This is a genomic window from Thermoleptolyngbya sp. PKUAC-SCTB121 (assembly GCF_016919485.1).
Lineage (GTDB): Bacteria > Cyanobacteriota > Cyanobacteriia > Elainellales > Elainellaceae > Thermoleptolyngbya > Thermoleptolyngbya sichuanensis.
In genome coordinates, this window is sequence record NZ_CP070366.1 from 230686 (window position 1) to 287938 (window position 57253).

General features: G+C 56.4%; 52 protein-coding genes (2 of these 52 running past the window's edge). 28 read left to right on the forward strand and 24 right to left on the reverse strand.

Annotated features, from left to right (window positions below):
* On the reverse strand, nt 1–97 hold the start of the coding sequence (locus JTM80_RS00950; RefSeq protein ID WP_172353745.1) for an adenylosuccinate synthase. It extends 1241 nt beyond the left edge of the window; 97 of the gene's 1338 nt are visible here — the first part of the coding sequence; its start codon is at nt 95–97; its stop codon lies beyond the left edge, outside the window.
* Nucleotides 98–295: 198 nt separating this feature from the next.
* Between JTM80_RS00950 and JTM80_RS00955 the strand changes: the two genes are divergently transcribed.
* Complete coding sequence (locus JTM80_RS00955; protein WP_172353746.1) at nt 296–1399, forward strand: adenosine deaminase; 1104 nt, start codon at nt 296–298, stop codon at nt 1397–1399.
* Nucleotides 1400–1589: 190 nt separating this feature from the next.
* Nucleotides 1590–2228 carry a Uma2 family endonuclease gene (locus JTM80_RS00960; protein ID WP_172353747.1) on the forward strand — a complete coding sequence of 213 codons (639 nt, stop codon included), beginning with the start codon at nt 1590–1592 and terminating at the stop codon, nt 2226–2228.
* 182 nt (nt 2229–2410) lie between these two features.
* Here JTM80_RS00960 and psb27 read toward each other — a convergent pair whose 3' ends face one another.
* From psb27 to purH, 4 genes are all read right to left on the reverse strand, one after another.
* Nucleotides 2411–2809, reverse strand: a complete 399-nt coding sequence (gene psb27, locus JTM80_RS00965) for a photosystem II protein Psb27 (protein WP_068508368.1) — start codon at nt 2807–2809, stop codon at nt 2411–2413.
* A 136-nt stretch (nt 2810–2945) separates the two neighbouring features.
* On the reverse strand, nt 2946–3428 hold the full coding sequence (locus JTM80_RS00970; protein WP_205370396.1) for a DUF4079 domain-containing protein: 483 nt from the start codon (nt 3426–3428) through the stop codon (nt 2946–2948).
* A gap of 260 nt (nt 3429–3688) precedes the next feature.
* Nucleotides 3689–3994, reverse strand: a complete 306-nt coding sequence (locus JTM80_RS00975) for a hypothetical protein (protein WP_172353749.1) — start codon at nt 3992–3994, stop codon at nt 3689–3691.
* Nucleotides 3995–4227: 233 nt separating this feature from the next.
* Nucleotides 4228–5808 (reverse strand): bifunctional phosphoribosylaminoimidazolecarboxamide formyltransferase/IMP cyclohydrolase, encoded by a 1581-nt coding sequence (purH, locus tag JTM80_RS00980; protein ID WP_172353750.1) that lies wholly within the window; start codon nt 5806–5808, stop codon nt 4228–4230.
* A gap of 551 nt (nt 5809–6359) precedes the next feature.
* Between purH and JTM80_RS00985 the strand changes: the two genes are divergently transcribed.
* Together JTM80_RS00985 and JTM80_RS00990 are read left to right on the forward strand one after the other, a co-directional pair.
* On the forward strand, nt 6360–7022 hold the full coding sequence (locus tag JTM80_RS00985; protein ID WP_205370397.1) for an alpha/beta hydrolase: 663 nt from the start codon (nt 6360–6362) through the stop codon (nt 7020–7022).
* Between the two features lie 140 nt (nt 7023–7162).
* Complete coding sequence (locus JTM80_RS00990) at nt 7163–7375, forward strand: DUF2555 domain-containing protein (protein ID WP_172353751.1); 213 nt, start codon at nt 7163–7165, stop codon at nt 7373–7375.
* A 179-nt stretch (nt 7376–7554) separates the two neighbouring features.
* Here JTM80_RS00990 and JTM80_RS00995 read toward each other — a convergent pair whose 3' ends face one another.
* Nucleotides 7555–8247, reverse strand: a complete 693-nt coding sequence (locus JTM80_RS00995; RefSeq protein ID WP_205370398.1) for a phosphoribosyltransferase — start codon at nt 8245–8247, stop codon at nt 7555–7557.
* A 355-nt stretch (nt 8248–8602) separates the two neighbouring features.
* Between JTM80_RS00995 and psaK the strand changes: the two genes are divergently transcribed.
* The 5 genes from psaK (at nt 8603) to prfB (ending at nt 15234) form a co-directional block, all read left to right on the forward strand.
* The gene (psaK, locus tag JTM80_RS01000) at nt 8603–8863 is read left to right on the forward strand and encodes a photosystem I reaction center subunit PsaK (protein WP_068516001.1); all 261 of its coding nucleotides are present in this window, start codon (nt 8603–8605) and stop codon (nt 8861–8863) included.
* A gap of 251 nt (nt 8864–9114) precedes the next feature.
* Entirely contained in the window at nt 9115–9486 is a 372-nt protein-coding gene (locus tag JTM80_RS01005; RefSeq protein ID WP_172353753.1) for a hypothetical protein, read from the forward strand.
* Nucleotides 9483–11075, forward strand: a complete 1593-nt coding sequence (gene dacB / locus JTM80_RS01010; RefSeq protein ID WP_205370399.1) for a D-alanyl-D-alanine carboxypeptidase/D-alanyl-D-alanine-endopeptidase — start codon at nt 9483–9485, stop codon at nt 11073–11075. The genes JTM80_RS01005 and dacB overlap by 4 nt, the downstream gene beginning before the upstream one ends.
* A gap of 235 nt (nt 11076–11310) precedes the next feature.
* Nucleotides 11311–13845 (forward strand): HD family phosphohydrolase, encoded by a 2535-nt coding sequence (locus JTM80_RS01015; protein WP_205370400.1) that lies wholly within the window; start codon nt 11311–11313, stop codon nt 13843–13845.
* A gap of 263 nt (nt 13846–14108) precedes the next feature.
* Nucleotides 14109–15234, forward strand: a protein-coding gene (prfB, locus tag JTM80_RS01020; protein ID WP_205370401.1) for a peptide chain release factor 2 whose coding sequence is annotated in 2 segments (ribosomal slippage) — nt 14109–14183 and nt 14185–15234 — 1125 coding nt in all. Because the reading frame shifts where the segments join, the coding sequence is not laid out codon by codon here.
* A 30-nt stretch (nt 15235–15264) separates the two neighbouring features.
* Here the strand turns inward: prfB and JTM80_RS01025 are convergent.
* The gene (locus tag JTM80_RS01025) at nt 15265–16410 is read right to left on the reverse strand and encodes a DegT/DnrJ/EryC1/StrS aminotransferase family protein (protein ID WP_205370402.1); all 1146 of its coding nucleotides are present in this window, start codon (nt 16408–16410) and stop codon (nt 15265–15267) included.
* A gap of 223 nt (nt 16411–16633) precedes the next feature.
* On the opposite strand from JTM80_RS01025, the gene JTM80_RS01030 reads away from it, so the two are divergent.
* The 3 genes from JTM80_RS01030 to JTM80_RS01040 all read left to right on the forward strand — a co-directional run bounded on the left by JTM80_RS01030 (nt 16634) and on the right by JTM80_RS01040 (nt 18416).
* Nucleotides 16634–16867 carry a hypothetical protein gene (locus JTM80_RS01030; protein WP_172353757.1) on the forward strand — a complete coding sequence of 78 codons (234 nt, stop codon included), beginning with the start codon at nt 16634–16636 and terminating at the stop codon, nt 16865–16867.
* A gap of 248 nt (nt 16868–17115) precedes the next feature.
* Nucleotides 17116–17931 (forward strand): TlyA family RNA methyltransferase, encoded by an 816-nt coding sequence (locus JTM80_RS01035; protein WP_172353758.1) that lies wholly within the window; start codon nt 17116–17118, stop codon nt 17929–17931.
* Between the two features lie 230 nt (nt 17932–18161).
* Nucleotides 18162–18416, forward strand: coding sequence for a YkvA family protein (locus JTM80_RS01040; RefSeq protein WP_172353759.1), 255 nt, complete (start codon nt 18162–18164; stop codon nt 18414–18416).
* 365 nt (nt 18417–18781) lie between these two features.
* On the opposite strand, the gene JTM80_RS01045 is transcribed toward JTM80_RS01040, so the two are convergent.
* From JTM80_RS01045 to JTM80_RS01055, 3 genes are all read right to left on the reverse strand, one after another.
* Entirely contained in the window at nt 18782–19063 is a 282-nt protein-coding gene (locus JTM80_RS01045) for a response regulator transcription factor (RefSeq protein ID WP_172353760.1), read from the reverse strand.
* A gap of 1038 nt (nt 19064–20101) precedes the next feature.
* Nucleotides 20102–20815 (reverse strand): TetR/AcrR family transcriptional regulator, encoded by a 714-nt coding sequence (locus tag JTM80_RS01050; RefSeq protein WP_205370403.1) that lies wholly within the window; start codon nt 20813–20815, stop codon nt 20102–20104.
* 381 nt (nt 20816–21196) lie between these two features.
* A complete protein-coding gene (locus tag JTM80_RS01055) occupies nt 21197–21964 on the reverse strand; it encodes a hypothetical protein (protein ID WP_172353762.1) in 768 nt (255 codons plus the stop codon).
* A gap of 361 nt (nt 21965–22325) precedes the next feature.
* Here JTM80_RS01055 and JTM80_RS01060 point away from each other — a divergent pair, with 361 nt between their 5' ends.
* The 4 genes from JTM80_RS01060 to JTM80_RS01075 all read left to right on the forward strand — a co-directional run bounded on the left by JTM80_RS01060 (nt 22326) and on the right by JTM80_RS01075 (nt 26406).
* On the forward strand, nt 22326–23282 hold the full coding sequence (locus JTM80_RS01060; RefSeq protein WP_172353763.1) for a methylated-DNA--[protein]-cysteine S-methyltransferase: 957 nt from the start codon (nt 22326–22328) through the stop codon (nt 23280–23282).
* A gap of 249 nt (nt 23283–23531) precedes the next feature.
* Nucleotides 23532–24032 carry an N-acetyltransferase gene (locus JTM80_RS01065; protein ID WP_172353764.1) on the forward strand — a complete coding sequence of 167 codons (501 nt, stop codon included), beginning with the start codon at nt 23532–23534 and terminating at the stop codon, nt 24030–24032.
* Nucleotides 24033–24180: 148 nt separating this feature from the next.
* Nucleotides 24181–25842 carry a SulP family inorganic anion transporter gene (locus tag JTM80_RS01070; protein WP_172358761.1) on the forward strand — a complete coding sequence of 554 codons (1662 nt, stop codon included), beginning with the start codon at nt 24181–24183 and terminating at the stop codon, nt 25840–25842.
* A 369-nt stretch (nt 25843–26211) separates the two neighbouring features.
* Nucleotides 26212–26406: a hypothetical protein gene (locus JTM80_RS01075; RefSeq protein ID WP_172353765.1), complete on the forward strand. Its 195-nt coding sequence runs from the start codon at nt 26212–26214 to the stop codon at nt 26404–26406.
* 307 nt (nt 26407–26713) lie between these two features.
* Here the strand turns inward: JTM80_RS01075 and JTM80_RS01080 are convergent, their stop codons facing one another.
* The 4 genes from JTM80_RS01080 to JTM80_RS01095 all read right to left on the reverse strand — a co-directional run bounded on the left by JTM80_RS01080 (nt 26714) and on the right by JTM80_RS01095 (nt 31390).
* Entirely contained in the window at nt 26714–27928 is a 1215-nt protein-coding gene (locus tag JTM80_RS01080; protein ID WP_172353766.1) for an amino acid ABC transporter permease, read from the reverse strand.
* A 92-nt stretch (nt 27929–28020) separates the two neighbouring features.
* Entirely contained in the window at nt 28021–29205 is a 1185-nt protein-coding gene (locus JTM80_RS01085) for an amino acid ABC transporter permease (protein ID WP_172353767.1), read from the reverse strand.
* A gap of 322 nt (nt 29206–29527) precedes the next feature.
* Nucleotides 29528–30631: an amino acid ABC transporter substrate-binding protein gene (locus tag JTM80_RS01090; protein ID WP_172353768.1), complete on the reverse strand. Its 1104-nt coding sequence runs from the start codon at nt 30629–30631 to the stop codon at nt 29528–29530.
* 549 nt (nt 30632–31180) lie between these two features.
* Nucleotides 31181–31390 carry a hypothetical protein gene (locus JTM80_RS01095; RefSeq protein WP_172353769.1) on the reverse strand — a complete coding sequence of 70 codons (210 nt, stop codon included), beginning with the start codon at nt 31388–31390 and terminating at the stop codon, nt 31181–31183.
* 335 nt (nt 31391–31725) lie between these two features.
* On the opposite strand from JTM80_RS01095, the gene JTM80_RS01100 reads away from it, so the two are divergent.
* The 3 genes from JTM80_RS01100 to JTM80_RS01110 all read left to right on the forward strand — a co-directional run bounded on the left by JTM80_RS01100 (nt 31726) and on the right by JTM80_RS01110 (nt 33349).
* On the forward strand, nt 31726–32148 hold the full coding sequence (locus JTM80_RS01100) for a gas vesicle protein K (protein WP_172358762.1): 423 nt from the start codon (nt 31726–31728) through the stop codon (nt 32146–32148).
* A 157-nt stretch (nt 32149–32305) separates the two neighbouring features.
* On the forward strand, nt 32306–33052 hold the full coding sequence (locus JTM80_RS01105) for a GvpL/GvpF family gas vesicle protein (protein WP_172353770.1): 747 nt from the start codon (nt 32306–32308) through the stop codon (nt 33050–33052).
* Nucleotides 33053–33094: 42 nt separating this feature from the next.
* A complete protein-coding gene (locus tag JTM80_RS01110; RefSeq protein WP_172353771.1) occupies nt 33095–33349 on the forward strand; it encodes a gas vesicle protein GvpG in 255 nt (84 codons plus the stop codon).
* A gap of 122 nt (nt 33350–33471) precedes the next feature.
* On the opposite strand, the gene JTM80_RS01115 is transcribed toward JTM80_RS01110, so the two are convergent.
* Nucleotides 33472–34767 (reverse strand): carbamoylphosphate synthase large subunit, encoded by a 1296-nt coding sequence (locus tag JTM80_RS01115; protein WP_172353772.1) that lies wholly within the window; start codon nt 34765–34767, stop codon nt 33472–33474.
* A 281-nt stretch (nt 34768–35048) separates the two neighbouring features.
* On the opposite strand from JTM80_RS01115, the gene JTM80_RS01120 reads away from it, so the two are divergent.
* Nucleotides 35049–36290, forward strand: coding sequence for a chromate transporter (locus JTM80_RS01120; RefSeq protein ID WP_172353773.1), 1242 nt, complete (start codon nt 35049–35051; stop codon nt 36288–36290).
* Nucleotides 36291–36511: 221 nt separating this feature from the next.
* On the opposite strand, the gene JTM80_RS22550 is transcribed toward JTM80_RS01120, so the two are convergent.
* From JTM80_RS22550 to JTM80_RS01130, 3 genes are all read right to left on the reverse strand, one after another.
* Nucleotides 36512–37678 carry a S1C family serine protease gene (locus JTM80_RS22550; protein WP_225906907.1) on the reverse strand — a complete coding sequence of 389 codons (1167 nt, stop codon included), beginning with the start codon at nt 37676–37678 and terminating at the stop codon, nt 36512–36514.
* Nucleotides 37679–38051: 373 nt separating this feature from the next.
* Nucleotides 38052–39416 carry a hypothetical protein gene (locus JTM80_RS22555; RefSeq protein WP_225906731.1) on the reverse strand — a complete coding sequence of 455 codons (1365 nt, stop codon included), beginning with the start codon at nt 39414–39416 and terminating at the stop codon, nt 38052–38054.
* Between the two features lie 1054 nt (nt 39417–40470).
* On the reverse strand, nt 40471–41082 hold the full coding sequence (locus JTM80_RS01130) for a DUF3318 domain-containing protein (protein ID WP_172353776.1): 612 nt from the start codon (nt 41080–41082) through the stop codon (nt 40471–40473).
* On the opposite strand from JTM80_RS01130, the gene JTM80_RS01135 reads away from it, so the two are divergent.
* The gene (locus JTM80_RS01135) at nt 41081–41335 is read left to right on the forward strand and encodes a hypothetical protein (RefSeq protein ID WP_172353777.1); all 255 of its coding nucleotides are present in this window, start codon (nt 41081–41083) and stop codon (nt 41333–41335) included. The two genes, JTM80_RS01130 and JTM80_RS01135, sit on opposite strands and share 2 nt — an antisense overlap.
* Before the next feature lie 51 nt (nt 41336–41386).
* Complete coding sequence (sbcD, locus tag JTM80_RS01140; RefSeq protein WP_172353778.1) at nt 41387–42706, forward strand: exonuclease subunit SbcD; 1320 nt, start codon at nt 41387–41389, stop codon at nt 42704–42706.
* A 498-nt stretch (nt 42707–43204) separates the two neighbouring features.
* On the opposite strand, the gene psb32 is transcribed toward sbcD, so the two are convergent.
* From psb32 to JTM80_RS01160, 4 genes are all read right to left on the reverse strand, one after another.
* Nucleotides 43205–43903, reverse strand: a complete 699-nt coding sequence (psb32, locus tag JTM80_RS01145) for a photosystem II repair protein Psb32 (RefSeq protein WP_228721697.1) — start codon at nt 43901–43903, stop codon at nt 43205–43207.
* 173 nt (nt 43904–44076) lie between these two features.
* On the reverse strand, nt 44077–44712 hold the full coding sequence (locus JTM80_RS01150) for a metalloregulator ArsR/SmtB family transcription factor (RefSeq protein WP_205370404.1): 636 nt from the start codon (nt 44710–44712) through the stop codon (nt 44077–44079).
* A 208-nt stretch (nt 44713–44920) separates the two neighbouring features.
* Complete coding sequence (locus tag JTM80_RS01155) at nt 44921–45628, reverse strand: GDYXXLXY domain-containing protein (RefSeq protein WP_172353780.1); 708 nt, start codon at nt 45626–45628, stop codon at nt 44921–44923.
* Between the two features lie 141 nt (nt 45629–45769).
* A complete protein-coding gene (locus JTM80_RS01160; protein ID WP_205370405.1) occupies nt 45770–47245 on the reverse strand; it encodes a DUF2157 domain-containing protein in 1476 nt (491 codons plus the stop codon).
* 323 nt (nt 47246–47568) lie between these two features.
* Here JTM80_RS01160 and JTM80_RS01165 point away from each other — a divergent pair, with 323 nt between their 5' ends.
* Nucleotides 47569–48933: an FAD-binding oxidoreductase gene (locus JTM80_RS01165; RefSeq protein WP_205370406.1), complete on the forward strand. Its 1365-nt coding sequence runs from the start codon at nt 47569–47571 to the stop codon at nt 48931–48933.
* Nucleotides 48934–48979: 46 nt separating this feature from the next.
* Nucleotides 48980–49276, forward strand: a complete 297-nt coding sequence (locus JTM80_RS01170) for a hypothetical protein (RefSeq protein WP_205370407.1) — start codon at nt 48980–48982, stop codon at nt 49274–49276.
* Between the two features lie 145 nt (nt 49277–49421).
* Here JTM80_RS01170 and JTM80_RS01175 read toward each other — a convergent pair whose 3' ends face one another.
* Entirely contained in the window at nt 49422–50087 is a 666-nt protein-coding gene (locus JTM80_RS01175; protein WP_172353784.1) for a sugar transferase, read from the reverse strand.
* A 1215-nt stretch (nt 50088–51302) separates the two neighbouring features.
* Between JTM80_RS01175 and JTM80_RS01180 the strand changes: the two genes are divergently transcribed.
* The 4 genes from JTM80_RS01180 (at nt 51303) to ffh (ending at nt 56029) form a co-directional block, all read left to right on the forward strand.
* Entirely contained in the window at nt 51303–51668 is a 366-nt protein-coding gene (locus JTM80_RS01180; RefSeq protein WP_172353785.1) for a lipopolysaccharide assembly protein LapA domain-containing protein, read from the forward strand.
* A gap of 169 nt (nt 51669–51837) precedes the next feature.
* Nucleotides 51838–52683, forward strand: coding sequence for a segregation/condensation protein A (locus tag JTM80_RS01185; RefSeq protein ID WP_205370408.1), 846 nt, complete (start codon nt 51838–51840; stop codon nt 52681–52683).
* A 396-nt stretch (nt 52684–53079) separates the two neighbouring features.
* Nucleotides 53080–54246 carry a sugar phosphate nucleotidyltransferase gene (locus JTM80_RS01190; protein ID WP_172353787.1) on the forward strand — a complete coding sequence of 389 codons (1167 nt, stop codon included), beginning with the start codon at nt 53080–53082 and terminating at the stop codon, nt 54244–54246.
* A gap of 310 nt (nt 54247–54556) precedes the next feature.
* Nucleotides 54557–56029, forward strand: a complete 1473-nt coding sequence (ffh, locus tag JTM80_RS01195) for a signal recognition particle protein (protein WP_205370409.1) — start codon at nt 54557–54559, stop codon at nt 56027–56029.
* 115 nt (nt 56030–56144) lie between these two features.
* Here the strand turns inward: ffh and htpG are convergent, their stop codons facing one another.
* Nucleotides 56145–57253 carry the 3' portion of a molecular chaperone HtpG gene (gene htpG, locus JTM80_RS01200; RefSeq protein WP_205370410.1) on the reverse strand. 862 nt of this gene lie beyond the right edge of the window, so 1109 of the gene's 1971 nt are visible here — the last part of the coding sequence; its start codon lies beyond the right edge, outside the window; its stop codon occupies nt 56145–56147.

The window sequence follows — 57253 nt, forward strand, 5'->3', positions numbered from 1 at the left end:
AGCGCACCACCACGTCGGCGGACTTGCTCAACAGGTCGGTAATCTTCCCTTTTCCTTCGTCGCCCCACTGGGCCCCGATTACTACAACGTTTGCCAAGGGTTTAAATTGCTAGAATTTTCAGAAATACGCAAACTTCCATTATCAACAGCGCGTGTTCCTGGTGTCAATGCTTAGGAGCAAGACACTGCTAGTCTGAGTGGAAATGCCCATTTCTAAAGCTCAACTTGAGAAGAATGCAGTGTGTGGCTTTGAGTGAAATGCAGGCGAGTTAACAACTAGATTGAGAGGTATCTTGTGACGCTATATGCCGAATTGCACCGCCATCTGGGTGGTTCCGTTGTCCCCCGTATTCTCTGGCGCTATTTTCAGCGCAACCAGGCAGACCTGGCAGAACGATTTGCCGACTATGCCGAGTTTGAGGATTTTTATACGCGCCCGCGCAATACGCTGGCGGAATATCTAGAGCTGCATACGCTGGTGGAAAGCGTGCAGACAGAAGACACCCTGCCCTACTTTATCTATCGTCTGATGCGTGGGGCATATGTGTTTGAGAATTTAGCCTATTTGGAATTGCGCTATACGCCGTATTTGCGAACGCCGGAGCATCTCAGCCAGGGCGATCGCATTTCCTTAATGAGCCAAATTGTGGAGGTGGTGGGCCGCGCCAGCCAGATTGTGGAGTATCCCATCGTCACCAGCCAAATTCTCTGTATGCACTCGCGGCTGCCCTACGAGGTAAACCGGGCGATCGTTGATCTGGCGGCGGCGCGGCGCGATGTAGTGTGTGGCGTGGATCTGGCGGGTGGAGATGGGCTGTATGGCGATCGCCTCGGTGAGTTCATCCGGCTATATGACTACGCGCGATCGCTCGGTCTCAACACCACCGGGCACTTGTATGAAACCGAAGAAGGCTGCTATCCCGAACTTTTGCCCTACCTAATGCGGATCGGCCACGGCATCCAGATTCCGCTAAAGCACCCCGAACTGCTGCCCCAGGTGGCCGCCCAGGGGCAATGCCTGGAGGTCTGTCCCACCACATATCTAAAAACAGGCACGCTGCAAGACCTGCATCAGCTCAAGGGGGTATTCGACCGATGTTTTGAGGCGGGGGTGGATATCGCCATCTGCACCGACAACGCGGGACTACATAACGTGCGGCTGCCGTTTGAATATGAAACGCTGCTGACCCACGACATCATTGGCTTTGAGGAGCTAAAAGCCTGCCAGGATGCCGCCTTCCGCCATGCCTTTGCCTGGACTCATCCGCAACGACCAGAGCTAATATTGAGTACCATTTTACGGGCTGATGCAGAGCCATCTGAGGAGTTCCCGCGCTCAGGCAATGGCAACGGACAATTCAATGCTGTCGCGCAAGAGGTAACGGAGTCCTCGCGCTAGCCATTGGTCTGCAAGACTCGCAGCAAAAGCTGGCTGGAGGCAGTAGCAACACCTCCAGCCAGAAACCCCGCATCTACAAAAATCCTTCAAAATTCGCAAAACTGGTTTCAACCGCTCAAGTCTAACCCCTTAAAATTTAAGCAACGCTAAACAACGTTAAATAACGCTCTGGCTCAGGAGTTGATACCAAATGTCACTCACTGCTCAACAGTTAGCTGCTTTGATGCCTGATGCCACTCAATTAGAAAGTGACGAGCCAGAGATGGAGAGTTCACTACACTATGCCCAACTAGCCCTGCTGGTTGCTTGTTTAGAGTGGCTTTGGCGCGATCGCTCTGATTTTTTTATTGGGGCAAACTTGACAATTTATTTCAGCCGGGAGCAGCTCAAAAACAAAGAGTTTCGCGGCCCCGATTTCTTTTTAGTGAAAAACACCGAAAAGCGCCCGCGAAAATCTTGGGTTGTCTGGGAGGAAGGCGGCAGATACCCGGATTTGATTATTGAACTCTTATCGGACTCAACAGCCCAAATCGATCGAAATTTAAAGAAGGAACTCTATCAAAACCGATTTCGCACACCAGAGTATTTCTGGTTTTCTCCTGAGACTTTGGAATTTTCAGGCTATCGCCTAGTTAACCAGCAGTATGAACCGATTGCTGAAACTGATTCGGGCTGGCTGTGGAGTCATACCTTAGGACTCTATTTAGGTATTCAAGCTGGGATGCTGCGCTATTTTACAGAAACAGGTAACCTGGTGCTGTCTCCACAAGAATCGGCACAACGATTGACAGAGCAGCTAAGAGCGTTGGGTGTTGAACCGGACGTATAGCAACGCGAGAATAAGAAAGGGAGGGCTGGTTCGCTCTCCCTTCTACGAATCCCAACTAATTCTCAAACTGACAGGACTTACGCACTTGCGATCAGCTCTTTGGGCTTTGGATGATTTCTCGCAGGCGCAGCCCGATAGAAATCGTCCAACTGCGTAAGTCCTAACTAATTCTCAGAAAAGCACTATGCTTCCCGCTTTAGTGCAGACTCGACCTGTTTAAATTCCAGTTCCAAACGCTCCTTCAGCTTGGCAGGAACAGGACGATTGGGATAGGAGCTATAGTGCCCTGCTAGAGAATTCAGCGCTGTCCGCATGGTAGTAAAGGAACCCAGCTTGAGCAGCGAGTTGTCTCGGCGATATCGGGCTGAGAAGTCGTTGATTAGCTGGCGGGCTTCGGATTGGGCGGCGGCCTTTTCAGGCGTTCCATCGGGCAGTTCTAGTGCGTTCCGCAAGCTACCGATCAGCGCCAGCGTATCTTGCCGATAGTTGCCACTGAGATTTCCCGACGCACTGGAGCAGCCCGTCAATCCAATGACACACACCAGCACTAGGGCGAACAGACGAGTTAGAAAAGTCTTCATAGAACCTCGGCAACTAAAAATCGGCAATTTGGAAAGCGACCGTCGAAATCAAAAACTGAAAAAGCGTCGTTTTTCATCATAACTTGAGTTGGCGATCGCCCCAGCGCAACACGCCAACCCCAGCAACCCTTAGTCCTCAGGTGTTACCCGTCATGCGGTTCACGACGTTTTGCACAATCTGCATTCCGGTGATAGCCTGCCAGCCAAACAGAGCCAGCAGAATCACGTTCAGCGTGATGTGGGCATAGCGGGCCGCATCGTTGCCCTTCTGCATAAACGGGGTCAGTGCAGCAGAGGTGGCAATCATGCCCGTCATGCCCAAGCCCACCAGCAGGTGGGGGTTGACGAACAGCTTGCCGCTGTTGACATAGGTGGCAGCCATGCCGCCCAGCGTGCCCAGCACCATCGTCGCCAGCAAGATCGAGCCAATCTGGTGATGGCGAATATTGAAACGCCCTTTGAGCAATGCTTTTTTGACCTCGCCCTCGGCAGATCGCGTGCGCCGAAGCTGAACGCCCAGATACATGGCATAGATCGTTAGCCCAAACAAAACCCACATTAGGATCGGATGAACAAACTGGCTGTAAACCTTGAGCGACTGCAAAAGCTCAGGACTCATTACGCTCTCCCTCTCTGCGCCTCAAATCTTAAAAAAATCTAACTGCACTGTAATAAAAATTAGCACAATTAGCATCGTTGGGAAGAGACGAGCAGGATGGACGGGAGGCGGAGGCGGTCAGATCACTTCCGAATCAGATCAGTTCCGAAAAGGATCACCTCCAAAAAACAAGCCTCCCAGCGAGAACTTGCTTGGAGACTTGTTTGCGGATGAAGGACTGGGCGTAGAGCTGGTAACCCTTCTCTCAGGGGGCGATCGCGCTACATGCCCGGCAAGAGCGAGTCCGTTGCATTGGTCGGCTCGGCCTGGGGCTGTTGGCGCAGGATGATGGGCGGCTCGGTGACTAGCCCCACGAGGCGATCGCTCGGAAAGCAGAGAATCGCTTTGCCCTCGGTGATTGGAATCTGGAAAAGGCGCTGAGGGCGGTTTTCGGGTGGCGCAACCAGCGTCTCAAACAGCTCTTGCAGGAGCATGTTGTTGGACTGAATTGTGACCGTTTGCTGCGTGCCGCCATCGAGAAGGATGGTGACGGCGACTTCTTGGGGCAGAGGTGCATCAGAAACCATGCGATTACCTAAATATAGAGTGAATGCTGAACAACAGCTTGAGTGAAAACTTAAAACAGGGGGTTCGTGCAAAACAGCAGCCCGATGGCTGAATCTCGACAAGCCTTCATTTATACTTCCCTCGAAATAAGACGGAAATCGGGAAATTGCTGGAAAGTCGAGCAATGGGCTGCTAATTGTTATGCAGTCTTTACGACTTGAACATCTGGGCGGCGAAGTGCAATCAGGAAGACCTAGTGCAAGAAATGGCGAACGCCCGTGAAAATCATAGCCAATCCCAGCTCGTTTGCGGCCTGAATCGACTCGGCATCGCGCAAACTGCCGCCGGGTTGGGCGATCGCTACGATCCCCGCCGCCGCCGCCTGCCGCACCGAATCGTCAAACGGGAAAAAGCCGTCGCTGGCTAAAATTGCGCCCCTAGCGCGATCGCCCGCCTGCTCCAGCGCCAGCTTCACAGATCCGACCCGATTCATTTGCCCTGCGCCAATGCCCAGCGTGGTGCGCTGATTCGTGACCACAATTGCGTTGGATTTGACGTGTTTGCAGACTGTCCAGGCAAAGCGCAGTTCTGCCCACTGGTCGTCGGTCGGTGCTTTTTCGGTCGCCACTTTCCACTGGCTGATGTCGATCGGACGATCATCGGAGGCTTGAACCAGCAGTCCTCCGGCGATCGCCCTCACCGCCTGCGCTGGGCCTGCGTGCAGGTCGAGCAGCGTCAGCACGCGCACTTTGGACTTTGCCGCTAGGATTTCTGCCGCTGCCGCATCACACCCCGGCGCAACCACGCATTCCAAAAAGGTCTGGGTCAAAGCCGCTGCGGTTTCTACATCGATGGGTCGATTCAGCGCCACAATGCCGCCGAAGGCCGAGGTCGAGTCGGCTTCATAGGCTTTGGTATAGGCCTCCAGCAGCGTATTGCCCAGCGCCACACCGCAGGGATTGGTGTGCTTAATAATCACAGCGGCGGCGGGCGCACCGGGCGCATCGTCAAACTCCGCCACAATCCGCCGCGCCGCCTCCAGATCGACCAGGTTGTTATAGCTCAACTCCTTGCCCTGGAGCTTGGTTGCCTCTGCCCAGCCCGTGGGTGATTCCCCAGTTTGATACCAGGCGGCAGGCTGATGGGGGTTTTCGCCATAGCGCAGCGGTTGCAGCAGGCGACCCGTGATGAAAATCGAAGCTGGATGCTCGCTGCCCGATTCTGCGGCGATGGGTTCGCGGGTTGCCGATTGCGCGGCCAGATAGGTGGCGATCGCCGCGTCATACTTCGCCGTGTGCGAAAACCCCGCCAACGCGCAGGCTCGGCGAAACTCGAACGACACCTGACCATCCCCCCGCCGCAATTCCGTCAGATATTCGTCATACTGGGCTGGATTGCACAGCACGGTGACATGGGCAAAGTTTTTGGCCGAGGCCCGCAGCATTGCCGGGCCGCCGATATCGATCTGCTCCACCGCGTCCGCCAGCGACATACCCGGTTGGGCAATAGTCTGCTCAAAGGGGTAGAGATTCACCACCACCAAGTCAATTGGCTGAATTTGGTTGGTCTCCAGATCAGTCAGGTCTTGGGGAACGTCCCGTCGGGCTAGAATGCCGCCGTGAATGCGGGGATGCAGCGTCTTTACGCGCCCACCCAGGATTTCGGGGGAACCTGTGTAGTCAGAAACTTTGGTGACTGGGATGCCTGCCGCCTTCAGCGCTTCGGCGGTGCCACCGCTACTGATAATGGAAAAATCGAACGTTTCTACGAGCTGGCGGGCAAACGCCACTAGTCCGGTTTTGTCAGAAACGCTCAGAAGAGCTAAACGGGTCATGGCACTCTACTAACTCAAAAACGACTCTAAACCGACTCGAACCTGAATAACGGCGGTATGACGGCTGAAAACTTCTCGCAAGCGCGTCACCATTTCATGAAAACACTTAACCAGTTCGTCTGGCTGACGCACTTGCGTAAAAGGACTACAGGACTGCTAATAAGCTGCGGTTGACGCTTCCTCAGAATACTCAGAGTATATGGAAACAATAGGCTGGGAAACTTATGATTTGATCGAATTGCGCTTGATTTTGATGGAACTGTGTTCAGGGCGATCGCCGTCTGGAGGTTTAAACCTGGGTTCGCTAAATTCGCACCCTGGCTGAATGGCTCCGCCAAAGCAGGGTCAGCGCCAAACTCCTCTAGTCTTCTAGAGTCGCTGCCCGAAATTACCACGCAAAACTACCACCCGAACTACCACCCAAAACTACCACCCAAAATTACCACTCAAAAAAATTACCACCCAAAACTACCATCCAAAGCCACTATCCAGAGTCCACACGCATCGATCCTGATTTACACGCCTGCTGACTTTCTACCAAGAGGAAGACTGTGTCTCTGAGAGCGATTTCCATTCCGCCTCGCAGCGGCAAATCGCCGGAAGCGCTGCTGGTCATGCTGCATGGCTGGGGAGCCAATGCCCAGGATGTCGCTTCGCTGGCGCTGATGCTGGATTTGCCGACGATGCAACTGCTATTTCCTGATGCGCCGTTTCCCTATCCCTACGGGCCCACAGGTCGCGTTTGGTACGACTTGCCCGATGGCTATTCCTTCGAGAGCGATCCAGAATTTGTCCATCAGCCCAAACTGCGGGAGAGCGCTGCCCAACTGACAGACTGGCTGCGATCGCTCTCGTCGATCACGGGTGTACCGCTAGAAAAAACGCTGCTGGCGGGCTTTTCGCAGGGTGGTGCGATGGCTTTGGAGGTGGGTCTGAGTCTGCCGCTGGCGGGGCTGCTGGTGCTGAGCGGCTATTTGCACGGGCCACCCCAACTGGGGATCGCGCTGCCGCCGCCCGTGCTGATGGTGCATGGTCAGCAAGATTTGGTGGTGCCGATTGGTGCGGCCCGGCGATCGCGCGATGTTCTGCAATCGGCGGGGCTATCGGTGTGGTATCACGAGCTATCAACGGGTCACGAAATTACCCCGGAGGTACTGAAATTGGCGCAAAACTTTACAGAAGAAATACGGTTGTCAGCGAGCCGGAGCGAATAGGATAGGAGATGTAGAGGTCTATGGCTCTCAGCGAAGCCCACGCAGGCAGCGAAGCCTGCGGAGGTATGAATGGGAGTCTGCTCTGGAGAATTGCTTTCTAAAGGGTTCTTTCTGACTAGTCGGAATTTGGAGGGCGAGCCATGCGTACATTGGACTTTTGCGAGCAAGATGTCGCCCAAATGACCGAGGGCGAGGTAGAAAACCTGGCGAAGCGGCTCGAACAAGACGACTATGCAAACGTCTTTGAAGGGCTGCGCGACTGGCACCTGCTGAGGGCGATCGCCTTCCAGCGCCCCGAACTGGCAGAACCCTACTATTACCTGCTAGATATGGAAGCCTACGACGAGTCCTAAGTGCACTTCACGGCTGGAACGCTGCTGTAACACTAGCTCGATGTCATGCTGATCATGCTGAGCCTAGAGGCCCAAGTCCAGCGTTCACGTCTAGATTTCACATTCAGGTTTCACAGACAGGTTTCATATTCAGGTTTTCAGGTTTTATGGACAGGTTTTGTAGAACCACGAAATTCAGCTTAACGAAGCCCTGACTCCTGAAGCGTCTGATGATGACGCTTGAGGATATCTAGGGCTTCTTCGGTTTCGACCTGGGGAAACTCGACATAGAAGCGGCTGACGCTGAGAAAAGAGCGCGGAGCCGCCAACAGGACGATGCGATCGCCCCAATGCTTGAGAAACGGCACAACCCGCGAGGGCGCAACGGGCGCACAAATGATCACTGCCGCTGGATGCTTGGCTTGCAGGGCACGAGCTGCGGCGGCCATCGTCAGCCCAGTGGCAATGCCGTCATCGACCAGAATGGCGATCGCCCCACAGGGATCATTCGGCTTCATGCCTCCCGAAAACAAGTCTTGCTGGATACGAGCGCTCGCCTGTGCGGTCTGCACTGCGCTGCGCCATAGCGATGTTCGCGTTTCCATCATCCCGGCATGGCGCGATCGCATCACCTGACCGTCGGCCGTCACCGCCCCAATCGCCAACTCTGGATTGTCGGGGCGCGTCACCTTTTTGGCTACCAGCACGTCCAGCGGACAGCGCAAGCTCTGGGCAATCGGCGCTGCCACCGGAATGCCACCCCTAGGCAGCGCGTAGACCAGCGGTTGGGCATTGGGATAGCGAAACCGCAGCAGGCTCACCTCAGCAGCCACCAGCGGTGCAAGCTGTTGTCCGGCATCCTGGCGATCGTGCAGCGGCAGTAGGTTGGACATGTTGTCCCTCCGGGGGTGAGAGGGGGCAGGGGCGAGGGGATCAAGGAGAAATGAGACTATCACTCTCGATCATGACGGATCTTTCCAGGCTTGGTTAGCAAAACGCATAGGACGCAACCTGCAACCAGTGCGACGGGGGGCGATCGCCCTTTGTAGAATTTTGTTGCGGCAAACGTTAACTATTGATGCAAACTATGCCAGAGGTTGTCCGTTTTTTGATACTAGTGCCCTTAAGCTAGTCTTTCGCCCGCCGGAGGTTTCGGGGAGGCAGGTTTGCTGGCCGGGGGCCTGCGGAGCGTGGGAAAGATCAGCATTCTGAATTCATTCCTCTTTTCATGACTTAGGAGATCGAGCCTTGTTCATTTCCCCGTTACTTGCTGCCGTGCCCACCACCCTGGAATGGGGCCCCAAAACGGCAATTGTCATGATTCTGTGCAACATTCTGGCGATCGCCATTGGCAAATTCACAATTCAACAGCCCAGCGTTGGGCCGGAGCTACCCTCCTCTAATATGTTTGGCGGCATGGGTTTGGGGGCACTGCTGGGAACGACCTCTCTCGGTCACATCCTTGGCGCGGGAGTGATTTTGGGACTAGCCAGCATGGGCGCACTATAGCCCCAAGACGCTGGCAGAAGCCGCCAAGATCTCTGTAGGCAGGGTCTGGCAGTGTTTTATCTGGCAGTGTTTTATCTGGCAGTGTTTCATAGTTGACGACTTTGGTGCCTCGCAAGAGTGCCGCAGGCTTGCAGCAAGCCGCGTTAGTCATTGGGTTCCTGAAGACTCACGGCGCGTCTTTCCCAATGCTGCTCAACGCTGCTCTATGATGTACCAGAGTCGTCACCCTTTTACGTTTGCCCAAATCCTGCATGATTGTCTCGCCTGATGAATTGGTTCGTTATCGCGCCGAGCTAGCCGAAAATCCTGAGGCCCTGGCAGCATTGACCATGCTGGAAGATTGCGAAGGAGATTTGGAAGATGCGGCGATCGCCCTGGCGCTGCGGGAAGGACAGGAACCCGATCAGTCGGAAGGCTGGCTCGATGGTTTTGCCAAGCGCTGGCGGGTCTACGTTTGCCAGTCCGGTGTTCGAGGTCACCTGGAAACAGGGGCGATCGCCCTGGGCATCCAGCTTCTAGCAGCCGAAATGGTGCTGCCCGTTGATCTGGCGACGTTGGTTGCCATTTACGTACAAAAAACGGGCGTGGAGACTTTCTGCAAGCCCCTGGAGGAGCGGCTTTGAGCGTCGGATGGCAGGGCGGCTGGCAGGGCTGGCACCGCAGCCAGAAGGCCCCGATCGTCTTCGCCGCGCTCTTGGCGCTGTTGGGCAGTGGGAACCTGTCCACGGCGATCGCCCAAAGCCAAGTTCCTAAACCAGACCTTACCCAAAATCCAAAATCCAAAATCCAAAATCCCCAAATCGCCCAATCTCCCGGCAGTTTCTGTGCGACAGATTTGCCAGGGCAACTGGACGCGCTGCTGAATGCAGAGCCTGTGCCGCGATCGCGCTGGGGCGTATTGGTGCGATCGCTCGACACGGGCAAAACGCTCTATGCCCGCGAAGCAGACCAGTTTTTCATTCCTGCATCCAATGCCAAAGTCTTCACCACAGCGGCCACGCTGACGGCCCTCGGCCCCGCCTTTCGCATTCGCACCTCTCTCTACCGCGACGCAAGCGACCGCGGTGCGGCAGAAGCAGCAGAGGCAGGGCAAGTCCGGCTGCGGCTAGTGGGGCGCGGCGACCCTACGCTCACCACTGCCCAACTCGATGCGCTGACCACACAACTCAGGGCACAGGGCATCGCCCGCATCGATCGCCTGACGGTCGATACCTCCTACTTCCAGGGCGACGAGGTAAACCCCAACTGGGACTGGGAAGATGCCCAGGCGGGCTACGGCGCACCCGTCAGCAGCGTGATGGTGGATGGCAATGCGATCGCCCTCCAGTTGGTTCCCCAAGCGCTGGGGCAGCCCCTCCGCGTCGTGTGGCGCGACCCGGCCGATGGCGCGGGCTGGGCCATCGACAATCGCTCTCGCACTGTCGCCGCCAGCGAAGCCGAATTTACAGCCGTCCGCCGCGCCTTTGACCGACTGCTGCTGCGGGTGGGCGGCCAACTGCGGGTCGGCAGCGCCGCAGAGCCAGAAATCATCCCCGTCACCGATCCAACCCGCCACTTCATCAACCGACTGCGGCGCTCGCTCCGCAACCAGGGCATCGTGCTTGGCCCAGTGGCGATCGCCACCACGCCCACCCGCCTCACGGAACCCGAAATCGCCAGCATCGCCTCTGCCCCCCTGTCGGAATTGCTCAAACCCACCAACGCCAACAGCGAAAACCTCTACGCCGAGGCAATGCTGAGAATTTTGGGCGCAGAGCAATTGCCCAATCAGTCCGCCAATAGTCTCTCCGCCGGAATCACGGCTCTCAAAGCAACCCTGACCCAACTGGGCGTATCCGCCGACAGCTACGCCCCTGTCGATGGTTCTGGACTGGCCCGCAAAAATCTGGCCAGCCCAGAATCCTTGGTGGAAACCCTGAGGGCGATCGCCCTCACTCCCAACGCCCGCGTGTTTCGCGACTCGCTGGCCGTAGCCGGCAGCAGTGGCACCCTTCAAAACCGCTTCCGCAATACGCCCGTGCAGGGAAGGCTCTGGGGAAAAACCGGAGCCATCAGCGGCATCGCCTCACTGTCGGGCTATCTAGAGCCGCCCCAGCATCCGCCCCTGGCGATCAGCATCTTGGTCAATCATTTTGACCAGCCTGTGCGAACCGTCCGCCCAACGATGGACGAGCTGGTGCTGCGAATGGCGCGGGTACAATCCTGCGAGTAAAACGCATCCCCCAAAGTGCTTTCAAAGTGCTTTCCCCCATTGCCCCACGAAGCACCCCTGCTCTATCTTCTTGTAAAGAAACCTCTCGCTTATACTAGAGATCTGTAGCAGGCGAGATGGCTCTGGGGTTTTGACCCATCGGTTAAGAATTCCTGTTTCTTCTTTCCAAGAAAAAATCGTCTCGTATTTGGTGCGATCGCCACAGCCCTTTAATTAAGTGCCACTTGGTGCGCTGATGAAACTGTTCCGAGGATTTTCCAAACAGTTTGAACCGGGGCGGCAAAGACATCGCTCTAAGCCAGGCAGTCTGCGCCCTAGCAAGCAAGCTGGTATCCCGCCGACTCGTTTTTCTAGCGAATATGCCAACCGTCTGTGGCTCCAGGTTTCCCAAGCGGCTCGGCTAGGGCAAGATTGGCTCTGTCCCCCGGCTCGTCGTCGCAAGTCTTCCTTTTCTTCGACCTGTGCCTATCCCCGGGCCTATGCGCTGCTGGCCGTGCTGACGCTGACGAGCGTGATTGGCTATCGGTTCTATAACGAGCCTCAGCTTGCCGTGGGCACCGTTGCTCCTCAAACGCTGCGGGCTCCGGAGAATGCAACGGTGCTAGATAGCAAGTCAACCGAAGAAAAGCGGATGGCTGCCCGCCTGGGTGCGCTACCTGTGCTGATGATCGATCCGGCGGTCAATCAGCGCATTTATCAATCCATTCAGCGCCTCCTAGACGAAGGGGACGCGCTGCGCCAGATGGCCGGGCCCTTCCCATACATCTCTACAGGTACTTTATCGACTGCGACGCAATCCTATCTCCGGCAAACCTCAAAGGCAGAGTGGGAATCGATCGTTGCGGCCGTCGAGTCAACTGCAAGCCGCCTGCCCTTGTCTTCTACTCCGGCAACCTCAAGCGGACGCGAGCCGTCGTCGCGGTCGGCTCAGCAGCTTGCCATTCTGGAACTGCAAAATCAGCGACGCTCGATGTCGAAAGAAGACTTTTCGGCACTAAAGCGAGTCATCGTGCGGGCCCGCCAAAACTATGCGATCGCCCTAGCGGAGCTGTCAAACACGCCGGAAGCAGGAGCCAGCCTCTATTCTCCTGCCGTGCTACAACTCTCTGATACCGAATGGCTGGATACCAAAGTCAAAATCCGTCGCGCCCTCGAACGAATCCTCACCCAGGGAGTTGCGCCTGGTCTGCCAAACAGCATTTTGAAAGATGCCATTCGCATTCAGATGGGAACCGACCTGCCCGCCAACACGTTGCCCCTGGCTAGCACGCTCCTGATTTCTGCCATCGAGCCAAACCTGATCCAAGACCCAGCCCAAACTCGACTCCAGGCAGAGCAGGTTGCCCAGGCAGTCGAGCCAGTCATGGTGACGATTCGTCGAGGCGAGGTGATTGTCGATCAGGGCGATGTCATTACCCAGGAAGGCTTTGTGCTGCTCGACCACTTTGGGCTGAGCCAGCACGGCATTAACTGGTTTGGGCTGACCAGCTTCGCGGCCCTGGTGAGCGGCGGCGTGGCGGCATTTCTCCTGCTGGAAAGGCGCTTTCACCCCGGCTTTCGACGGCGCGACTATGTGCTGGTCATGCTGCTGGTGCTGAGTACCCCGGTGCTGCTGGCGTTTGGCGCCTCGACTACGACGCTCCCCGCCGTAGGGCTGCTGGTCAGCACGTTCTACGGATCGCCGCTAGGCGCAACGGTGGCTGCGTTTCTCAGCCTGGCCCTGCCGCTGGGGATGAATGTGGGCAGTCGCCATCTCTTTGCCAGCTCGGTCAGCAGCCTGCTGGGGGCGGTGATGGCGGGCCGACTGCGATCGCGCGAAGAACTCGCCCTGCTGGGCGGAGCCATCGGGCTAACGCAGGGATTGGTCTATCTGTTGCTGAGCCTGATCGTCAGCGGCGGCAGCGGCATTGTCTGGTACACCATCCTCATGGCCTCGTTGACGCAGGGCCTGCTGGGCGTTGCCTGGAGCATCGTCGCGCTGGGCATCAGTCCCTACCTGGAGCAAGCCTTTGACCTGGTGACCCCGATTCGGCTGGTGGAACTGTCGAACCCCAACCGGCCGCTACTCAAGCGACTGGCCGAAGAAGCTCCTGGCACCTTTCAGCACACGCTGTTTGTGTCTACGCTGGCGGAGGCAGCGGCCCGCGAACTGGGCTGCAATGTAGAACTGGTGCGGGCAGGAACGCTGTATCACGACATTGGCAAGATGCACGACCCGCTGGGCTTTATCGAAAACCAGATGGGCGGGCCTAACAAGCACGACAGCATTGACGACCCCTGGGTGAGCGCCAGCATTATTAAAAAGCACGTCACCGAAGGCGAGGCCATGGCCCGCCGCTATCGCCTGCCCCGCGCCATCCGCGCCTTTATTCCCGAACACCAGGGCACGATGCTGGTCGGCTACTTTTTCCACGAGGCCCAGCAGCGCGTCAAAGCCAATCCATCGCTCATCCTTCGCGAGGCAGATTTTCGCTACGATGGGCCGATTCCTCAATCCCGCGAGACGGGCATTGTGATGCTGGCCGATTCCTGCGAAGCTGCGCTGCGATCGCTCAAGGATGCCACGCCCAAAGACGCGCTGGCGATGGTCAACCGCATCCTCTACGCCCGCTGGCAAGACAACCAGTTGGTCGATTCGGGCCTAGAGCGATCAGAAATGCCCCGCATTGCCGAAGTCTTTGTGCAGGTGTGGCAACAGTTTAACCACCAGCGGATTGCCTACCCGAAGGCGATCGCCGCCCCCAAAGCCCCAGCCGCAGAGGTAAAATGAGAATTCCAGGGATTAGGGTGTGTTTTATAGCCTTTTGATCCCCCTAGTCCCCTTAAAAGCTCCCCCCTTGCCTCCTTAAAAAGATCCCCCCTAGCCCCCCTTAAAAAGGGGGGAACTGGGCTGGAGCGCTATCGACTTAGGGCAATCAACGACCTAGCTTTCAACCCTGTCCAGGTATCAACGGTGAGGCAATACCTGAATTCAACGCCGCTTCACCACCTGTCCCAAGACTCAACCAAACCCTCTTCTACCTCTAAACCCCAATGATCGATTCGTCCGACATCAAGCGCAGCATCGAACAGTTGTCCGATCGCCTGGGTCATACCCAGGACTATCTTTGACCTGCCTGCCCTCAACGCCAAAATTCAAGACCTAGAGCAGGTCGCCTCGCAGCCCGACTTTTGGGACAACCAGGCCCAGGCCCAGCGAGTGCTGCAAGAACTCAACGACCTAAAATCCCACGTTGAGCAGGTGCAGCGCTGGAAAACCACCCTGGACGATGCCCAGGCAGTGCTGGAACTGTTGGAACTGGAATCTGACGAATCGCTGCTGCAAGAGGCGCAGGACAGCCTCAGCCAGATGAGCCGCGAACTTGACCAGTGGGAGCTTCAGCAGTTGCTCTCTGGCGAATACGACGACCGGGGTGCCGTGCTGACGATTAACGCTGGCGCAGGCGGCACCGACGCGCAAGACTGGGCCGAGATGCTGCTGCGGATGTATACCCGCTGGGGCGAAAGCCACGGCTATAAGGTATCGCTGTCGGAACTGTCGGAGGGCGACGAAGCGGGCATCAAATCTGCCACGCTAGAAATTGACGGGCGCTACGCCTATGGCTATTTGAAAAACGAAAAGGGGACTCATCGCCTGGTGCGGATTTCGCCCTTCAACGCCAACGACAAGCGGCAGACCAGCTTTGCGGGCGTGGAAGTGATGCCGATTCTCGACGACTCCGTAGAGCTAGACATTCCCGAAAAAGACCTGGAAATTACCACCATGCGCTCTGGCGGCAAGGGCGGGCAAAACGTGAACAAGGTGGAAACGGGGGTGCTGGTGCGCCATCTGCCGACGGGGATTTTGGTACGCTGCACCGAAGAGCGATCGCAGCTTCAAAACAAGGAAAAAGCCCTGGCCCGTCTGAAGGCCAAGCTGCTGGTGATTGCCAAAGAGCAACGCGCCAAAGAAATTGCCGATATCCGGGGCGACATGGTAGAAGCAGCCTGGGGAAACCAGATCCGCAACTACGTGTTTCACCCGTACCAGATGGTGAAGGACGTTCGCACAAACGTCGAAACCACCGCCGTAACCGATGTCATGAACGGCGAACTGGATGCCTTTATTGAAGCCAGCCTCAGGCAGGAGAATCAGTTGGTCAGCCAAGCGGAGGTTTAGGGCAGGTTTTTTGGAGGCAGCAGTCTCCAGCTATCCCTGAGGATTCAGGCTATCCTTCAGGGCATAGACGACCCGCTCCTGTTGCTCTGGGGTCAGTTCGGGGAACATGGGCAGCGATAGGACTTCATGGCAAAGCTGCTCCGTGATAGGGAAGGAGCCGGGGCCATAGCCCAGCGGTTCGTAGACCTTTTGCAGATGCAGCGGCAATGGATAGTAGATCATTGAGCTAACGCCTTGCTGCTGCATAGACTGCCGGACGCGATCGCGGTATTCTCCACCCACAGTTCCCGCAGGCAGCGGCGACAGGCGAATGGTGTACTGATGCCAGACGGATTTGCCGCCAGGAATAGGCAACGGCGGAATCACACCCGGAATCGGGCGGAGCAGTTCTGTATAGCGAGCGGCGATCGCCCGTCGTTGCTCATTCCAGGTTTCCAGATACCGCAGCTTCACCTGCAAAATGGCCGCCTGCACCGCATCCAGACGGCTGGTGAGGCCGATCTCGTCGTGATAGTAGCGCGTGCGGCTGCCGTGTTCTCGCAGGGCGCGAATCCGAGCGGCGATCGCCGGATCGCTCGTCGTCACCGCGCCGCCATCACCGCAGGCTCCTAGATTTTTGGTAGGGAAAAAGCTAAAGCAGCCGACCTGCCCAATGCTGCCCACTCGCTGCCCGTTCCACTCGGCCCCGGCCGCCTGGGCGCTGTCTTCAATCACAATCAGGTTGTGGGCCTGGGCGATCGCCATGAGCCGCGTCATGTCCACAGGCTGCCCAAACAGATGCACCGGGATAATTGCCCGAGTGCGGGGCGTGATTGCCGCTTCGACCTGCGCCAGATCCAGGTTAAACGTGGCCGGGTCAATATCCACAAAGACAGGCGTTGCCTGGGACTGACTAATGGTTTCTGCCGACGCGATAAAGGTAAACGGCGTGGTGATCACCTCATCCCCCGCGCCGATGTCATACGCCCGCAGCGCCAGATAGAGCGCGTCTGTTCCAGAATTGCAGGCGATCGCCTCCGATGTACCAATGTACGCCGCAAACGCCTGCTCAAACTGCTGCACCCGCGGCCCGTTGATATATTGACCCGAAGCCAGCACCGCCAGCACTGCTTCATTCACCTCAGCGCTGATGGTCTGAAATTGCTGTGTTAGATCCAGAGGGGGAATCACGCTCACTCGCCTACACCAAAAAGAGATGGACTAGCCTTCAGACTCTATCTTCCCGTAAGTTCACGGCTGCGAGATCCCCAGATAGGGCAGTTCTTGCAAGTGCCAGGTGCCAGTCAGCGTTTCTTAAAGAAAACTTCCAAACCCCGCCCCCAAAAGCGATCGCCCTGCACACCCGCTGATTCAGAGAAAATGCTAGTCTATCTGAACCATTTTGCACCAAGGCTTTGCCATGAACTTGCACTTTCCAGAAGATGCCCTGACTCTAGCCCTCATCCTAGGGGCGATCGCCCTCGCACTACCCCTGCTGGGCTGGCTGCTGCGCGTTGCCGGGTCGCTAATTAGCAGCGCCATCTCAATTTTGATCCTGCTGTTTTTGGTGAAGCTGGTGTTTGGGCTAAACCCTGACCAACTGTGGTATCAAGCTAGCCATGCTGTGCAAAAGCTAATATCCTCTATCGGGTGATCAGCGGCATGGGGAAGAGGGAAGGGGGAAAGAACGAAGAGGGAAGAACGAAGAGGGAAAGCCTCTATTGGCTGATCAATAACGTTGATCAGTGAGATTGATTAGAAGTAGAGGAACGCGGCTGCCCAAGTTTCTCCATGATCGATGGGAATCCCGGCATCTCTTAGCAGGACGATCCAAAATCCAAAATCCTAAAATCCCCAATCTAAAATCTAAAATCGACATGGGCACTCTTGGGGGGCGATTGCGTGGCGCGGCAGCGGCTGGACGCACAACTGGTAGAACTGGGGCTGTGCGAGTCGCGGCAGCAGGCACAACGGCTGATCCGGGCTGGCGAAGTGCGGGTTAACCAGCAGGTGATCGACAAACCGGGCACGGAAATTGACCCAACTGCCCAGATCGAAGTCAAAGCGCGATCGCCCTTTGTTTCTCGCGGCGGCGAAAAGCTAGCCAAGGCACTGACAGACTTTCAAATCCCGGTTGCAGGGCGCGTGTGTTTGGATGGCGGCATTTCCACTGGCGGCTTTACCGACTGCCTGCTGCAAGCGGGCGCGGCGCGAGTCTACGGCATTGACGTAGGCTATGGTCAGGTCGCCTGGAGCATCCGCCAAGACGAGCGCGTGGTGCTGCGCGAACGCACCAATCTGCGCCACCTCACGCCCGCCGACCTCTACGGCCCAGCCGATCCACATCCCGATTTGGGCGTGGTAGACGTATCCTTCATCTCTTTGACCAAGGTGCTACCCGCGCTGTGGAACCTGCTGGAGCCTCCCCGCGACGTGATTTTGCTGGTGAAGCCCCAGTTTGAAGTGGGCAAAGAAAAAATTGGCAAAAAGGGCGTGGTGCGAGAGGCGGCTGACCAAGCAGGGGCGATCGCCCAGGTGTTGGCCGCTGCCCAAACCCTCGGCTGGCGCTACGCCAATCTCACCTGGTCGCCCCTCGTCGGCCCCGCAGGCAACCTCGAATACCTGCTCTGGCTCAACCTAGACAGCACCGAATCGCCCCCCGATGCCGCCGCCCTCAAAGCGCTGGCGCAAGCTGCACACTCTGCATTGAGGAATTAGGAATCAGCAGGCAGGTTCCAAGAATTAGACAGCAAACGAATGCTGCCCAAAATCCCTAATTCAAAATCCCTAATCCAAAATCCAAAATTTCTCGCCCATCCCTCACCCAAAGACTGGTTTTCACCCCCAAAATAGCCCGATAAACCGCACCTTTAAGCGCTTTCAAAACCCTGGGCAATCCGCGATGATGAATAACGTAAGGTCGTGGTCAAGCGAATCGAGTCACTGAAATGAAGAAATTTTTTGCTCAGCCGTTTTATGGGTTGCTTCGCAAGCTGGTTGCCAACCCCAAGTACCGCTGGTGGATCGTCGGCGCATCGCTGATTTATCTCATCAGCCCCTTCGACTTTTCCCCAGATATGATCCCGTTCTTGGGACAAATTGATGACGCGCTGCTCATCACGCTAGTTGCAACAGAACTGTCTCAGGCAGTGCTGCAATACAAAGCCAAAAGACAGCAAGAGCCGACCGAAGCGGAAGCGTAATCTAGCTCTGAGATCAGGAATTGGGCAGTTTTTCTCTCCCAATTCCTGAGGCTGAATGGATCGATGAATGTTTCGCTTATTCCGCTGTTCACTGAGTCCTATTCACTGAGTTATTGTACTGAGTCCTCACACCCGAAAGCGCCCAGTTGATGGCGCTTTTTTATTAGAACAAGCCTTTCCAAAAACGCACTGACCCGAAAAGCTTTAATGCGTTACGCTGGCGCTAGTACATCCTACAAATACTTGCTAGGACTTACGCAGTTGGACGATTTTTCGCGGACGCAGCCCGCGAAAAATCGTCCAAAACCCAAAGAGCCTATCGCAAGTGCGTAAGTCCTGACTTGCAAAGAATTAGGATCATTTACTTAGTGAACCAGGTCATTCCGAAATGCATGGACAACCATTTGCACGCGATCATTCACGCCAAACTTGTTAAAGATATTGCGAACGTGAACCTTTACAGTGTTTTGGCTGAGGTGTAGTCGTTTTGCAATTTCAGATGTGCGGCATCCATCGACGATAAGCTGTAGCACCTCTTGCTCACGCACCGAAAGGACGCTAGATGCTCGGCGACGGGCCTGCTTGACCGGGAGAAACGCGAGTTTTAGGTTAGGCGTTGCAAGTGGGGACGGACTGATGGGTTGCATAGAAGAACACCTGCTCTTGGAGAAATTTTGTAGCCAATCTTTTGGACAAGGCTGACCGAAAGCAAAACCAGAATTGGGCGAGCCAGCACGGCGTTACCTTAGGAGCGCACGGGCTTTGGAAAGGGCATCAGCGGGTCGCGGTTAAGCGTGAACGAAAATTGACGAAGCGATTTTTTGTATATCGAACGGTCGTTATTTCTAGCATCGACAATCGAACGATTGACATGCAAATCGAGACGCACAAACAAACTCCTCTGCAAGTTCTCTACAAGTTAGAGAGTGTCAGCAAGTCATGCAAACCTCTCTAGACAGCCGTTACTGCGTACACCCATCTCGATTGTTTGCATAAGGCCCCGAAAGATCCCCCCAGGTTCTCCTTACCAAGGGGGACTTCCGATGGTAAGAGGGACTTCCGATCCCGTTCTCCCCGCTTTGGGTCACTCTGGGTTCGGCTCCGGTTCCCCCTTACTTAAGGGAGGTTAAGGGGGGAGCAAAGCATCGCCGCTCAAGCATAGAAGACTGTGTGTACACAGTAGCTAGACGGTGGGGAAAGGGGGGTGGCCAAGATTTCCAGGAGGCGAATCAGTGTTGATAGAAGTACGGACTGAACACGACTCTCGAACAAGTATCAGACTCTTGAGGCGCGGGCATTAACCCGGTTCCTTAACCAACTTCTTGAAAGCTTGTACTTAAAAGCTCGGGCACCTCGAAAAATTCAGATCCTCTTGAGAATGGCTACGAGAAAAGGAGGGTTTCAGACTCCTAAAATTCTCAATAAGGCAACTAATCGAGGTGTCCGTTCGCACTTAAAAGCTCGTTAACTTGAAGGTTGATTGACCCGTCGCAGTCCAGTTAGGCAAAACCCAGGCCGGAGCGATCGCCAGGACAATTTATATCGAACAGGAGTTATAAAACAATATAGGCGCATTGTTTCAATTTGTCACTCCCTTTTTGAAAAAATTCAGACAAACCACAGGCGGCCATGTTTAGCCCCAAACTCCACCACCGCAGAAGGTTTCAAGGACGCTTGAGGGTGGCTTAGTTGCGCTCCTCCTGGCCCACCAGCGCGGCTGTGTCCAGTTCTTTGCTCAGCTTTTTTTCTAGGGTTTGCTTAAGGGCTTGGTCAGGGATTTCAACGGGGGGTTCAACAGGAGGTTCAACGGAGGGTTCAGTGGGGGCGGCTTGCTTGGACGCGAGATAGGCTTGCAGCATTTCACCGAGCAGCGCGGCCTGGCGCGGGATCGACGTGCGATCGCCCACATACAATCGCCGCAGCAGCAGTCCATCTACAAAATTGCCCAAAAAGCGCACCAGTTCAATGTCATCAATGCCGAGACAGTGCATCATGCCCTGCTCTGTACCCTCCACCGAGCCTTGCAGCGTTTCGTTGCAGTTCACCTCTTCCAGGCTGAGTTGGCGGGCAAAGTCCAGCATCATCAGCGTCTGGTGCTGAAAGTATTCCTCCCGCTCCGCCAATAGCTCAAACCCCACCCTGAGACGCTCTGAAACGCTCTCCAGGTGGGCAGTGCGGGACATAAACTCGAAGGAGTCCTGTTCGCAAACAAAACCCACAAGCTGCTCGAACAGGCTTTCCTTGCTGGGAAAGTAGTGATAGAGCGTGCCCGTAGAAACCCCGACACGCTGAGCGATTTGTCGCATGGTGACTGCGTTGTAGCCCTTCTCAGCAATCACCTCAAAGCATTTGCTCAGCAGCTCTTTGCGATATTCTTCGTGGTCAACAATCTTTGGCATTGACTAAAGTGGGGGATTCAAAACCAGTCTTTTGTATATCAAGCGTTCGATATATTTATCGTAGTCCCTTGAATGGCTCGGTTTGTTTCCTTCAGGCCATCAACGGCCTCGGATGCTTACGGAAGAAAAGCCGGGCGATCGCAACTCGACGCGGCTTCCATAAAAGACTCATGTGATAAGCCTAGCGCGATTAGCCAGAAGCACAAAGCAGGAAACCAGGACAAAGATTCGGAATAAACAACGATTGACATCGATTATGACTCTATCCTGCTGCTCAGAAACTGGCTTAAGCTAGCTTAAATAAAAGCATCGAGCAGATTTGGCTATGTCTATGACGATTTCTGCCCGATGCTCTGAATTTTTGTGGGACTTACGCTGGGTTTAGTTGGGGAGGCGATCGCACCTTTCTCGATCATGCTCACAGATAAACGCTCGATACGCCTCCCGCTCGGTGCTAAACGAGCGAGTTTCCCCTCGACGGGTGCAGTCTGCCTGTTCCCAATAGCGCAGATAATATTGCCTGCTTGATGCCTGGAAGATAGCGTAGTTCCAGCGGCTGCTGGCGGAACCCGTGGAGACGCGACGTTCGCCGCTGCGGGGGTTCATCAGGTCTGCACAGTCGTTCCCGCCGCTTCTGTTGGCGCTGCTGCGGGCGGTGCTGGAGGCTGTTGTGCTGCGTCCTGTGGGGGCGGCGCTCGTCTGGGGGTGGGATGGGCTGGACTGGCGGAATCCGGCGGTGGCGCGATCCCAGTCGAGCGGCTGGGCACGGGCGACCTGCTGAGCGGCAGCGGCTTGCTGGGCCTGGGCGATCGCCCCTGCACATTCTGGCGTATTGCTCAGGTCAAAGCTGCTGCGGAGGGTCTGGTATTCCTGAAGCTGCCGACGATAGCGAACCCATTGCTCTCGCAGGGCGGGCGCGGTGCTGGGCGATCCGATCAGCAAGTTCACCGCGTAAATTGCCTGACTCCAGTCGTTGAGGCACACGGCCTGTTGCAGCATAGCCTGGGCCATCTCTGGACTCACGGACTGGCTGGTGGTTTGGGCGGTGGCAGCCCATTCGCGGGGTGGCGAAACCAGGGCGATCGATGAGGCGGAAAAAACAGTCAGTGCAAACCAGCGGAGCGGTTGATGAAGCTGGGAAAAACGCATAGAACTTTGTGAAAATAGCAACCCTGAAGCAGCAGTTTCAAAACAGCAGGAGTCCTGAAACGATTGCAACAGCTAATCCGAGGCTAGCTGTTGCAGGAAAACAAGTGCCTGACGGAATCTACGGAGAGGATTCCGAGAAAATGCGATTACTCGGTGTTTTTGGGGACTTGCGGCGCAGGATTGCAAAAATCGGGTGGAGTTTTGCCAGGGGCGATCGCTAGATTGAGCTAAGTTTAGTCAAGTTTTTGGCAAATTCTCGGCAGGTTCTCGGCCAGGTTTTGGCAAATTCTTGGCAAGTTCTTGGCAAACTCTCGGCAAATTTTCGGCAAACTCTCGGCAAATTTTCGGCAAATTTTCGGCAATGAACACGCGCCAACCCCATCCAATCTCGGTCGCCGGATCAGTCGCAGGATCGGTTGCCGGAGACGATCTGGACGACTATCAGCGCATTGCAGCGGCGATCGCCTTTTTGCGGGCGCACCGGGTCGAACAGCCCGACCTGGCCGCCGTAGCCCAGCATCTCCACCTCAGCGAATCCCATGTGCAGCGGCTATTTACTCGCTGGGCAGGCATCAGCCCCAAACGCTTTTTGCAATATCTGACGCTGGAATATGCCAAGTCCAAAATTGCGGAAACCGAGAACCTGCTGGACTTGAGCCTGGAAGCGGGGCTGTCGAGTCCGGGGCGGCTGCATGACCTGTTTGTGTCGCTGGAGGCAATGTCACCCGGAGAATATAAGGCCGGCGGCGCAGGACTGGAAATCGTCTACGGTATTCACCCGACGCGGTTTGGACGGGCGCTGGTGGCGATGACCCCACGGGGCCTATGCAATTTACTGTTTTTGGATGGGTTGGACGCTGCCGAGTCCGCTGGGGAAGCGGAACTGCGACGGCTTTGGCCGAATGCCGCACTGCGCTACGACCCCACCGCGACCCAGACCGTGGGCGATCGCCTCTTGAACCCGCTCGACAACCCCAAGCCCATCAGCCTGTGGGTCAAGGGCACCAATTTTCAAATTCAGGTGTGGCGATCGCTGCTCCAGCTTCCCCCCGGCAGCCTGGCCACCTATCGGCAAATCGCCCAGCACCTCGGTCGCCCCACCGCCAGCCGCGCCGTCGGCAACGCCATCGGCAGCAACCCCGTAGCGCTGCTGATTCCCTGCCATCGTGTCATCCGCGAGTCGGGCGAGCTGGGCGGCTATCGTTGGGGGCTGTCGCGCAAGTCGGCCTTGCTGAGTTGGGAAGCCAGCCAAACGGATTCTGAAGCAGGACTGACGCAGCAAGACCCCCAGCCCCCCACCGCTAATCTGCCCTGCTAATCTACACCTGGAATAAAATTGAGGAATTGCGTGGGGGTAAATATCGCTGGCTAAGTATTCTGCAATGCTCATGAAATGCTCATGAAATGCTTGTGCAACGCAGCGGGAGTCCTGCGCTGCAATTCAGGTTTCTAAAGGGGCGATCGCCCTTCTTTTGCCCAAAACGCTCAATAAAATGTCTGACCTCTACAAACTGACCTCTGCAAACTGACCTCTGCAAACTGACCTCTGCAAACTGTCCTCTGCAACATGCCCTCTTCCGACGCTGCCTTCGAGTTCAAGCCCATTGATCTGGCGAAACACCATCAGGTGTGTGTGCAGTTCAGGGCGGATGCGTTTGTGTGCAGCTTTGGGTCGGCGGAGCGGTTTTACGAGCCAAATGGAGCCGGGGCCGTGCAGTATTTGCGGTGGCTGGAGCAGCGGATTGCGGAGTTGCCCGACGGCTGCGTGCATTTGTGGAAAACCGGGCAAATTATTGGGCAAATCGAGCTAGGCTGCTGGAAGCGCGATGCCAGCGTGGGCTATGTGAATTTGTTTTATCTGGCTCCAGAATATCGGGGACAAGGGCTGGGGGCACGGCTGGATGAATACGCGACTCAGTTCTTTGGGCAGCACGGCTATGGCCGGGCCCGCCTCAGCGCCAGTCCGACCAATCTGGCGGCGATCGCCTTCTACCAAAAGCGCGGCTGGGTCGATCTGGGGCAGCGCCGCGACATGCCAGACACCCATTATTTTGAAAAGGTTTACTGAGAAGGGTTACTAAAACGGCGAATAACGGTATTCCGAGACACCTTTTCGTTAGGCTAGAGGGTGCGACTTAATCTCTTCTTAACCCGTCGCAACCAGAGGAACTGCCGTGGCCGTCAAGTCAAACCTGCTGAAACCGAATCGCCTGCCAATGCCGGGGCTGCATCGGCTGCGGGCCTATCGCCGCGACTGGCTGCGGGGCGATGTGCTGGCGGGGGCAACAGTGGCGGCCTACCTGATTCCCCAGTGCATGGCCTATGGCGAACTGGCGGGCGTGGGGCCAGTGGCGGGGCTGTGGGCCATTTTGCCACCCATGCTGATTTACGCCGTTTTGGGGTCGTCGCCCCAGCTTTCCGTCGGGCCGGAATCCACAACCGCCGTAATGACCGCAGCGGCGATCGCCCCTCTATTAGCCAGCTCGCCCCAGAGTTATCCCACCCTGGCGGCACTGCTGGCGCTGCTGGTGGGGCTGGTGTGCATAGCGGGTTCGCTGCTGCGGCTGGGCTTTTTGGCCAACCTGCTCTCCAAGCCGATTTTGATTGGCTACATGGCCGGCGTGGCGCTGATCATGATCGGCGGGCAGTTGGGCAAAATCAGCGGCGTGGCCATCCAGTCGGACAACGTGTTTGGCCAGTTTGGCGAATTTTTCAGCCAGCTTGACCAGATTCATCGACCCACGTTTCTCCTGTCGCTGCTGGTGCTGGCGTTTTTGTTTGGCATCCAGCGGCGGTGGCGCACGGCTCCGGGGCCGCTGCTGGCGGTGCTGCTGGCGACAACGGCGGTGGCGCTGCTGGATCTAGAGCGACAGGGCCTGGCCGTGGTAGGCGAAATTCCCGCCGGATTGCCGCATCTGGCGCTGCCCCTGGCCAGCCTGTCGGAACTGCCTTCGCTGCTGGGGGCGGCGGTGGGCATTGCGGTGGTGGGCTACTCGGACAACGTGCTGACGGCCCGCGCCTTCGCCACGCGCAACGGCTACGAAATTAACGCAAATCAGGAATTGCTGGCGCTGGGCGCGGCCAACCTGGGCACAGGGCTGATGCAGGGCTTCCCCGTCAGCAGCAGCGGCAGCCGCACGGTAATTGGCGATTCCCTGGGCAGCAAGTCGCAGTTGTTTTCGCTGGTGGCCTTCGGAGTCGTTATTGTTGTACTCCTATTTTTGCGGCCGCTGCTGGCGCTGTTTCCCAAGGCGGCGCTGGGGGCAATCGTGATTTATGCCGCCACCAAGCTGATTGAAATTCCCGAACTGAAGCGGCTGAGGCGGTTTCGCCAGAGCGAGTTTTTGCTGGCGATCGCCACTTTATTCGGCGTATTGCTCACGGATATTTTGGTCGGCGTGGCGATCGCCGTCGGGCTATCGGTGATCGACCTGTTTGCCCGCATCACGCGGCCCCACGATGCCGTTTTGGGAACCGTGCCCGATGTGCCTGGCCTGCACGACATCGACGACTGGCCCGGCGCAGTCACGATTCCTGGTCTGGTCATCTATCGCTACGATGCGCCGCTCTGCTTTGCCAACGCCGAAGACTTCAAGCAGCGGGCCCTGGGGGCGATCGCCGCAGAGCGGGTTCCCGTCGAGTGGTTTGTGCTGAACACGGAGGCGATCGCCGAAATCGACATCACCGCCGCCGACATGCTCTCGGAATTTTGCGACGAGCTAGCCAGCCGCCACATCACCTTCGCCTTGGCGCGGGTGAAGCAAGACCTCTACGCCCAACTGCGGCGATCGGGGCTGCTGGAGAAAATCGGAGCCGACCGAATTTACCTGACGCTACACACGGCGATCGCCGGATTTGAGGGCAGAAAGAGCCGCTAATCCGTAGGGTGCTGTTGTTGATATCAAGTTACAGAAATTTGGAGAATTTTTGGGGTTTGATACTTGCGTTCTACGAGAGTTTGGTCTGTCGTATCTGGCACTGGAATTAAATTCTCTCAGTTCCAGTAGAGGTTGTCCGGTTCAGGGTGAAGGCTCTGATTAGCCGTGTAACCAGCACGAACTAACCAGCTAACCTAACTCCTGTCGGGGCAGGAGCCAAGCTTTGATGATTATCATTCGCCTCGCAAGTGCTGACAAGTGGTTGGGAAACCGCCACACCCTGAGCCTTTCCCTCCCATCGGATGCCTTTCCGGTGGGTAACCTGTTTGTTTCCCAAACCCGCTTCCAATCACAAGCGAGGAAAAGCCTATGTCTCCCGAACGCAACGACGGGCTGCACGCGCAGCAACCCGTTTTCGCTGCGGATTTTTCTGCAAGTTCCGCAAGTTCCGCAGCCAACTCCACTGACCGCGCAACCGCCAGCGTTTCTGTAACCCCGCCCATGTCCGAATCCCACGGCGGCGCGGCTCCCCGGTCTTCCCTGGACGAGCGCCCGCAGGTCTGAATCATCGGCACACGCGACCAAGTCATTCACCTGATGAACGAGTTCTACGTGAAAAAGATCGCAAACGATCGGGTAAAGTTCACGCCCATCGTACCCGCGCCCTTTGCCAAAGATAAGTTCATGACGGTGCTGGTGCGCTAGGCAGCAAATTGGGGATGACGGGGGCAGGAGCGTTCGAGCCTGCTCCCTCGCCCTTCTTGGTCAGAGCAATAGAAGCAGTAAGAGCAACAAGAGCAGAACCAGGTCTTGCAGAATTCGTTACCCTTTCGTTGCTCTGTCGCTAACGTATCTTGTTGGACTACCAGCCTCAGTGCGTCGTATTCAGGCTTTGTTCCAGTTTGCGGCTGCCCCAGGACATGGCGTAGCACAGCACCCAGAAAATCAGCCCGATGAATAAATACACCTCGGCATAGCGCCCGATAAACTGCGGGTTTGCCAAAATTGCGCGGCTGATGCCCAATAGCTCAAACAGTCCGATGATCAGCAACAGCGTTGTGTCTTGCAGCAGGCTGATGAATAGACCCACGATCGCCGGAATCGACACCTTCAGCGCCTGCGGCAGGATAATCAGCCCCAGCGTCAGCGGCGTGCTGAGTCCCAGGGCGCGGGAGGCTTCGGTTTGGCCGCGAGGGATGGATTGCAGCCCGCCGCGAATGGTTTCCGCTAGATAGGCCGCCGTGAATAGTGTTAGACCGATAATGGCGCGAATTACCAGATTTAGCCGAATATTGCCCGGAATAAACAGCGGCACCATGACTGATGCAAAAAACAAAATTGACAGCAGCGGCAGCCCGCGCACCACTTCGATGTAGGCCGTAGACAGCCAGCGGATCACGGGTAGCGTGCTTTGACGGCCCAGCGCCAGCAAAATGCCTAGCGGAAACGACAGCAAAATGCTGATGACCGACACAAACACCGTCAGCAGCATCCCGCCCCAATCGTTGATGTTCACCGGGCGCAGCCCAAAGCCGCCTAATAGTAACCACAACGCAATTGGTAGGGCGATCGCCCAGGCCAGCGCCAGCCACTTGCCAAAGCCGGGGGTCTTGCTGCCGATTTGCCAGCCGATCCAGGCGCTCGCGGCCACCAGCAGCACAACGCCCAAAATCAGCAGACGATAGAGGGGCGGCGTGGGAAAAATGACGGCAGTCAGCGCGGCGATCGCCAGCCCAATCAGCACGGGACGGCTAAACAAACGCGGAGCCGCCTTTGCCAAAATGCCCCAGGTCTGCCCCGCCAGCGCCGCCAGTAGCGCCACCAACACCCAGACCCGCCAATACTGACTCGCGGGGAATCGCCCCACAAAGTACAGCGGCAGGTTTGCCGGAATCACCTCCCACTGCGCCAGCGAAAAGGCCCAGCGCACGAAGTTAATCACCGTGCTGCCCAAAAGCCACACCAGCAGAATCGTGAGAATGCTGTTGAACCAGCTATTGAACAGGTTCTTTCGCATCCAGGCGACAGGGCCGACCTGGGCGATGGGTGGGGGGGAAGTAGAGGCGGGGGGGTAGCTGGTGGTCATGGTCTAGAACTTGGGAGTAAGAAAGGGAGTTTTGGCGATCGCCTTCTAAATCAGATATCTAAATCAGATACCAGGGACATCAGGCGCAGCGGCTAGCGTTCCTTAAGCTGGACAGCGCGGTTGAGCAGGTTCATCAGCGTCGTGATCGCTAAGTTGATGATGAGATACACCGCCATCAGGATGAGAATCATCTCAACGGCGCGTCCCGTCTGGTTTTGCGTGGTTTGAAAGGTGGAGAAAAAATCGGGATAGCCGATCGCCAGCGCCAGGGTCGAGTTTTTGGCCAGGTTTTGGTACTGGCTATTGAGGGAGGGGATAATCACCCGCAGGGCCTGGGGCAAGACAACAAGCTGCATCGCCAGCCCAGTATGCAGCCCCAAGGCGCGGGCAGCTTCCCACTGTCCTTTCGACACCGACTGGATGCCCGCTCGAACGATCTCCGCAATGAACGCGCCCGTGTAAAACGACAGCCCAGCCAGCACAGCAGCGTATTCCAGCGAAATTCTCAAGCCGCCGGTAATTCTGTTGTTTTCGCCCAGGGCCGGTGTTTCCCACTCCATGCCAAACAGCAGAACCAGCAGACCGGCGATCGCCAGCCCAATCAAAATCCACTGCTGCGTTTTGCCCGATGCGCCAGCAGTTTCCATCAGCTTGATGCGCCAGCGCCAGATGAAGAAAGCGGCGATCGCCCCCAGCACAACCCCCAGCAGCGCCAGCCAGTCGCCTGCATTGTTTGCGGGCCAAGGAATAAACAGCCCGGCCTTATTAATAAAGCCCTTGCCCAGCAGCGGAGTCGGCGGGTCGTTGAGGCTACGCTGCGGCGCAAGGCTGTAGAACACCACAAAAATCCAGAAAAAAAGCTGGAGTAGCAGCGGCACGTTCCGCACAATTTCCACGTAAAACACGTTGAGCTTACGCAACAGCCAGTTGTCAGAGAAACTGGCGATTCCTGCCAGCACCCCAATCACCGTCGCCAGCACAAAGCCCACCAAAATCAGCCGCAGCGTGTTCAAAAAACCCACCACCAGCGCCCACCAGTAGCGATCGTTGGTCTGGTAAGGCACGATGGTTTCGCCAATGTTGAAGCCGGCCTGGTTTCTTAGGAACCCAAAGTCAAACTGCCGCCCCAACTGCGCTAGGTTGCGGAACATATTGCCAAGCAGGATCGACCCGATTAGCACTACAACACCCAGCACAACCAACTGGATAATGATTCGCCAGACCCGGTCGTCTCGCCAAAAGGGAATCTTTTCGGTGCCGTCAGAAGAGTGCGTCATGCCGACCTGCTCTGTTTCTGGAAACTTGGAGAAAATACGCGAGGAAATGCGCTTGAGAAACTACGTCATCAAATGGACTGACCGGAGCGTCTATCAATTCTTCTAAGTGGCGCTACGAATGAAATTGCCAGCAGCCCCGCAGCCCCTTAGCTGGCAATCCAAAATCGCAAACCCAAAATCGAAAATCAATATCGCCCCTCAGAATTCGCCCTTTGCAGAAAAGATACCAGGAAGGGCAGGCTTTGCAACATAGCCGCCTGCTGTGACGGATTGAATGTTGACGAAACCTGCCCTCCAGCGTGTTTGAAAAACGGCGCAGACTTTAGCGGAATGGCGGAGAGTACATCAGACCGCCATTGGTCCACAGTTCGTTGGGGCCGCGAGAAATGTTTAGCTCAGAGCCGCTGCCCACGTTGCGCTCGTAGATTTCGCCGTAGTTGCCAACCGCCTTGATAACGTGAACCATGAAATCGGCAGGCAGACCCAGCTGGCTACCCAATTCACCCTGTGCCCCCAGGAAGTTTTGAATGTCGGGGTTCGGGTCTTGCTTCATTTGATCGACGTTGGCCTGGGTAATGCCAAACTCCTCTGCCTGAATCAGCCCAAACGTCACCCACTTCACCACGTCATACCAGCGAGAGTCGCCGTTGATGGTCACTGGGCCCAGAGGTTCCTTGGACATCACCACGTCGAGCAGCACGTAGTCGTCAGGGTTGGGCAGGGAGGTGCGCTTGGCGGCAAGCTGAGAACGGTCAGACGTAAAGGCATCGCAGCGACCCTCCGAGAAAGCGGCGATCGCCGCATTAGAGTCCTGGAACTTTACTTCATTAATCGTCACACCTGCTTCTTTGGTGCGGCTGGCCAGGTTTAGCTCGGTCGTCGTTCCCGTTTCCACACACACCGACTTGCCTGCTAGACCGGCCACATCTTGGATGCCGCTGGCCTTACTCACCAATAGCCCTTGACCGTCATAGAAAGTGGTCGGCGCAAACTCCAGACCGTTTCCGCCCGCCGCATCTCGGCTAGCCGTCCAAGTGGTGTTACGAGACAGCATATCCACTTCGCCGTTCTGCACCGCTGGGAAACGAGCCGTAGAATCGAGGTTTCGATATTCAATCTTGCTGTCGATATCTTCCGATGTGCCAAAAACCGCAGCGGCCACGGCGCGGCAGACATCCACATCTAGCCCAGAGTAGTTGCCGCTGGGGTCAACGAAGCTAAATCCAGGAATCGTCCCCTCAACGCCGCAGATCAATTTACCCCGCTCCTTCACCATGTCAAGTCGGCTTCTGCCCGCAGCAGTTGCCGCTGGAGATGCGCCTTCAGCACCGGGCGAGCTTGCAGTATTCGTAGGCGCTGAGGTACAGGCAGAGATTGCGGCTACCGACAGACTGGCTGCCAGCAGCAAAGAACCCCACTTACGCATAGTTGTCTCACTCACTTCAATCAGAACTTCAACAGAACTTTAGGAAAACGTCAGGGTAGCAATCTGCGTGGAAGAAGCACATCCATAGTCAAAACCTGGCATCTGCCAGGACGCAGATCAACGCTCTTCCAACTTACTGCTTTGAACTTTCTTAACAGTCTACTGCTTCCGGAATTCCGTTTGTATACTACTATACGTTTAGTGGGGTTGTCATGGGTTCGTAAAACGGGAGACAACTTGCTGACAGAATCGGGTATTTGGTACCTGAAACTAAGCCCACCTGCGACTGAAAGCTTCAGGCTAGGGCTAACACACTTAACTCAGTCCTACAGAGTCCTACAGAGCGATGTTGGGATGGCTGTAAACTACTTTTCTATAGAGCCTTGGGGCAGAAGAGCCTTGGGGCAGATGGTCTGCATCTGGCAGCGTTTGGTCAGTTTAGGGGCGATTTCGATTAGATCGCTGAGATTAACGACCGAGGTTAACAACCCATGAGCGCGAGATGGGTTAAGCAGTAGGTCGTTAAGCAGTAGGTCAATGACGGGTCGCCTAGCGTCCTTGCGCCATCTCACGAATGAGCGGAATGCGTGTGCGAATGTATTCGCTGAGGAGGTCAGATTCGCTGGGGCTGAGCGATCGCCCCTGATAAAACTGCCCGATTAACCACTTGGTGAGGCTGTGGTCATCCAAGCTAAGCAATACGCTCGACTGCGCTTCGTCTACAACCATCCAGAGATGCCGGAGCATTAGAGGACTCATACCGCCTCCTTAAGGTTTTCTTCATTTTCTATACCATACCCACCCGGTTTGTCGCTGGTGCATTGTGAACACAAGACGACACAGATTGTGACGGATGCCGTAACAATTGACGGAGAAACTTGATAAATTTTGGGCATGATGAAGGCATGGAATCTGTCAATTTTGTGCCTAATTCTGCATCTGCTTCGGCATCCACCTCTACGGGTTCGATGTCCGACTCGGCATCTCCTGATGCTGCGACGGATTCTCCTCCATCAGATGCTCTATCTGAGGATGCCCTATCTGGGGATGCTCTATCTGGGGATTTGGCGGCGCTGCCTGCGGAGGTTTCCCTGATGCCTGCGGGCAAGTCGGACGCGGGACTGGCTCCGCTGCTGCTGACGGTTGTTGAGCTAGTGCGACAGTTGATGGAGGCGCAGGTAATCCGCCGCATGGAAGAGGGGCTGCTGAGCGACGGCGACCTAGATCGCGCTGCCGAAAGCCTGCGGAAGCTGGAAGAACAGGTTGTGCAGCTTTGTGAAATTTTTGAGATCGATCCGGCAGATCTCAATATCGACCTGGGCGAAATTGGCACGTTGCTGCCCAAGGCGGGCGGCTACTATCCCGGCGAACAGTCTGCCAATCCGTCAATTCTGGAACTGCTGGATCGCCTGTTGAATACGGGCGTAGTGATCGAGGGCGATGTGGATTTGGGGCTGGCGCAACTGAGCCTGATCCATGCCAAGCTTCGCCTGGTGCTTACATCCAAGCCGCTGTAGTTTTTGCAGGGGGTTTGTAACGCTGTGTCGCAATTTCGCAAAATTGGCGATCGCCCCTGCCAAACTGGGCACTCTCAGCGAGTAGGCAAGTTGGGCCAGCAAAACCCCCGACGATTTGCGCCCATTCGCTTCCAGTGGCCCTGTTTCCCCGCGCATCATGGCATACGGTTTTTATCTCTACGGCATCTTCCCCACCCCCGGCCCTGTCGGGCTGGCCCTCGAAGGTCTGGACGCGCAGCCCGTTCATTCCCACGCCATTGGCGATTTCGTATTTCTCTATTCCGAGGCGCAGCAAAAGCGCTATCTCTCTAGCCGCAAAAACCTGCTGGGCCATGAGCGCGTGCTGGAGCAAGCGATGGAGAAGGGCTATCGTACCCTGCTGCCACTTCAGTTTGGCCTGGTGATTAAGAACTGGACCAGCGTCGAGGAGCAACTCATCGTGCCCAAGGGAGAGGCGCTGCGGCAGTTGTTTCAGCGGCTAGACGGTCGCCGGGAGGTAGGCATCAAGCTGGTGTGGAACCAGGAGGCGGAGCTAGAGGCGCTGATGCAGGAAAACGATCTGTTAAGAGCAGAGCGCGATCGCCTCGAAGGAAAAACCCTCAGCATGGACGAAATCGTTCGCATTGGGCAATCCATCGAACATGCTATGACCGTCCGCAAAGACGCGATTATTCAAACCTGCCGCGATCGCCTCAACACCCATGCCGTTGAAATTGCCGAAAACGATCCCCTGCCCAGCGTTCCCGGCATGATCTACAACGCCGCTTACCTGATTCCCTGGGATGCCGAACCCGCCTTCGGGCAGCAGGTCGATCAACTGGACACGCAGTTCAGCGGCCGCCTGACCATCCGCTACAACAACTTCACCGCACCCTACAACTTTGCCCAGCTAGAAGCAGAGTAAGATAGCACCCGCCTTTATTACCTTTTCACTCCCAACCCCGCTATGATCTTTGACCTCCTCCTCGCCCCCGTCACCGCGCCCATCAACGGCATGAACTGGATTGCCAGCAAGATCTTGGAGCAGGCAGAGCCGCTGCTGGATGAAAAAGAAAATCTGAAAAAGGAACTGCTGGCGCTGCAACTCGCCTTTGATATGGGCGAACTGTCCGAAGACGAGTTTGAGGAGCGGGAAGAGGCGCTGCTGCTGGCGATTCAGGCGCTCGAAGACGAGGATCTGGACACAGAAGACGAAGATTAGTCGTTGATTAATCAACGATTAATCAACGCCCCTAGTGGCAATTCTCCTGAGGGCTGCTGCGAATGAAATTTTGAGACGCTCCGCAGGTGCTTGACTGGCAATCTAAAATCGCAAATCCAAAATCAGCCCAGCATTAGCCCCTTGGACTGGAGTTTTTGCTCAATTTGCTGCATCTCCTCCAGGGTTTCGCCCGCGACGATGCCGTAAAGTTCGGTGTAGATCTTGCCGTACTTTACTTTTTCTAGGGCGGAGAGGATCAGGAAATCCTTACGCGCCAGCTCGGGCCTAAGTTCCACCAAGATCGAATCGAGCGTGCCGTCCATGCGGTAATCGGTGGAATATTTGGCGATCGCCTTTCCTTCCTTCAGCAAGGGTTGCCGTTGCAAGCACAGCGGAGTAGAGCCATTGACCCGAAAGTTGGCATCGATGGCGTGGAGTTGTCCGTCGTTGTCTTCCAGCACGTCGCAGCCGATGATGCCGAAATAGCCCTGCTGGTGGGCATAGCGGGCGATCGCCAGAATATGCGGCGCGAACCGTTCCACGGGCGTATTTTGGTAGTCAATCAGCCCGCCCAGGTAGCCGCCTTCCTCTGTGACCAACTGCCCCGTCACGCCGATCAGTTCCACCGCGCCCGTCTTACTCACGTAGAACTGCATACAGTAGTTTTGCACTGCATTTTTCACAAAATCCGACACCACAATGCTGCGAAGCAAATTGATTTCTCGATATTTGCGGATTTCCCGCAGGCAATAGTCCAGGTCGCTGGAGTTCTGAATAATATAGGTTCCCTCACCCGATAGCCCGTGGGTGGTCTTAATTAGGTAAGGAAACTCGGCGGGCAGCGGCACGTCCTCTAGGGGCGTTTCGTCTAGGTGATAGGTGACGTAGTGTGGGCAGGGCACGCCCAGTTCGGACAGAGTTTCTTTGCTCAGCAGGCGATAGTGGGTGTCGGGTGGGACGGCGTGCTTTTCGGGCGCGAGGTGGTCAAAGGGAAACAGCGTCAGCACTTTGGCAAAGCGATCGCTCTGGCTTAGGTAGTCCAGATACACCGACCGTTGCAGCACCTCCAGATTCTCGTAGCGAAAGCCAAAATGCTCCCGCCAGTAGTCAATCAAAATATTGCGTGGTGGGCGGATGACAATACCCGCGAGGCGATCGCCCAGCACCGCCAGGTTTTTCCACGGCTCCTGCTGCACGATCTTGTCATAGCTGACTTTGGTAGCTTCGTCGCTGCCGTCTTGCAGAAAATACTTCTCGGTATTGGGATAGGCGGCCCAGCTTGCGGTGGCCGGATAGTTGAGGATAAAGGCGTGGGGCGCGTCGGCGGTATCTGCTGAAAACAGGTCAGAAAGGCTGGTCGCCTGAGTGTATTGCAAGTCGGTTTGCAGGTTGGTCTGAACATCGGAATCTAAGGCCATAGCCGCATTAAACCAGGGTGGAGTTCGGAGATTTCAAAAGTCTTTTGCCAAAGTCTTTTGCCAAATCGTAGTTTACGCTGGATGGTAAGCGGAGGGGATGCGCTCAAATTGCACTCCGTGATACCAAGTCTACCTAGCGCAAAACCGTCTTTGGGCTGAGCAGAATGTAACTCGTTGGGCTAGCGTTAAATCGAATTTGATTGATATGTTAAAGACGCGATGATGCCAGGAGCCTGGCATTCAAAAGGATTCAACTTTAGCCACGTCAGACTCTCAGCGCTATGTCCCAGCCCTCTCAGCCCTCTCAGCCTTTAGACAACCTCAGCGACGAAACCCTTCCCTACGACACATTGAGTTCGGCGGCCCAGCGACAACGCCTGGGGGAACTGGCGGGCGTGTTTCTGAAACTGGGGGCGATCGCCTTTGGCGGGCCCGCTGCTCACATTGCCATGATGGACGACGAAATCGTTACCCGTCGCCGCTGGCTCAGCCGCGAAAAGCTGCTTGATTTCCTCGGCATCACCAACCTGATTCCTGGGCCAAACTCGACGGAACTAGCGATCTACCTGGGCTACGACCGAGCAGGCTGGCGCGGGCTGGTTTTGGCGGGCACCTGCTTTATCTTGCCTGCAATGCTGATTGTGTGGGCGCTGGCGGCAGTTTACGTCCGCTATCGAACCATTCCCCAAGTAGAATGGCTGCTCTACGGCATCAAGGCAGTGGTGATTGCCATTGTGGTGCAAGCGCTGTGGAAGCTAGGGAAAAAGGCGCTCAAGGATTGGCCAACCTGGGCAGTGGCGATCGCCGTCATTGCGCTCTTTGCCACCGGGCTAAACGAAATTGCGCTGCTGCTCTTGGGCGGCGCTGCGGTAATGCTGATCAAAAACCTGGGACAGCGAGAACCTGGTTCACCGCTGCTATTGTTTCCTCTATCAGTTCTCGCGCAAACCAGTCTGGCGCAAACGGGCGTGGCTCCAGCCCCTCCACCCGCCAATGCACCGACCTGGGGCAGCGTGTTTCTTATTTTTCTAAAAATTGGCGCAGTCCTTTACGGCAGCGGCTATGTGCTGCTGGCGTTTATGGAGCGCGAGTTTGTGCAGCGCACGGGCTGGCTTTCGTCGCAGCAAATTCTGGATGCGGTGGCTGTGGGGCAGGTCACACCAGGGCCCGTGTTCACTACCGCCACCTTTATCGGCTACCTGCTGGCGGGCAATGCCGGAGCCGTAGCCGCCACCATCGCTATTTTCCTACCCGCCTTTGCCCTGGTGCTCATCATCAACCCGTTTTTGCCCAAGCTGCGCCAGTCGCGCTGGGTCAGCGGCTTTCTGGATGGGGTCAACGCAGCCTCCCTCGGACTCATGGCTGTCGTCACCTGGACGCTGACCCGCGCCGCCGTGGTGGACTGGGTGACGGCCTTTCTCGCGGTGCTGTCGCTGATTGCCGTGTTTCGGCTCAAGGTAAACTCGGCCTGGCTAGTGCTAGGCGGGGCAATCGTGGGTCTGCTGGCTAAGAGCTTGACCTGATGTCCGAATCATGTCGATTTTGGATTGGCGATTTTGGATTGCCAGTCAAGCACCTGCGGGACTTCCAGTAATCCTATTCGTGCGCCACTCAGAAGAATTGAGATTCAAGTAAGATATTCCAAACAAAATGAATCGTTGTGCAGATTCACCACACAACGATTCATCTGGAATGGAACTTTATGGAATGAAACTCTAGCCGAATCGAATCTCGCTTTGGCTGACTACACCATCACGGTGTTTTCTTCCGCAAGCCCACGCGCCGGAGTGGCGATGCGGGTGCCCTGAGAAGTGACGCGCACGCTCAGGTCATAGGGCCCTGCTTCTCCTGCGCCATAGCTGCCTGCGAACACCACATAGGTTCCCGCCGGAAGGTTAGCGCGAATGGCAGCATCCCGCGTGTTGGCATTGGCATCGTCATTCTCTGTGACCGGTTCTAGCGCCGTCTGATCATTGAAGCGCGACACGTCTCGTCTCAGGGCGAGGAACGAGTCGATGAACGCACTCCGCATCTGAATCGACACCTGGGCAGGCGTGGGAAGCTGGAAGGAAAACGTCTCAAACCGACGCCCGTTGTCAGACAGGCGATCGCCCTCGTCAATCCGTCCTTCGGCTCTGGCAACAAAGCCGTGGGAATCTTGCCCAAAGGACAGCGGCGTGGCATTGGTGACCCGCGACAGCGGCGCAGTCGAGGCGAGGTGGCCCGTATGGGCGCTGGCCAGGAGGTGACGCACGCGATCGCTGCTGATGGCGCTGCTGAGGCCGCGATTGCCGCCCCGCGAAAAGGACAAGGCCACAACGCCAATCACGTTGCCGTGCTGGTCAAGCACCGGCCCGCCCGAATTGCCAGGGTTAATCTGGGCATCGGTCAGCACTTCATCGGGGTTGATCTTACTCACCACGCCGCTGGTCAGCGCATTGCGAAACCGCTCTTGCCCAAAGGGCGTGCCAATGACATAGGCCGGGTCACCCGGCTGCACCGAGCGAGCATCGGCCAGGCGCAACGGCTGCCCCGTGGAGGTCGGCTTTTGCCTGCTAAGCCGATCTAGGTTGGGATAGCGAGACGGCTCCAGGGTCAGCAGCGCTAGGTCTGTGCCGCTGGGGTCAAAGCCCACTAGACGAGCGCGACGGTTGCTGTTGTCTGCCAGGGTGACTGTAGAAACTTGCCCTTGCTGGAGGTTTTCCACCACATGGGCATTGGTCACAATCAGGGTGTTGGGGTTCCCGCCAGGGCCGCTGGCGGGTTCAACGAAAAAACCGCTGCCCGAAAAGCGATTGCGAATCGTCACCACGCTCTCGTTGGCTCTGGCATAAACGGGGGCGGCGGTGCGGCTGCTGCTGGGGGCGATCGCCACGGCCGCAGTACCCGTCGAAACGGAGAGCGTGGGCATCTCTGCGGGTGCTGCCGCCTCTACCGTCTCTTCAAACCGATGGGTGGTTCCGCCAAGTCCCTCGGTTTCCAGTCCAGGCTGGCTCAGGGAGGGGTCTGCATTCTCCTCCCGCAGCCCAATGGAGTAGGGCCAGCCGCCATAAGCCAGATGTGGATAGTAGTAGGGATAGTGATAATGCACCAGGCGATAGGGATGGCGACGCAGCGCTCGGCGGGTGTGCCGGTCATAGCGGATTTCTAGCACGGGTAAATGGGGCAGCAGAATGGGAGCGGGACGCTCGACCACGATGGGCACTGGACGCTCGACCACCACGGGCACTGGGCGCTCGATTACCACTGGACGGGGACGTTCTACGACGACAGTTACAGGACGCTCAACCACCACCGGGCGTGGATAAGACACCACCACTGGCGGATAGTAGGGGGTATAGCCATAGTAGTAGCGGTGGCGGCGGTGCGAAGTGCCTTCCGTCACGACTTCTGCCTCGACGGGGGCGATCGCCACGGGAGCCTCTGCGGGCGAAACGGCAGCCTGCACACCGGGAGTCGTTTCTACCGTCTGCGCCACAGGTGCCGCGCCGGGGCATACCAGCCGTCCATCTGTGCCGCGAGCAATGCGACCGGGCTGTCCGTTGTAAAGCACCTGCTGAAGAAAGCGCCCTTCCTCCCGCTCTACCAAACGGAACAGGTTGGGATTTTCGCTCAGGCACGACCGCGCGATCGCTCCGAGACTCTGCCGCTAGGCGAGTATCTGGCAGGCTAGGCGTAGTCGCATCAGCAGTCAGGCTGGACTCGGTCACGAGGCTGGGGCCAGTGGACGGAGACTCGACCACGGGCAGCGTTTCCATGTGCATCGAGCCGGGGCGGAACTCTCGCGGATCGTTCAGCGGATCATCCTTGAGCAGCGGAATCAGACCACTGTAGGAAATGCGGGGTGTGGTCGGCTCCACAAAGGTAACAGGAACCGCCGGAGCCACGATGACGTTCGTGACCTCAGCCGGAGCGCTCACTTCGACTGGCGTAGAGGGCAAAGGGGCAGACCGCTCGACGGTTGCATCTGCCACGACCGCTGCGACAGGCAACGGGGCGGAGCGGCCAGCCGTAGCGTCAGAGGTCATGGCGGCTGTTGGAACCGTCTGCTTTTCTGCAAGCCGAGGGGCGATCGCCCGCACAGGCGGGGTTGACTCCTGGCTGGACAATGCCGCAGGCTTCGACTCGGCCACTGCCGCCACTGCGACCACCAGAGCCTCGCGCTCGACCCGCTGTGCCACAGGCTGCGCGACTGCACCAGAAGCATTTTCAGGCTGAGCAATGGCCACCGGACGAGACACAGGCGGCGCGGCCAGATCGGGGGCTGCGGTCGCAGGAGCCGCGGGAGCCGGGGCCTTGGCAATGGGAGCCGGGGTCGCCGCAGGTGCAGAAACGGCAATTCTCTCCGGAGCGGGCGCAGGCGGCGGCGTAACCTGTGAACTAAGAGCCGATGCAGCAACTTTTTCAGCCTTTTGCGCGGCCTTTTCGATTGGACGAGGGGCAGTGGAACGGGCTTGAGGAGCGGTCTGGATTGGTTCTGGTGGAGCGATCGCTGCTTTTGGCTGGGGCACAGCCGGAGCAGCGGTTTCCACTGGCGCAATCGGTTCTACGGATTCTTCTTCAGAAAAGGAGTTGGCCTCGGCCCGGCGATTTGCTTCCAAAAAGCCAAGCATCGCCAGCGCAGAAAGAGCGATGGGAGCTAAACGCATAATGGTTCGTGAGTTGTGATGAGTATGAATTGAATAAACCGTCGTTCGTCTTTCGGATCTCGAAACCAGACTCCGCAAGCGAGAATCGATGCCTGCCCATGTCCAGCCCAAACCAGCACAGCCCAGAACATCGCTCGACTGTCCGAAATGCTCGGACTAATATCAATTCTTTTAAGTGGAGCTATGAATGAAATTGCTAGAAGCCTTGCAAGCGCTTGACTGGCAATCCAAAATCGCAAATCCAAAATCGAGAATTGATATAAGGCAAGCGAAATGGGTGCGCCGGGTTTTTCCAACCCTGCGTGATGGCAGCCGTTGACTATCGCATCCCTCGGCAGAGCTTTGGGCATGTGCCGTGCCCAGAGAGGGGCGATCGCCAACGCTGCGATGCTTAGAAACCTTGAACGGTCAATGCTTAGAAACCTTGAACGGTCAATGTCTCAACGCAAGAGAGTTTCCTGGAAAACATCTGAACCTGTAGGGCTGAAATTTCTGGTTCGTCATCAAACCTCGTCATCAAACCTGAAGTTTTAACCTGAACCAGAGTAGAGCAGGTTTTAGAGGGTGTTTGAAAAGGTATCGCCTGTAATGTTAAGCACTCAGAGATCCCCCCTTAAGCCCCCCTTAAAAAGGGGGGGAAACCGCCTTAAAGTCCCCCTTTTTAAGGGGGATTTAGGGGGATCTTGCACGCTTTTCTACAAACAGTGGGACTTTTCAAACATCCTCTTAGGCAATCTTTGGCAAAAAGCCTGCTTAGCGTTCATCAGAGTCGCTGAAAGTCTGGTTATGCAACCCTGGCTTTGACAGACGAGGCAAAACGTGAACCAACCTGTCTGTTACTCCCTTAAACAGCCCCGCTGAAAACAATCCGTTCAGGAAGGTAAAACTTTATAAATTCTTCACACGAATCAAGAACGCCTATGACGAGCAACGCCAGCGGCTTGTTCCCGGATCGGTTCAACTTCTGGCTTGATCCCAGCTTGATTTGCACTGTCCTTGATTTGCAAGGTCACGATTTGCAAGGTCACGATTTGCAAGGTCACGATTTGCACGATCACCGCTGGTCGCGCAGGCGTTCGGGGACGGGCGTGTTGGAGAGTCCGGCGATCGCCCGCAAGTTCTGACAGCGCAGCAGTTCGGTAAAATCCAGCGAAAACCGTCCTTCAATTTGCGCCACCGCCTCGATTGCGCTCAGCAGACTGCGGGCAGCCTCTTGTTCCGTATAGCCCCGCTGTCGGGCAAAATTAATGGCTCGCTCGTCCGCTTCTAGCTCGATTTGTGAACTGCGGCTATTTTTCCAGATGCGATAGCCCGAAAAGGCCGTCAGCCCTGCGGCGGCAACGGTTCCCATTGCATCGCCCTGTGCCAGTTCCACGACGGTTCCCAGCGTGCCCGCTGCCAAGAGCAACTGCGGCCAACCGGGCTGAAACCATCGCGTCGCGTTCACCCATGCCACGGTTCGCAGCAGCAGCAAATCCCGCTGAGAACGACTCAGTTCCTCCCACAGGTCAAAGTTCAGGTAAATTGGGCGGCTCTGCTGCCAGGGCAAGGGCAGGTTTGCCGTAATTACCTGCGGCTGGGCAGGGCGGTCAATCAGCTTCACATACATCCGCCCAGAGGCAGGCATGATTTCAACCAGGCGGCTAATTTCGTCATCGGGATTCATGAAAACCGTGCCTTTTGCAACCAATGCAGAAGTCTGGCTTCCAGCCTATCAGGTTTACAAGCACGCGGCCGATGCCGCCCGATCACAGCCCGCCAAAACGCCCCAAGCCGTCCAAAAACCCAAAACCTATAGGACTGGCGCAGTTGGACAATTTCTCGCGGGCTGTGCCCGCAAGAAATTGTCCAAAACCCAAAGCGCTTATCGCAAGTGCATCGGTCCTGACCTAAAATCCAAAATCCAAATGCCCCGCTGATATAGTATAAATGCTCTATACACTTGTACTGCAACCCCTGGGGCGATCGCCATGATTCGACTGCTGCACCTGTCAGACATTCACCTCGGCAGTGGCCTGCTGCACGGGCGCGTGAACCCAGAGACGGGCGCAAACACGCGGCTGGAAGACTTTGGGCGATCGCTGGAGCGGTGTATCGATCGGGCGATCGCCGAATCTGTTGACCTAGTGCTGTTTGGCGGGGATGCCTTTCCCGATGCCACGCCGCCGCCCAAGGTGCAAGAAGTCTTTGCTCAGCAGTTTCGCCGCCTGGTGGATGCCGACATTCCCACGGTGCTGCTGGTGGGCAACCACGACCAGCATACGCAGGGTCAGGGCGGCGCGAGTTTGTGCATTTACCGGACGCTGGGCGTGCCGGGGTTTGTGGTGGGCGATCGCCTGGAAACGCATCGCATTGCCACCCGCAGCGGCGAGGTTCAGGTCATCACGCTGCCCTGGCTAACCCGCTCTACCCTGCTCAGCCGCCCCGACACCGAAGGGCGATCGCTGGCAGAGGTCGATAACTTACTCTTAGAGCGGCTGCGGGTAGCGCTGGAGGGCGAAATTCGGCGGCTCGACCCAGATTTGCCCACCATCCTGCTGGCGCACCTGATGACCGACACCGCCCGCTTTGGCGCAGAGCGCTTCCTCGCCGCCAGCAAGGGATTCACCGTGCCGATGGCGCTGCTGACCCGTCCCTGCTTTGACTACGTGGCGCTGGGTCACGTTCATCGCCACCAGATTCTCTGCGACCAGCCGCCCGTGGTCTATCCGGGCAGCATCGAGCGGGTAGACTTTAGCGAAGAAGCCGAAGACAAGGGCTATGTGCTGGTCTCCCTAGAGCGCGGCAGAGCAGTAGTGGAATTTTGCCCGCTGCCTGTGCGCCCTTTTCAGACCATCAGCGTGGATCTGACGGATGCAGCAGACCCACAGGCAACGCTCCTGAGCCATCTCCAGCAAACCCTGATGGCCGATGCGGTGGTGCGCCTAGTCTACAAAATTCTGCCAGAGCAGGCTGAAGAAATTGACCAGGCCGCCTTGCACGCAGACCTGAAATCTGCCCATACCTACAGCATCTATCCCGAAGTGCAGAGCCAGCTTGCCCGACCGCGCCTGCCAGAGTTGGGTGCAGGCAACGAGCTAGACCCAATTGAAGCCCTGAAAACTTACCTGGAGCATCACCCCCACCTGAGCGGGCTAGCAGACGACATGCTGGCTGCTGCGAAAAACTTGCTGGCAGGGGACTGTCCTGAGGATCTTGCGCTCAGCGACGCGCCGCTGGAAATCGATTCAAGTGATGCCACTGCCACCGCATTAGAAGAGCCTGCAAACGCCCAGTTGCGCTTGCTCTGACCAAAGGCTTGCTCTGACTAAAGTTAGAAAACTATTGACCCAGCAACTTTTGTTACTACATCTGTCACTACATCTGCCCTCACCCTGAATCCCTCTCCCAGAGGGCGAGGGACTTCCGATCCGGCTCCCCTTCTCCTTTCCCAGAGAGCGAGGGACTTCCGATCCGGCTCCCCTTCTCCTGTTCTGGGAGAAGGGGCCGGGGGATGAGGGCGGTTCGGAATGCAAGCTCAAATATTGCCAGGTTAAGTAAGAACAAAAAAGAAGCATGGCATCTTGTTCCATGCTTCTCAAATTGTTTCTCAAATGCTTAGAGGATGTTTGAAAAGTCCTACTGTTTGTAGCAAAGTGTACATGATTCCCCTAAATCTCCCTTAAAAAGGGGGACTTTAAGGCGGTTTCCCCCTTTTAAGGAGAGCTAGGGGGGATCTCTGAGTGCTTAACATTACAGGCGATACCTTTTCAAACACCCTCTTAGGTTGAATGGTCAGGCTGCTGCGACTATCGCATCTGATACCAATAATAGGTCGCCATAGGAATCACCGTCGCGGCAAAGAGCAGCCCGATGACCCAAACGGTGGCATTGCTCTCAGCCGTCTCTTCGGGTGTGGCGAAAGTTCCCTCGCTCTGATCGACTTCGACCACGACAGGCGGGCCGGGGTCAGGATTGCCTGCTAGCACTTCCGACAGGCGCGTGGCCACGTCGAGAAATGCCTGGTTGTAGCGATCGCCCTGGCGCAGAGGCACAGCCAGCGTTTCATCCACAACACTGGTGGCAATGTCGTCGCTCAGCAGTTCCTTTGCGGCTTCGCCCACGCGAATGGCGGCGTTATTCGTCACCGTATCCAGCACCAGCAGCACCTCATTAGCCTGATCGGCTGGTTCGGGAAACCACTGCTCAAACAACTGGTCAGCAAAGCTTTGGACGGTTTCGCCATAGTCCAATCGATGAATCGTCACCAAGCGCACGTCGTTGCCCGTCTTCTTGGATAAGCTGCTCAGCTTGCCATTGATATTGCTTTCATTCAAGCGGCTCAGCACGTCGCCCTCGTCCACCACCCACTCCGTCGGACTGACGGCGGGCATCTCATACACGCCAGTCGCCAGGGCAGGGGCCGCGCCGCCCAGCCACAGCAAGACTCCCAAGGCTAGGGCGATCGCACCCATCCGGCTATGGAGCGATCGCAACAGTTGACCCACTCGTTTCCGATCTGTTTGCTTAAAGAAATGTGTCATTTCTGAAAATTCCTAACCCTCATTACAAAAATACACCAGGTTGGAGGGCGCGGGGAGAGATGGAGGGATAGGGCAAGCCTAGAAAAAGTTTAGCGAGTTGGCTGGATATGGAAGGATAGGGCAAGCCTAGAGAAAGTTTAGCGAGTTGGCTGGATGCGGTAAGCACAGCGGCGATCGCCCTGCATCAGATGCTCCACCCGTTCGACCACCACGCTCGTTCCCAAAACAGAACGAAAAACCTCCAGTTCTGCGGTGCAAAGCCCCGGACAGGTCTGGGCGGCGGCGCAGATGGGGCAGTGGTTTTCCACCAGCAATAGCCCGTCGGGTTGTTCCAAAACCTCGGCCATGTATCCTTCCTGGCTGCGGAAGTGGGCGATCGCCCTGACCTGCGCCTGCCAGGACTCCACCCCAGCCAGTTGCGCCCGATAGGTCTGAACCTGGCGGCGGCTGCGTTCCGAAATCACCCGCTCCAGCCCCTCCGCACCAAACACCGTCTCCACCCCCCGCAACACGTCCAGCATCAGGTCAGCGTGGCTATCGGGAAAGCGACTGACGGAATGCTCGGTCAACTGCCACAGCTTCACCGGGCGACCCGTGGGGCGGCGCTCTTGGCGATAGGTCACCCACTGCTCTGCCTTCAGCGTTTGGAGATGCTGCCGCACTGCCATCGGGGAAATCGCAAGCTGCTCTGCCAAGGCCGCAGCCGTCTGTGCCCCCCGCATTTTCAGCAGGTGCAGGATCTGATCTTTGGCTCTGGGCTTGGTGTCCTCCATTGAGGGGGTGGATTTTCGCTTTTGGATTTTTGCTTTTCGATCTTGGATTGCCCCTAATGCTGGGTGAGCGCAATGGGCAAAGGCAAACCCCATACTTCAGTGTGCCGTGTGCGGAGGGCGCTTGTCTTTAATTTTGGGAATTTTTGGACTGGCGACGGTTGTTACGACGTTTTTACCCAGGCGCAATTGCTCACAGCCTTGACCGTCCTCAAAACTGATAGGGCTGGTCGGCGAGCCACATTCGGGTCAGCACGGCTTCGCCATTGCCCCCGACCTTGGCTTCCATAACAAAATTGGGAGACTGTGGATTGGCCTGTTGCAGTTCAGCGATGCGGTTGTTGATGTGGAGTCGCTCGGCTTCGGGCATGTAGTATCGCTCCAACCCATAGTTCACCCAGCCGTTGCGATAGATGCCCTTCAGCGCAACCTGATTAGTGGGCAGGTTGGTGGGGCGATCGCCCGACACAGCAACAGGCTTCCAGGGCTTGGGCGGCTGGCTGCCCATGTCTTCCGGTGCTTCCAGAATGACGTAGATTGGACGAGCCGCAAAGCGCGATCGCCGCTGCTGTGCCGCTGCCTCAAACGCCCTCCAGCCCGGCAGTTTCTCCAGTTCGCCCGGCTGGGAAATGTCGTAGCCCAGCGTCACATAATAGCCGCGCAGGGGATGATACGGGTCAACGGGCCCCGTCTGCAAAATCACGGTCTGTCCCGTTGCCTGAGTATAGGTGGCTTGCAGGGGAATCACCAAAATCAGCGCTGCCTGAATCGCCAAGGGCAACCAGAAGCGCCAGCGGGCAGCCGAGACAGGGGCGAGGGGGGGCGGGGGAGCAGGCGGGAGGGGATGCTGCGGAGTGGGTGCGTCTGGAGGAGCGGGGACGAGGGGGTAGCGGTTGGAGGGACGAGATTCGGAATTCATAGGACGCTCGACAAGGAAAAGCTAGAGGACATCGAAATCAGGCCGCGAAATCAAGCAGTGAAATCAGGCAACGAAATCAGGCAAATACTGCACGAATCCTGCCCTGGCTGGATTGGAAGCGAGAGGTACGCCTAAACCCCGCTAAACCGTTTCTTCCTGAGAGGCGGGGGTGAGCGTGGCGGCGGGGGCGAGGGTGCGGACGTAGCGCTCGAACCAGAGTCCGACAAATAGCACAGCCAGCCCGCAGAGGACGAAGACGGCTGACTTCAGCAGCAGTCCGGTTTCGTATTCCAACATGCGGCTGATGATTTGCAGGACCAGCATCACCATGCCGTACCAAAACAGGCTGCGGCTGCCCTGGGCGAGTCCCTGCCGGATAAAGGCGGCCGACAGGAGGAACAGCAGCACATTAAACAGATAGGTGGCGATCGCCTGAATGGGCGCAACGCCCCAGTGCCAGAGCGGAATCAGCCCCACAGCCAGCAAGAAAACCAGAATCACTGCGTCGTGCTGTGACAGTCCCCAGCGCTGCCCCCGGTGGCGTGGATAGGCCAGGTAGAACCAGCCGATGAGCATCAGCGCAGTGTAGACAAACAGGTTGGGGTTCAGCAGCAAATCGCCGCTGTGGCTGAGCAAAATCCGAAGCTGCTGGGAAAAGCTGGGCTGGTCGGAAATAGGAGTCCAAATGCTGCGAAACGAAAATCCGTAGCAGGTTGCCGTGAGAAAAATCAGGGCGATCGCCTGGGCAACGGGACGAAATGGACGAGTTAACGGCAGCGGCGCGTTTCTCAGTCGCCACCATAGCGCGTCGTCATAGCTCCATAGTAGGGTTGGGGGCAGGGTGCAGGCGATCGCCACCAAAAAGCCAGGAGTCGCAGGGCCGCTAAACTGGTTCCCCACATCCGCCAGGGTGACGAGCAGCGCCGAAATCGTGGCGATCGCCCCCAGCGCAAAAATCACCTTCGAGCGACACTGATAGGCCAGCAGCGTAAACAGTCCACCCGCCACCAGCGGCATCAGGTTCATCAGGCCATTCAAGCCTGAGAGCGCCTGCATCTGGGTGGCTTCCCACATCCCCGACCAATAGCCCACGCCCATCAGCAAAATGGATAGCAGCGCGAGCGATCGCAGCCGCAGCCCAAACGCCATCGCCAGCACGCCCAAGCCCCACACCAGGCACAGTTCATAAAACGCGCCGCTGCGGTGAAACAATTGCCCCGCCAGCGCCAGGTTTGCCCCCAGCACCAGCGCCCCCAGCAGCAGCAGTCCGTGTCCCAGGCGGTGCTGCCAGCGTTCGCGTCCGTGTAGCTTGGGTCGCCGCCACAGGTAAAAGCCCGCTGCATTGGCGGCAACGAACAGGCTAAACAACAGCGCCATTTTGCCCATGCGGGGAATCGCCTGCCAGTTTGCCGCGACGAAGGTAATCACCCCCAGCCCCAGCAAAATGCAGCCCAGCCCCAGCAAAATGACCACGAAGCGATCGCGTGCGCCTGTCTCTAACGCATCAAAGTCATACTGTGCGGCCAGTTGCTCATACTGGCCCGGCTCAATTAGCCCGTCAATCCGCCACTGCTCGGCTTCGCGCCGGAGTTGCCGCCGAAATTGTTCGCTTGCCATAGGAATTATCCTGCTGTGGGTTGATGCAACGTTTGCATTCATACCATCGGTGTCGCATAAATCCCCCGGAAAGGTCTAGACCGCTATGCCAGAACCTAAAGCGTACTGAAAGAAAGCGACATTCTCTAATTAGCGCAAACTGATCCGCAGTTAGCGCAAACTGATCCGCAGAAGTTAATCCGCACAAATCCGTAGCCCACTTCACCCAACCGCAGGTTGCAATCTGGCTAGATTAAGACCACAGTAAGTAAAGAATTTTTAATTAACTGGGCGATCGCCCCACTGGGTAAATCTAAGCGGGCAAATCTCAAGGAGGATTTTGAATGACGCTGACCGCACCGCGCACCATTGATTGGGATGCCATTGCCTCAGAACTAGCGGGGATAGAGGTGATTCGCGATGCCGCGCAAGTCGCCAAGCTGTCAAAGGACTATTACACCTACAGTCCTATCCTGCGGCCGCTGCTGGATGACAAAGTAGCGGATCTAGTGGTGCGGTCCGTCAGCGAAGCAGAGGTCTTGCAGGTAGCTCAGGTCTGCGTTCGGCATCGCATTCCGCTGACCGTGCGCGGTGCTGGCACTGGCAACTACGGTCAGTGTGTACCGCTTGAAGGGGGTGTCATTCTGGATCTGACCCAGATGCAGGCCGTGAAATGGGTTAAGCCAGGGCTAGCCTGCGTAGAACCGGGCGCAAAGCTGGTTAATATCGACAAGCAAACGCGAGAACTGGGCTGGGAGATTCGTATGGCTCCCTCCACCTACCGCACGGCGACGATTGGCGGCTTTATTGGCGGCGGCAGCGGCGGCATTGGCTCGGTTACCTATGGACAATTGCGCGATCGCGGCAATCTCCACGCCGTGCGCGTCGTCACGATGGAAGATACGCCCCGCATCATCGAACTGCGGGGGGATGAGGTGCAAAAGGTGAACCATGCCTACGGCACCAACGGCATCATCACCGAACTCGAAATTCCTCTAGCCCCCGCCTATCCCTGGGCCGAGCTAATTATTGCCTTTGATGACTTTATGACCGCTGCCCGCTTTGGTCAGACGCTCAGCGACTCCGACGGCATCACCAAAAAGCTTGTCACCGTCTTTGCCCATCCAGTCCCGACCTACTTCGCCGCCCTGCGAAACAGTATTCCCGACGGCAAGCACTGCGCCTTTGTAATGGTGGCAGAACCCAGCCTGGAGCCATTTGCCGATTTAGTAAAGGAGTTTGGCGGCGCAGTGTGCTATCAAAAATCTGCCCAGGAAGCCGGCAAGGGCACACTGCTGATGGAATTCACCTGGAACCACACGACGCTCCATGCCCGCAGCGTTGATCCAACTTTGACCTACTTGCAAACGCTGTTTCCGGCTGACAAACATCTCACGCTCGTCGAGCATATGTATCATCATTTTGGTGATGAGGTGATGATGCACTTGGAGTTTCTGCGGACGGGCGGCACGGCAGTTCCAGCAGCGCTCCAGTTGGTACGCTATTCTACCCCAGAGCGGCTGAGGGAGATTATCCAGTATCACGAAGAGCAGGGCGCGTTTATTGCCAATCCCCACACCTACATCCTGGAGGACGGCGGTCGCAAAACCATTGACCCGGTACAGCTTGCGTTTAAGGAAGAGATAGATCCCTACGGACTGCTGAATCCAGGTAAGATGCGGGCCTGGCTGGAGCGCGGTTCAATTTGAGCCGTCTTTTTGAGCCGTCTTTTGAGCTATCTTTGACTAAAACCTGATGTTTCTGGATCGCTACCGGTTGCACTGGAGGCTGCTGCGAGCAGGAATCAATCGCGTTGGCGCTGAGGTAGAGCAATGGTCGTATGAGCAACTTGACCGGGATGCGGAAGATCAGCCCCCGATTGAACGACAGGTCGAAGCAGTACCAGTGGTATTGCAAGTTGACCGCTGCGATCGCCTCCAAAATCAAAACCTGTGCATTTGTATCAACGCGAAAAGCAAGCTGCTGACGTGGTTTGGAATTAAGCCGCCCTATCGCTTTTTCAAGCGACGAGATGGCTCGGTCTATTACTGAAAGTCCTGAAAGACCCCTCCCCAGCTTACTCTTCACAGCAGAACGTCCCCCGGAGTTGCAGGATAGCCCGCCGCTTCAGGAGACGCTAGTTTCGTATGAGTATCTCTGGCTATGAGTATTTGGTCTGGGTATGCAGAAGGGCTGCTTAGCAAGCGCCACTCTTGTTCAGCACAGCTTGAATCGTCTTGAGAATGAGCTGGATGTCGTAGCCAACGGACCACTTCTTCTGATAGGCCAGATCCATTTTGACGATTTCTTCAAAGTCTTTGACCGTGGAGCGCCCGTTTGCTTGCCATTCTCCGGTGATTCCGGGTTTTACGGCGAGGCGCTGGAAGTGGTGGGGGCTGTATTTCGACACTTCATCCTGGGTGGGGGGACGGGTTCCAACCAGGCTCATCTGGCCCATCAAGACGTTCCAAAACTGGGGCAGTTCGTCGAGGCTGGTTCGGCGGAGAAATCGCCCGACGCGAGTGATTCTGGGGTCTTTTTCGTTCTTGAAAATGAGTCCTTGAGCTTCGTTTTTAACTAGGTGCTTGACCTTATCGGCATCGACGACCATTGAGCGGAACTTCCAGATGCGGAAAAACTGACCGTTAAGTCCGCAGCGGATTTGGCTGTAGAAGATGGGCCCGGGGTCGTCTACCCAGATGGCGATCGCCACTGGAATCAGGATTACGCCTGTAATCGCCAGCCCCACCAGTGCGCCCAGAACATCAATCAAGCGCTTTGCCTTACTGGTCACCGAGGGATGCACTTCCTTCAATTCGGCTCGTCGCTCAGCGATTTGCATCAGTCTTGAGGAGTAGTTCATGACGGAAGAAGGTTGGCTGGAGGTGACTATCACGGTTTGCTTGCGCTCCTTCACGGTGAGTGGACTGGACAAGGAGAATGATTTGAGAATTCATCAGTTCTGGCTAGCTCCTGATATCTATGCTATGAAGTCGCCCCCAAGCCTGGATAGAACCGTATGCCAAGGTTGCCCGAAGCTTTAATTTGTTCGAGACTTTTTTAAAGTTCTGGTAGGGAAGCAACGCATCAGGTTCTGCTCACAAAGATCGGAACGTTTTGACATAAGAAACAGTCCCCGAAATGCCGTTTGTTTCAGGGTTTGCTCAGTAAATACTGAACAGATGTGACTTTTTCTTGCTACTCGAACAAACTCCTTAATACTGAGGAGGATATTCCTGTTCTCAGTGATTCGATCAGGACAACCGTGGATTTTCTGAAGTTATCTTCTGGGGCATTTTGTGGTCTTGAAGTCGCAGATTAAATGAACAATTGCAAGAGCAGCCCTAGTCAGCGCGATCGCCCAGTCAATGTGATGCAGGTCTAGATGATGTAAGTCTGCCAGTCTATATCAGGGAGACATTATTAGGGAGACATTACAAAGAGAGACGCTCGACTCGCTGACCCCGACTCAAGCGGTTCAGGGAAAAAAGACCAGTCTGTCACCCTGTGGCTGTTTGTAGCGCTTCTCGTAGATCCTCGATCGGTACACCCTTACGTGGATAAGTGATATCCAAACACGCTATCTCAGTATTCGTGAAACGACGTTGTGATCCGGAGGGTGGCTAATCTTTTACACTTAAAGTTCTCCTTTTCTCGGTAGAAATTCTGAGAGCGGTTCTTGCTTGCCCCTACCTTGCCCCTACCTGGGTCGGAACAATTTGTTCTCCGACCCAGGCGCTTTAGCCCAAGCTTTAGCCCAATCAGTAGGGGCGATCGCCAAAGCAGGTATAGATTGCCAGCGCCCTCAAGCGCCAGCAGCATCAAGTGCCAAGGCGACCTGGTATTCGTTTGCCTGATAAACCTCAAGGCGTTCGCAGACACAGCCCCGTTTGCTGGCAACCTGTAATCAAATCTTGCTCTAAGCCTTGCTCTAAACGTCCTTTAAGATGGGCATCCCAGACAACAGGTGACCTCTGGCAGGACAGATCAGCCAGGCTCCGAACTCCATCTGTCGCAAGAAAGTTTGTAAGATTGTTGGGTGTCTGCTGTGTGAGTGAAAGATTGAGGGACAACATCCATGCGCCAAATCAACTTTGTCGTCATCTTTGTGATTTGTCTGGCCCTAGTGCTGTTTGGCATCGAAAATACTGAGCCTGCGGTCATTCATGTGGTGGAGGGGCTAGATCTTCAGGCTCCGCTGTCGATCGAGCTTTTGCTGGCAATGGGCATTGGCGCAGTCTTGGCTTGGGTCTTTAGCGTGTGGAATCAAATTCAAAATTTGCTGGAGTCCGGGCGCGAGTTGCGGCAGCGAGATGTGCGAATTCAGGAATTGGAACAGGACATCCAGCGCTACAAGGTGGAGTTGGAAGAACAGCAGCGCCTGCTGCCCGCTTCGCAGCCTGCCCCTCAAGACGTGGAAGTGACCGAGGTCTTTGCCAAGTAGGTGTCCTCCCTGGCGCAGGAATAGCCGCAGGGTCAATCGCATGGTCAACATCGCCAGTCTGTGGGTGCCGCTATTATTGCTGGGTCTGATTGGGTTGATGGCTGGTTATTTCGTCTACATTAGTACCCAATAGAGATTAGTCCTTAGGGAAACTGGGGCTGCCTGGCAAATGGCTCTTTCGCTAGCGCAAAATGCGATCGCCCTGCTGATCGACCTGTCTGAACGGGGCGAAATTGACCCGTGGGATGTCAAGGTTATCGACGTTATTGACCGATTTCTCAGCCAGCTTAAACCCTTGCAAGCGGTGGAGGCCGGCCGTGCCCCCTATGAGGCTGACTTGTCCGAGTCGGGTCAGGCATTTCTCTATGCCTCTATGCTGGTGCTGCTCAAGGCTGACACACTCGCCCGCACCACTCAAGACGAAGCGCCGTTAGAAGACGAGTTTCTGGAAGAATCTGACGGGACTGCGGGTGTGCCCTTGCCCCTCAGCCTGGAGCGGCGGTTGCGGCGGAGAGCGGTGGCCCGACCGATGCAAAGTCGCCAAGTGACGCTGCAAGAGCTCATTTCTCAGCTAGAGATGATGGCGGCGGCGGTGTCCGACCCCCGCCCTCGACAGCGCGTTCGTCGTCCCCGTCCTCAGTCGCGTAGTCAGGCGGTGCGCGTCATTACCCAACTGGCTCACCAGGAAAACCTGTCTGAGATTGCCGCTGCGCTGGAGCAGTTTTTGCAAGAGCATTGGGACGCGATGAGCCAGGGCGATGAGTGGATGGAGTTTGAGCAGTTGCTAGAACTGTGGGTCGCGTCGGACGCAGCAGCAGAGACCAGACAAGAGGGACACCATGCAACGCCTCAGGGCGATCGGGTGGGGGTGTTTTGGGCGCTCCTTTATCTCTCTGCCCAATCTAAGGTAGAACTGCTCCAGGAAGAGTTCTATCAGGATTTGCGGGTGCGGAGTCTGGCGGAATCTGAGACGGATTCCCTGGAAAACTCTGCTGTGTCCAACTTGCTGGATTAGCTGCTGTGTCCAACTTGCTGGATTAGATAGAGGGGGGCTAGGGTATGGAAGGGGTTTCGTCCCGTTACGGTTTCGTTCCGTCACGACTGAATCAATTTCTGAATTGGTCTAGTGGGTTTGGAAATTGGTTTAGATCACGCATAGTCTCAGGAGGAGTCATTTCAGGATGAGCGCGGCTAGAACCGGTTTCTGTGAAGGGATACTCAAGGCTTAACTAGAGTTTCTTCCAACCTGTTTTGCTGGCAAAGATTCTGTGAATTCCGTAGCCGCTGCTCGGGCCGATTCCTAAAATCAGGGAACACTAAGTTAGATTACGTAGAGTTAACTTTCTTCTGTCTGTAGTAAATTATTCCACGCCAACCCAAGCAAATTGCCCCAAAGGTTAGAGCAAACGCTATGAAAGCCATGATCCTCGCTGCTGGTAAGGGAACTCGTGTGCGTCCCATCACCTACACGATTCCCAAGCCGATGATTCCCATTCTGCAAAAGCCCGTGATGGAGTTCCTGCTAGAGCTGCTGCGGCAGCACGGCTTCGATGAAATCATGGTGAACGTGAGTCACCTGGCTTACGAAATCGAGAGCTATTTCCGTGATGGACAGCGCTTTGGCGTGCAAATTGCCTATTCCTTTGAAGGGCGGATTGTGGATGGTCAACTCGAAGGTCAGGCTATCGGTTCTGCGGGCGGAATGCGGAAGATTCAGGACTTTGCGCCGTTTTTTGACGATACGTTCGTGGTGCTGTGTGGTGACGCGCTGATCGACCTGAATTTGACCGAGGCGGTGCGCTGGCATCGAGAAAAGGGGGCGATCGCCACCATTATTATGAAAGACGTGCCCCGCGAAGAGGTGTCGAGCTATGGGGTCGTGGTGACGGACGAGTCGGGCCGCATCCAAACCTTCCAAGAAAAGCCCTCGGTCGAAGAAGCCCTCAGCACCACAATCAACACCGGGATTTATATCTTTGAGCCAGAAATTTTCGACTACATTCCTTCCGGTGTGGAATATGACATTGGCAGTGAGCTATTCCCCAAGCTGGTTGAAAAGGGCGCACCCTTCTACGGCATTTCGATGGATTTTGAGTGGGTGGATATTGGCAAAGTGCCTGACTACTGGCACGCTATTCGCAGCGTGTTGCGGGGCGAAGTCAAGAATGTCGAAATTCCTGGACGAGAAGTGCGCCCCGGCATCTATACGGGCATCAATGTCGCAGTGAATTGGGACAAGGTAGACATCCAGGGCCCGGTATACATTGGCGGCATGACCAAGATCGAGGACGGCGCACGCATTGTCGGCCCGTCGATGATTGGCCCAAACTGCCACATTTGCAGCGGCGCAACGGTTGATAACAGCGTGATTTTTGAATATTCGCGCCTGGGGCCGGGCGTGCGCTTGGTCGATAAGCTCGTGTTTGGTCGCTATTGCGTGGACAAGACAGGCGCATCCATTGATGTGCAGGCGGCCGCGCTCGACTGGCTGATCGCTGACACACGGGGCGACATTCCTGCCGAAACGCCAATCGAGCATCAGGCGATTACGGAACTGCTGAGCGCTGAGACTCGATAGATCAGCAGACTTGAGGGGGCGATCGCGCGTCTTCGGCAACCCAAAAGGGCGATCGCGCTGACACGGCTCCCATACAGCTCACACAGGCTCACATAATCTGTAAATAATCTGTAAATCGAACGAAATCAAACGAATTAGGCGGGACGTTCTGGTACGGAGCGTCCCGCTTGCTCTATTCCGCTTTCGGTATCCCGCTTTTTGTGTACACGCCCAATAACGCTAGGATAGAGATCCAAAAGACTTCACATCGCCAGTCACAAATCCACCTCCAATTCACCCCTGATTTCACTTACGACTCATACGATTCACTATGTTTGAAGCCCTAGCCGATCGCCTTGAAGGAGCCTGGAAAAAACTTCGCGGCCAAGATAAAATCTCCGAAGCTAATATCCAAGAGGCCTTGCGCGAAGTGCGGCGGGCCCTGCTGGAGGCGGACGTAAACCTCCAGGTGGTGAAAGATTTCGTCGCAGAGGTGCAGGAAAAGGCGCTGGGGGCTGAGGTTATTTCTGGCGTTCGTCCCGACCAGCAGTTCATCAAAATCGTCCATGACCAGCTTGTAGAGGTTATGGGAGAAACCAACGTTCCCCTCGCCGAGGCGGAGTCTGCGCCGACCATCGTGCTGATGGCGGGTCTTCAGGGTACGGGTAAAACGACGGCTACAGCAAAGCTAGCGCTGCATCTCCGCAAGCAGAATCGCAGCACGCTGCTGGTGGCGACGGACGTGTATCGCCCCGCTGCGATCGACCAGCTCATTACGCTGGGTAAACAGATCAACGTGCCCGTGTTTGAGCTAGGCACGGATGCTAACCCGGTAGAAATTGCTCGACAGGGCGTTGCCAAAGCCAGAGAAGACGGCATTAACACAGTCATCATCGACACGGCAGGTCGCCTGCAAATCGATGAGGACATGATGGACGAGCTAGCACACATCAAAGACACCGTGCAGCCCCACGAAGTGCTGCTGGTGGTGGACGCGATGACAGGGCAAGAGGCGGCAAGCCTCACCCGCACGTTTCACGACCGCATCGGCATTACGGGCGCAATTTTGACCAAGCTAGATGGCGACACGCGGGGCGGCGCGGCCCTGTCGGTACGGCAGATCTCGGGGCAGCCGATTAAGTTTGTGGGCGTGGGCGAAAAGGTGGAGGCGCTCCAGCCGTTCTATCCCGACCGGATGGCATCCCGCATTTTGGGTATGGGCGACGTGCTGACGCTGGTCGAAAAAGCCCAGGAAGAAGTCGGTATCGCCGAAGCCGAAAAGCTGCAAGAGAAAATCCTCAATGCCCAGTTTGACTTTGACGACTTTTTGAAGCAGACTCGCTTGCTGAAAGCGATGGGGTCGCTGGGCGGCATCATGAAAATGATCCCCGGCTTGAACAAGATTTCGAGCGAACAGCTAGAGCAGGGCGAGGTGCAGCTCAAGCGGGCAGAGGCAATGATCAACTCTATGACCCGCGAGGAGCGCAAAAACCCGGATTTGCTCTCTAGTTCCCCTAGCCGCCGCCGCCGCATTGCTAAGGGTGCAGGCTATGGACTAGACGACGTGAGCAAGCTGGTCAGCGACTTCCAAAAGATGCGATCGCTCATGCAGCAAATGGGCCAGGGACAGATGCCGGGGATGGGGCTGCCGGGGATGGGCGGTGGCGGCCTCTTTGGTGGGGGCGCTCCTGCGATGGGCGGCCCGCGCAACGCCCCACCTCCCGGCTGGCGCGGCTATCCTGGTGGGCCACCCTCTAAGAAAAAGAAAAAGGACAAGAAAAAGAAGGGGTTTGGAACCCTCTAGACTCGTTATCTTTCGCACAGATTTTTAACTCGCTATGAAAAGGGGGACTCTTCTTGACTCTTTCTAGAAGCTCCCCCTTTTTTGCTTGTGCATCTGCCATTCCAGCACCCAATGCCTAACGAGTCAGGCGGGTTAGCACCTGGTTCGAGCGCTCTACGAAGGCCTTCATGCCCTCTGCATCAAACCCCTTCTGGCTCATCAGCGCTAGGTCGTAGATGTGCTGGCAGAGCAGCGTTGAGAGATCGTCTGAGGCGGCCGAACCATCGGGCTGGAGAATCGTGCCCTGGCTGCGGGACAGCAAGTTTTGCACCAGCGGATGGGCCGTGTTGACTAGCAGAATGTGTTCCTCTGGGAACGCCATTTCCTGCTGTTGTAGCAGCGCGGTCATTTCCTGGAGGCGGCGCAGGCTTTCGGGCAGCAGCACCATCGCGGGCGGCGCGGCTTCGGCATTGTCGGATTTGAGCGCTTCAGTGCGAATCGTCAGCTTGGGCTTGTTCAGCGCCTTTTCAAACAGTTCTTTAATCTGTTCGCTGCGGGTCTTGTTGGTGGTCGGGTCAATGATGTCGTTTGCCTGGTCTTTATCAATCAGCGTATCGTCAAGTTCCGAATCCACCCGCGAGAAGCGCACTTCGGGATATTCTCGCTCCAAGAAGCTGACAAAGTGCGAATCGATGAAGGAATCTAGGAACAGCACCTCTAGCCCCTGGCTCTTGTGCAACTCCACATAGGTCGCCTGACCCGACTCATCGTTGCAATAGAAGACGCGGTTTTCGTGGCGCTCTTTCACCCGCTCTAGATAATCCTTGAGCGTGGTGTAGGTTTTGCCATCGACCGTGTTGGATGGAGCGGCAGCACCCGACTCCCACACGTCGCCCTCGGCAGTCTGCACTTCTACAGCCGGTTTCTCGGCGGGTGGCTCCTGATAAGTCGTGCGGAAAATCAGGATATCTTCGACCTGCTTTTTGAACTTGTCGTCGTTCATCGAGCCGAATTTGACAAAGGTGCCCAGGTCTTGCCAACTGCGGATGTAGGCTTCGCGGTCGTCGCGGTAGAGTTCCTTGAGGCGATCGCCCACCTTTTTCGCAATATAGTCCGCAATGCGGCGCACTGTGCGATCGTTCTGCAAGAAGCTGCGCGACACGTTCAGCGGAATGTCGGAGCTATCAATCACGCCCCGCAGCGGCATCAGGAATCGGGGAATCACCTCTTCGCAGTTGTCGCTGA

Bases quoted from the DNA above. Each gene is read 5' to 3' on its own strand.
- psb27 (WP_068508368.1), bottom strand. From the start codon at position 2,809: ATGAAGACTTTTCTAACTCGTCTGTTCGCCCTAGTGCTGGTGTGTGTC.
- JTM80_RS01085 (WP_172353767.1), bottom strand. From the start codon at position 29,205: ATGACGCACTCTTCTGACGGCACCGAAAAGATTCCCTTTTGGCGAGAC.
- JTM80_RS22550 (WP_225906907.1), bottom strand. From the start codon at position 37,678: ATGCCCACGCTCTCCGTTTCGACGGGTACTGCGGCCGTGGCGATCGCC.
- JTM80_RS01110 (WP_172353771.1), top strand. From the start codon at position 33,095: ATGATCTTTGACCTCCTCCTCGCCCCCGTCACCGCGCCCATCAACGGC.
- JTM80_RS00960 (WP_172353747.1), top strand. From the start codon at position 1,590: ATGTCACTCACTGCTCAACAGTTAGCTGCTTTGATGCCTGATGCCACT.
- JTM80_RS01190 (WP_172353787.1), top strand. From the start codon at position 53,080: ATGAAAGCCATGATCCTCGCTGCTGGTAAGGGAACTCGTGTGCGTCCC.
- JTM80_RS01115 (WP_172353772.1), bottom strand. From the start codon at position 34,767: ATGGCCTTAGATTCCGATGTTCAGACCAACCTGCAAACCGACTTGCAA.
- ffh (WP_205370409.1), top strand. From the start codon at position 54,557: ATGTTTGAAGCCCTAGCCGATCGCCTTGAAGGAGCCTGGAAAAAACTT.
- JTM80_RS01045 (WP_172353760.1), bottom strand. From the start codon at position 19,063: ATGCAACCCATCAGTCCGTCCCCACTTGCAACGCCTAACCTAAAACTC.
- JTM80_RS00970 (WP_205370396.1), bottom strand. From the start codon at position 3,428: ATGAGTCCTGAGCTTTTGCAGTCGCTCAAGGTTTACAGCCAGTTTGTT.
- JTM80_RS22555 (WP_225906731.1), bottom strand. From the start codon at position 39,416: ATGCGTTTAGCTCCCATCGCTCTTTCTGCGCTGGCGATGCTTGGCTTT.
- JTM80_RS01150 (WP_205370404.1), bottom strand. From the start codon at position 44,712: ATGGAGGACACCAAGCCCAGAGCCAAAGATCAGATCCTGCACCTGCTG.
- JTM80_RS01080 (WP_172353766.1), bottom strand. From the start codon at position 27,928: ATGACCACCAGCTACCCCCCCGCCTCTACTTCCCCCCCACCCATCGCC.
- JTM80_RS01075 (WP_172353765.1), top strand. From the start codon at position 26,212: ATGTCTCCCGAACGCAACGACGGGCTGCACGCGCAGCAACCCGTTTTC.
- JTM80_RS01185 (WP_205370408.1), top strand. From the start codon at position 51,838: ATGGCTCTTTCGCTAGCGCAAAATGCGATCGCCCTGCTGATCGACCTG.
- JTM80_RS01070 (WP_172358761.1), top strand. From the start codon at position 24,181: ATGCCGGGGCTGCATCGGCTGCGGGCCTATCGCCGCGACTGGCTGCGG.
- JTM80_RS01030 (WP_172353757.1), top strand. From the start codon at position 16,634: ATGAACTTGCACTTTCCAGAAGATGCCCTGACTCTAGCCCTCATCCTA.
- JTM80_RS01060 (WP_172353763.1), top strand. From the start codon at position 22,326: ATGAACACGCGCCAACCCCATCCAATCTCGGTCGCCGGATCAGTCGCA.
- JTM80_RS01155 (WP_172353780.1), bottom strand. From the start codon at position 45,628: ATGAATTCCGAATCTCGTCCCTCCAACCGCTACCCCCTCGTCCCCGCT.
- JTM80_RS01180 (WP_172353785.1), top strand. From the start codon at position 51,303: ATGCGCCAAATCAACTTTGTCGTCATCTTTGTGATTTGTCTGGCCCTA.
- JTM80_RS01175 (WP_172353784.1), bottom strand. From the start codon at position 50,087: ATGAACTACTCCTCAAGACTGATGCAAATCGCTGAGCGACGAGCCGAA.
- JTM80_RS01105 (WP_172353770.1), top strand. From the start codon at position 32,306: ATGGCATACGGTTTTTATCTCTACGGCATCTTCCCCACCCCCGGCCCT.
- JTM80_RS01100 (WP_172358762.1), top strand. From the start codon at position 31,726: ATGCCTGCGGGCAAGTCGGACGCGGGACTGGCTCCGCTGCTGCTGACG.
- JTM80_RS01065 (WP_172353764.1), top strand. From the start codon at position 23,532: ATGCCCTCTTCCGACGCTGCCTTCGAGTTCAAGCCCATTGATCTGGCG.
- JTM80_RS01170 (WP_205370407.1), top strand. From the start codon at position 48,980: ATGTTTCTGGATCGCTACCGGTTGCACTGGAGGCTGCTGCGAGCAGGA.
- JTM80_RS01050 (WP_205370403.1), bottom strand. From the start codon at position 20,815: ATGCCAAAGATTGTTGACCACGAAGAATATCGCAAAGAGCTGCTGAGC.
- JTM80_RS01015 (WP_205370400.1), top strand. From the start codon at position 11,311: ATGAAACTGTTCCGAGGATTTTCCAAACAGTTTGAACCGGGGCGGCAA.
- JTM80_RS00990 (WP_172353751.1), top strand. From the start codon at position 7,163: ATGCGTACATTGGACTTTTGCGAGCAAGATGTCGCCCAAATGACCGAG.
- JTM80_RS01120 (WP_172353773.1), top strand. From the start codon at position 35,049: ATGTCCCAGCCCTCTCAGCCCTCTCAGCCTTTAGACAACCTCAGCGAC.
- JTM80_RS01160 (WP_205370405.1), bottom strand. From the start codon at position 47,245: ATGGCAAGCGAACAATTTCGGCGGCAACTCCGGCGCGAAGCCGAGCAG.
- JTM80_RS01005 (WP_172353753.1), top strand. From the start codon at position 9,115: ATGATTGTCTCGCCTGATGAATTGGTTCGTTATCGCGCCGAGCTAGCC.
- JTM80_RS01135 (WP_172353777.1), top strand. From the start codon at position 41,081: ATGAAAACCGTGCCTTTTGCAACCAATGCAGAAGTCTGGCTTCCAGCC.
- JTM80_RS01165 (WP_205370406.1), top strand. From the start codon at position 47,569: ATGACGCTGACCGCACCGCGCACCATTGATTGGGATGCCATTGCCTCA.
- JTM80_RS01130 (WP_172353776.1), bottom strand. From the start codon at position 41,082: ATGAATCCCGATGACGAAATTAGCCGCCTGGTTGAAATCATGCCTGCC.
- sbcD (WP_172353778.1), top strand. From the start codon at position 41,387: ATGATTCGACTGCTGCACCTGTCAGACATTCACCTCGGCAGTGGCCTG.
- JTM80_RS01055 (WP_172353762.1), bottom strand. From the start codon at position 21,964: ATGCGTTTTTCCCAGCTTCATCAACCGCTCCGCTGGTTTGCACTGACT.
- JTM80_RS00995 (WP_205370398.1), bottom strand. From the start codon at position 8,247: ATGTCCAACCTACTGCCGCTGCACGATCGCCAGGATGCCGGACAACAG.
- purH (WP_172353750.1), bottom strand. From the start codon at position 5,808: ATGACCCGTTTAGCTCTTCTGAGCGTTTCTGACAAAACCGGACTAGTG.
- JTM80_RS01090 (WP_172353768.1), bottom strand. From the start codon at position 30,631: ATGCGTAAGTGGGGTTCTTTGCTGCTGGCAGCCAGTCTGTCGGTAGCC.
- JTM80_RS01040 (WP_172353759.1), top strand. From the start codon at position 18,162: ATGAAGAAATTTTTTGCTCAGCCGTTTTATGGGTTGCTTCGCAAGCTG.
- JTM80_RS00975 (WP_172353749.1), bottom strand. From the start codon at position 3,994: ATGGTTTCTGATGCACCTCTGCCCCAAGAAGTCGCCGTCACCATCCTT.
- JTM80_RS01095 (WP_172353769.1), bottom strand. From the start codon at position 31,390: ATGAGTCCTCTAATGCTCCGGCATCTCTGGATGGTTGTAGACGAAGCG.